Origin of the sequence: Dyadobacter soli, from assembly GCF_900101885.1 — a bacterium.
Classification (GTDB): domain Bacteria; phylum Bacteroidota; class Bacteroidia; order Cytophagales; family Spirosomataceae; genus Dyadobacter; species Dyadobacter soli.
Window position 1 is genome coordinate 1 of sequence record NZ_FNAN01000008.1, and the last position, 57,060, is coordinate 57,060.

56 protein-coding genes (1 of these 56 only partly in view) are annotated in these 57,060 nt (G+C 49.9%); 22 read left to right on the forward strand and 34 right to left on the reverse strand.

Going from position 1 to position 57,060, the window contains the following annotated elements:
* The 7 genes from BLQ88_RS13730 to BLQ88_RS13760 form a co-directional block, all read right to left on the reverse strand.
* Positions 1-604 (reverse strand): transposase (locus tag BLQ88_RS13730; RefSeq protein ID WP_143016847.1); only part of this gene is annotated, 604 nt, incomplete at its 3' end.
* A gap of 120 nt (positions 605-724) precedes the next feature.
* The gene (locus tag BLQ88_RS13735; RefSeq protein ID WP_090150720.1) at positions 725-2,242 is read right to left on the reverse strand and encodes a tail fiber domain-containing protein; all 1,518 of its coding nucleotides are present in this window, start codon (positions 2,240-2,242) and stop codon (positions 725-727) included.
* 133 nt (positions 2,243-2,375) lie between these two features.
* Positions 2,376-3,971 (reverse strand): tail fiber domain-containing protein, encoded by a 1,596-nt coding sequence (locus BLQ88_RS13740; RefSeq protein ID WP_090150724.1) that lies wholly within the window; start codon positions 3,969-3,971, stop codon positions 2,376-2,378.
* A 250-nt stretch (positions 3,972-4,221) separates the two neighbouring features.
* On the reverse strand, positions 4,222-5,022 hold the full coding sequence (locus tag BLQ88_RS13745; RefSeq protein ID WP_090150727.1) for a TIGR02757 family protein: 801 nt from the start codon (positions 5,020-5,022) through the stop codon (positions 4,222-4,224).
* Positions 5,009-5,221, reverse strand: a complete 213-nt coding sequence (locus BLQ88_RS13750) for a hypothetical protein (protein WP_090150730.1) — start codon at positions 5,219-5,221, stop codon at positions 5,009-5,011. The genes BLQ88_RS13745 and BLQ88_RS13750 overlap by 14 nt, the downstream gene beginning before the upstream one ends.
* 18 nt (positions 5,222-5,239) lie before the next feature.
* Complete coding sequence (locus tag BLQ88_RS13755; protein ID WP_090150733.1) at positions 5,240-6,232, reverse strand: LysM peptidoglycan-binding domain-containing protein; 993 nt, start codon at positions 6,230-6,232, stop codon at positions 5,240-5,242.
* A 3-nt stretch (positions 6,233-6,235) separates the two neighbouring features.
* A complete protein-coding gene (locus BLQ88_RS13760) occupies positions 6,236-7,024 on the reverse strand; it encodes a DUF4905 domain-containing protein (protein WP_176884992.1) in 789 nt (262 codons plus the stop codon).
* 46 nt (positions 7,025-7,070) lie between these two features.
* Between BLQ88_RS13760 and kdsB the strand changes: the two genes are divergently transcribed.
* Together kdsB and porX are read left to right on the forward strand one after the other, a co-directional pair.
* The gene (kdsB, locus tag BLQ88_RS13765; RefSeq protein ID WP_090150738.1) at positions 7,071-7,814 is read left to right on the forward strand and encodes a 3-deoxy-manno-octulosonate cytidylyltransferase; all 744 of its coding nucleotides are present in this window, start codon (positions 7,071-7,073) and stop codon (positions 7,812-7,814) included.
* Between the two features lie 163 nt (positions 7,815-7,977).
* Positions 7,978-9,543: a T9SS response regulator signal transducer PorX gene (gene porX, locus BLQ88_RS13770; RefSeq protein ID WP_090150743.1), complete on the forward strand. Its 1,566-nt coding sequence runs from the start codon at positions 7,978-7,980 to the stop codon at positions 9,541-9,543.
* 68 nt (positions 9,544-9,611) lie between these two features.
* On the opposite strand, the gene BLQ88_RS13775 is transcribed toward porX, so the two are convergent.
* Positions 9,612-10,298: a cell division ATP-binding protein FtsE gene (locus BLQ88_RS13775; RefSeq protein ID WP_176884993.1), complete on the reverse strand. Its 687-nt coding sequence runs from the start codon at positions 10,296-10,298 to the stop codon at positions 9,612-9,614.
* A gap of 137 nt (positions 10,299-10,435) precedes the next feature.
* Positions 10,436-11,092 (reverse strand): fructose-6-phosphate aldolase, encoded by a 657-nt coding sequence (fsa, locus tag BLQ88_RS13780; RefSeq protein WP_090150746.1) that lies wholly within the window; start codon positions 11,090-11,092, stop codon positions 10,436-10,438.
* Positions 11,093-11,379: 287 nt separating this feature from the next.
* Between fsa and BLQ88_RS13785 the strand changes: the two genes are divergently transcribed.
* Entirely contained in the window at positions 11,380-12,081 is a 702-nt protein-coding gene (locus BLQ88_RS13785; protein WP_090150748.1) for a tetratricopeptide repeat protein, read from the forward strand.
* An 87-nt stretch (positions 12,082-12,168) separates the two neighbouring features.
* On the forward strand, positions 12,169-12,498 hold the full coding sequence (locus tag BLQ88_RS13790; RefSeq protein ID WP_090150751.1) for a transmembrane 220 family protein: 330 nt from the start codon (positions 12,169-12,171) through the stop codon (positions 12,496-12,498).
* Here BLQ88_RS13790 and BLQ88_RS13795 read toward each other — a convergent pair whose 3' ends face one another.
* Positions 12,499-13,266 (reverse strand): biotin--[acetyl-CoA-carboxylase] ligase, encoded by a 768-nt coding sequence (locus BLQ88_RS13795; protein ID WP_090150754.1) that lies wholly within the window; start codon positions 13,264-13,266, stop codon positions 12,499-12,501. It abuts the gene before it with no gap.
* A gap of 45 nt (positions 13,267-13,311) precedes the next feature.
* On the opposite strand from BLQ88_RS13795, the gene rsfS reads away from it, so the two are divergent.
* From rsfS to BLQ88_RS13810, 3 genes are all read left to right on the forward strand, one after another.
* The gene (rsfS, locus tag BLQ88_RS13800) at positions 13,312-13,695 is read left to right on the forward strand and encodes a ribosome silencing factor (RefSeq protein WP_090150758.1); all 384 of its coding nucleotides are present in this window, start codon (positions 13,312-13,314) and stop codon (positions 13,693-13,695) included.
* A 72-nt stretch (positions 13,696-13,767) separates the two neighbouring features.
* Positions 13,768-15,825 (forward strand): ATP-dependent zinc metalloprotease FtsH, encoded by a 2,058-nt coding sequence (ftsH, locus tag BLQ88_RS13805; protein WP_090150760.1) that lies wholly within the window; start codon positions 13,768-13,770, stop codon positions 15,823-15,825.
* A 103-nt stretch (positions 15,826-15,928) separates the two neighbouring features.
* Positions 15,929-16,876 (forward strand): aldose 1-epimerase, encoded by a 948-nt coding sequence (locus BLQ88_RS13810; RefSeq protein WP_090150763.1) that lies wholly within the window; start codon positions 15,929-15,931, stop codon positions 16,874-16,876.
* Here the strand turns inward: BLQ88_RS13810 and BLQ88_RS13815 are convergent.
* The 6 genes from BLQ88_RS13815 to BLQ88_RS13840 form a co-directional block, all read right to left on the reverse strand.
* A complete protein-coding gene (locus BLQ88_RS13815) occupies positions 16,826-17,998 on the reverse strand; it encodes a nucleotidyltransferase domain-containing protein (protein WP_090150764.1) in 1,173 nt (390 codons plus the stop codon). The genes BLQ88_RS13810 and BLQ88_RS13815 overlap by 51 nt on opposite strands.
* Before the next feature lies 1 nt (position 17,999).
* The gene (locus BLQ88_RS13820) at positions 18,000-18,917 is read right to left on the reverse strand and encodes a serine kinase (RefSeq protein ID WP_090150767.1); all 918 of its coding nucleotides are present in this window, start codon (positions 18,915-18,917) and stop codon (positions 18,000-18,002) included.
* 20 nt (positions 18,918-18,937) lie between these two features.
* Positions 18,938-19,378: a lasso peptide biosynthesis B2 protein gene (locus BLQ88_RS13825; protein ID WP_090150770.1), complete on the reverse strand. Its 441-nt coding sequence runs from the start codon at positions 19,376-19,378 to the stop codon at positions 18,938-18,940.
* A gap of 2 nt (positions 19,379-19,380) precedes the next feature.
* Positions 19,381-19,647 (reverse strand): PqqD family protein, encoded by a 267-nt coding sequence (locus tag BLQ88_RS13830; protein WP_090150773.1) that lies wholly within the window; start codon positions 19,645-19,647, stop codon positions 19,381-19,383.
* Between the two features lie 62 nt (positions 19,648-19,709).
* The gene (gene amaB, locus BLQ88_RS13835) at positions 19,710-21,248 is read right to left on the reverse strand and encodes an L-piperidine-6-carboxylate dehydrogenase (protein WP_090150776.1); all 1,539 of its coding nucleotides are present in this window, start codon (positions 21,246-21,248) and stop codon (positions 19,710-19,712) included.
* Between the two features lie 6 nt (positions 21,249-21,254).
* The gene (locus BLQ88_RS13840; protein WP_090150779.1) at positions 21,255-22,316 is read right to left on the reverse strand and encodes a saccharopine dehydrogenase family protein; all 1,062 of its coding nucleotides are present in this window, start codon (positions 22,314-22,316) and stop codon (positions 21,255-21,257) included.
* A 112-nt stretch (positions 22,317-22,428) separates the two neighbouring features.
* Here BLQ88_RS13840 and BLQ88_RS13845 point away from each other — a divergent pair, with 112 nt between their 5' ends.
* Positions 22,429-23,643: a BaiN/RdsA family NAD(P)/FAD-dependent oxidoreductase gene (locus tag BLQ88_RS13845; RefSeq protein WP_090150782.1), complete on the forward strand. Its 1,215-nt coding sequence runs from the start codon at positions 22,429-22,431 to the stop codon at positions 23,641-23,643.
* Here BLQ88_RS13845 and uvrC read toward each other — a convergent pair.
* From uvrC to porW, 4 genes are read right to left on the reverse strand one after another with little or no spacing between them, the layout of a single operon-like run.
* On the reverse strand, positions 23,640-25,451 hold the full coding sequence (uvrC, locus tag BLQ88_RS13850; RefSeq protein WP_090150785.1) for an excinuclease ABC subunit UvrC: 1,812 nt from the start codon (positions 25,449-25,451) through the stop codon (positions 23,640-23,642). The two genes, BLQ88_RS13845 and uvrC, sit on opposite strands and share 4 nt — an antisense overlap.
* 16 nt (positions 25,452-25,467) lie before the next feature.
* Positions 25,468-26,610, reverse strand: coding sequence for a glycerate kinase (locus tag BLQ88_RS13855; protein ID WP_090150787.1), 1,143 nt, complete (start codon positions 26,608-26,610; stop codon positions 25,468-25,470).
* An 18-nt stretch (positions 26,611-26,628) separates the two neighbouring features.
* Positions 26,629-28,926 carry a transglycosylase domain-containing protein gene (locus BLQ88_RS13860; RefSeq protein ID WP_090150791.1) on the reverse strand — a complete coding sequence of 766 codons (2,298 nt, stop codon included), beginning with the start codon at positions 28,924-28,926 and terminating at the stop codon, positions 26,629-26,631.
* Between the two features lie 51 nt (positions 28,927-28,977).
* A complete protein-coding gene (gene porW / locus BLQ88_RS13865) occupies positions 28,978-31,131 on the reverse strand; it encodes a type IX secretion system periplasmic lipoprotein PorW/SprE (RefSeq protein WP_229212692.1) in 2,154 nt (717 codons plus the stop codon).
* Between the two features lie 214 nt (positions 31,132-31,345).
* Between porW and BLQ88_RS13870 the strand changes: the two genes are divergently transcribed.
* From BLQ88_RS13870 to atpH, 5 genes are all read left to right on the forward strand, one after another.
* Entirely contained in the window at positions 31,346-31,570 is a 225-nt protein-coding gene (locus BLQ88_RS13870; RefSeq protein WP_090150797.1) for an AtpZ/AtpI family protein, read from the forward strand.
* A gap of 407 nt (positions 31,571-31,977) precedes the next feature.
* On the forward strand, positions 31,978-33,072 hold the full coding sequence (gene atpB, locus BLQ88_RS13880) for a F0F1 ATP synthase subunit A (protein ID WP_090150803.1): 1,095 nt from the start codon (positions 31,978-31,980) through the stop codon (positions 33,070-33,072).
* A 46-nt stretch (positions 33,073-33,118) separates the two neighbouring features.
* The gene (gene atpE, locus BLQ88_RS13885; RefSeq protein WP_090150806.1) at positions 33,119-33,382 is read left to right on the forward strand and encodes an ATP synthase F0 subunit C; all 264 of its coding nucleotides are present in this window, start codon (positions 33,119-33,121) and stop codon (positions 33,380-33,382) included.
* Between the two features lie 150 nt (positions 33,383-33,532).
* Positions 33,533-34,027: a F0F1 ATP synthase subunit B gene (atpF, locus tag BLQ88_RS13890; RefSeq protein WP_229212693.1), complete on the forward strand. Its 495-nt coding sequence runs from the start codon at positions 33,533-33,535 to the stop codon at positions 34,025-34,027.
* Positions 34,028-34,050: 23 nt separating this feature from the next.
* Complete coding sequence (gene atpH, locus BLQ88_RS13895) at positions 34,051-34,587, forward strand: ATP synthase F1 subunit delta (RefSeq protein ID WP_090150809.1); 537 nt, start codon at positions 34,051-34,053, stop codon at positions 34,585-34,587.
* A gap of 59 nt (positions 34,588-34,646) precedes the next feature.
* On the opposite strand, the gene BLQ88_RS13900 is transcribed toward atpH, so the two are convergent.
* From BLQ88_RS13900 to BLQ88_RS13945, 10 genes are all read right to left on the reverse strand, one after another.
* On the reverse strand, positions 34,647-35,534 hold the full coding sequence (locus BLQ88_RS13900) for a sugar phosphate isomerase/epimerase family protein (protein WP_090150811.1): 888 nt from the start codon (positions 35,532-35,534) through the stop codon (positions 34,647-34,649).
* Between the two features lie 31 nt (positions 35,535-35,565).
* On the reverse strand, positions 35,566-37,257 hold the full coding sequence (locus tag BLQ88_RS13905) for a carboxylesterase family protein (RefSeq protein ID WP_090150813.1): 1,692 nt from the start codon (positions 37,255-37,257) through the stop codon (positions 35,566-35,568).
* Positions 37,258-37,353: 96 nt separating this feature from the next.
* The gene (locus tag BLQ88_RS13910) at positions 37,354-39,894 is read right to left on the reverse strand and encodes an ATP-dependent Clp protease ATP-binding subunit (protein ID WP_090150817.1); all 2,541 of its coding nucleotides are present in this window, start codon (positions 39,892-39,894) and stop codon (positions 37,354-37,356) included.
* 57 nt (positions 39,895-39,951) lie between these two features.
* Positions 39,952-40,623: a WbqC family protein gene (locus BLQ88_RS13915; RefSeq protein WP_229212694.1), complete on the reverse strand. Its 672-nt coding sequence runs from the start codon at positions 40,621-40,623 to the stop codon at positions 39,952-39,954.
* 105 nt (positions 40,624-40,728) lie between these two features.
* Complete coding sequence (locus BLQ88_RS13920) at positions 40,729-41,355, reverse strand: L-threonylcarbamoyladenylate synthase (RefSeq protein ID WP_090150823.1); 627 nt, start codon at positions 41,353-41,355, stop codon at positions 40,729-40,731.
* Positions 41,356-41,385: 30 nt separating this feature from the next.
* Complete coding sequence (locus BLQ88_RS13925) at positions 41,386-42,378, reverse strand: glycosyltransferase family 2 protein (RefSeq protein ID WP_090151547.1); 993 nt, start codon at positions 42,376-42,378, stop codon at positions 41,386-41,388.
* A 118-nt stretch (positions 42,379-42,496) separates the two neighbouring features.
* Complete coding sequence (locus BLQ88_RS13930) at positions 42,497-43,429, reverse strand: YihY/virulence factor BrkB family protein (protein WP_090150826.1); 933 nt, start codon at positions 43,427-43,429, stop codon at positions 42,497-42,499.
* Between the two features lie 13 nt (positions 43,430-43,442).
* The gene (locus tag BLQ88_RS13935; RefSeq protein WP_090150828.1) at positions 43,443-43,862 is read right to left on the reverse strand and encodes an acyl-CoA thioesterase; all 420 of its coding nucleotides are present in this window, start codon (positions 43,860-43,862) and stop codon (positions 43,443-43,445) included.
* A gap of 2 nt (positions 43,863-43,864) precedes the next feature.
* Positions 43,865-44,902 carry an endolytic transglycosylase MltG gene (gene mltG, locus BLQ88_RS13940; protein ID WP_090150830.1) on the reverse strand — a complete coding sequence of 346 codons (1,038 nt, stop codon included), beginning with the start codon at positions 44,900-44,902 and terminating at the stop codon, positions 43,865-43,867.
* 41 nt (positions 44,903-44,943) lie between these two features.
* Positions 44,944-46,023, reverse strand: a complete 1,080-nt coding sequence (locus BLQ88_RS13945) for an Ldh family oxidoreductase (protein WP_090150833.1) — start codon at positions 46,021-46,023, stop codon at positions 44,944-44,946.
* An 81-nt stretch (positions 46,024-46,104) separates the two neighbouring features.
* On the opposite strand from BLQ88_RS13945, the gene BLQ88_RS13950 reads away from it, so the two are divergent.
* From BLQ88_RS13950 to BLQ88_RS13970, 5 genes are all read left to right on the forward strand, one after another.
* Entirely contained in the window at positions 46,105-46,728 is a 624-nt protein-coding gene (locus tag BLQ88_RS13950) for a DUF502 domain-containing protein (protein WP_090151550.1), read from the forward strand.
* An 87-nt stretch (positions 46,729-46,815) separates the two neighbouring features.
* A complete protein-coding gene (locus BLQ88_RS13955; protein WP_090150836.1) occupies positions 46,816-47,430 on the forward strand; it encodes a hypothetical protein in 615 nt (204 codons plus the stop codon).
* A 23-nt stretch (positions 47,431-47,453) separates the two neighbouring features.
* Positions 47,454-48,689: a 3-phosphoshikimate 1-carboxyvinyltransferase gene (locus BLQ88_RS13960; protein WP_090150839.1), complete on the forward strand. Its 1,236-nt coding sequence runs from the start codon at positions 47,454-47,456 to the stop codon at positions 48,687-48,689.
* Between the two features lie 24 nt (positions 48,690-48,713).
* Complete coding sequence (locus tag BLQ88_RS13965; RefSeq protein WP_090150842.1) at positions 48,714-50,309, forward strand: FMN-binding glutamate synthase family protein; 1,596 nt, start codon at positions 48,714-48,716, stop codon at positions 50,307-50,309.
* A gap of 84 nt (positions 50,310-50,393) precedes the next feature.
* Positions 50,394-52,058 carry a S8 family peptidase gene (locus BLQ88_RS13970; protein WP_090150845.1) on the forward strand — a complete coding sequence of 555 codons (1,665 nt, stop codon included), beginning with the start codon at positions 50,394-50,396 and terminating at the stop codon, positions 52,056-52,058.
* Here the strand turns inward: BLQ88_RS13970 and BLQ88_RS13975 are convergent.
* Positions 52,045-52,584: an NUDIX hydrolase gene (locus BLQ88_RS13975; RefSeq protein ID WP_090150848.1), complete on the reverse strand. Its 540-nt coding sequence runs from the start codon at positions 52,582-52,584 to the stop codon at positions 52,045-52,047. The genes BLQ88_RS13970 and BLQ88_RS13975 overlap by 14 nt on opposite strands.
* 79 nt (positions 52,585-52,663) lie before the next feature.
* On the opposite strand from BLQ88_RS13975, the gene BLQ88_RS13980 reads away from it, so the two are divergent.
* Positions 52,664-53,569 (forward strand): DUF2911 domain-containing protein, encoded by a 906-nt coding sequence (locus BLQ88_RS13980; RefSeq protein ID WP_090150851.1) that lies wholly within the window; start codon positions 52,664-52,666, stop codon positions 53,567-53,569.
* A gap of 98 nt (positions 53,570-53,667) precedes the next feature.
* Here BLQ88_RS13980 and BLQ88_RS13985 read toward each other — a convergent pair whose 3' ends face one another.
* From BLQ88_RS13985 to BLQ88_RS13995, 3 genes are read right to left on the reverse strand one after another with little or no spacing between them, the layout of a single operon-like run.
* Positions 53,668-54,276, reverse strand: coding sequence for a trimeric intracellular cation channel family protein (locus BLQ88_RS13985; RefSeq protein ID WP_090150853.1), 609 nt, complete (start codon positions 54,274-54,276; stop codon positions 53,668-53,670).
* Positions 54,277-54,289: 13 nt separating this feature from the next.
* A complete protein-coding gene (locus BLQ88_RS13990) occupies positions 54,290-55,111 on the reverse strand; it encodes a thymidylate synthase (protein WP_090150855.1) in 822 nt (273 codons plus the stop codon).
* Positions 55,112-55,119: 8 nt separating this feature from the next.
* Positions 55,120-55,548, reverse strand: a complete 429-nt coding sequence (locus tag BLQ88_RS13995) for an OsmC family protein (protein ID WP_090150858.1) — start codon at positions 55,546-55,548, stop codon at positions 55,120-55,122.
* Positions 55,549-55,827: 279 nt separating this feature from the next.
* On the opposite strand from BLQ88_RS13995, the gene BLQ88_RS14000 reads away from it, so the two are divergent.
* The 3 genes in view from BLQ88_RS14000 to BLQ88_RS14010 are tightly spaced (each overlapping or abutting the next) and all read left to right on the forward strand, a layout consistent with a single transcriptional unit that may run on beyond the window.
* Positions 55,828-56,064 carry a 4a-hydroxytetrahydrobiopterin dehydratase gene (locus tag BLQ88_RS14000; protein WP_090150861.1) on the forward strand — a complete coding sequence of 79 codons (237 nt, stop codon included), beginning with the start codon at positions 55,828-55,830 and terminating at the stop codon, positions 56,062-56,064.
* Positions 56,061-56,765, forward strand: a complete 705-nt coding sequence (gene rsmI, locus BLQ88_RS14005) for a 16S rRNA (cytidine(1402)-2'-O)-methyltransferase (RefSeq protein WP_090150864.1) — start codon at positions 56,061-56,063, stop codon at positions 56,763-56,765. The genes BLQ88_RS14000 and rsmI overlap by 4 nt, the downstream gene beginning before the upstream one ends.
* Positions 56,755-57,060, forward strand: partial view of a lipoprotein N-acyltransferase Lnb domain-containing protein gene (locus BLQ88_RS14010; RefSeq protein ID WP_090151553.1) — the 5' portion only. The gene runs 924 nt beyond the window's last position; 306 of the gene's 1,230 nt are visible here — the first part of the coding sequence; its start codon is at positions 56,755-56,757; the stop codon falls past the right edge of the window. Before rsmI ends, BLQ88_RS14010 begins: the two co-directional genes overlap by 11 nt.

The following is a 57,060-nucleotide window of genomic DNA, read 5'->3' on the forward strand; positions in this document are numbered from 1 at the left end:
AATCGGGCGGATCGGGAAGGCTATCTTCGGCCGTGGCCACGCTTTGGGCGTATTCCCAGATGTGGGCTAACTGCTTCTTGATCTTTTCCTTATTAGTGGCAATTGCCTTCCGCCACACGAAAGTGTACTTATTGGCATTCGCTTCAATCTTAGTCCCATCTGTGTAGACCTCCTCAATGCTTAAAAGCCCTTCCTGAGCCAATAACAGCACCACTTCTTCAAAAATTTTCCGCAATGCATCTTTCAAACGCACACCCCTGAACCGGTTGATCGTATTATGGTCAGGATAGCTCATCGAGCTCAAAAACCGCCGGGCGGCCCCGATAAAGTAAATGCTCTCTTTACAAGCTGCTTCTAGTTTACGGCTTGAATAGATGTTGCTCACATAACCGTAAACAAGCACTTTTAAAAGCATCTGCGGATGGTAACTCGATGATCCGATCGTGTGATAGGCTGCATGAAGCGGCTCCAAACTGATGCTATTGATCACATCGTTGACCACACGGCAAGCATGGTCTTTGGGGATCAACTCATCCAAACTGGGAGGAAGCAGCATTAATTGCTGCTGATGATAAGGCTTGAAGGTAGGTTGTCGTCGGGCCATCGATCCTGGATTGCTAATATCTAAAGATAATCAATCGCAGGAAATCGCCAAAGCTTTGAAAATTGAAAGAGGATGCCTTTTTGAGACACCCTCTTTTGCATTTTATTTAGTTCAACAATCTTACTTCTGAATCACCATTTTCTTCACGCCGTTGCTCTTACCATCAGTTACCAGATCATAAAGAAACACGCCGTTTGGAAAGTCATCGGCAGAAATGGTCAGTTGTCCCTCTCCCCGTTCTTTCACCGGATAGGAATTAACTTTAACACCACTCACCGAATACACATCAACTCTGGCCTCCTTCACCGAATTCGGGACGAAGTACCTGATCGCCGAACTTTCAGAAAAGCCATTAGGCACATTTTGTTCAACGATTACACCAGTCCCATTCGGTTCGACGCGGGCGGCGCTGCCTGTCAACGGCTTTGCCGTGTTTGAAGCCACAATGCGCTCCAACTGTTCAAGTCGCTTTGAAAGCGCTGCTACCTGTGCATTCATTTCCTTCAATTCTAAATCTTTCTGTTCGATCACTTCCTGCTGTTCCTTCACGGAATTAATCAATATGTAAGTCACCGCATTGGCGTCGTAATCCAAGTATTCCGTTTTGTTGCCTAATGAATCCTGATGCGTGAATGTGCCGATTGTGTAAGGCGCAATCTTCTGCATTTCCTGCGCGATAATGCCTACGAACTTCTTATCGCCCGTCTCAATGCCTGCCTGGCCATTGTATTGGAACCAGACGGGGCGGATTTGTTTCAGGAGGTCGAGGCCGTCTGTGAAGTCAGTGATGTTCCTTTTGAGGCGGCTGTCGGAGGCTACCGTCCAGTCGGGCGAGCCGGCTTTGGCAGCGGCGTCGGTGCTGAGGTGGAGTTGGAAGGATGGAGCGGAGTAGCCGATGCCGACTTTTGCACTATTACCTAATGCAATACTATGGCTGGCTGTAACCAGCGCATTCGCTCCTATCGCCGTAGCATTCACTAGTGTCGCACTCCCTCCACTCATATAACCTAAATAGGTATTGTTACTACCGCTCGTATTGGCATACCCTGCTTTAAATCCAAAAAAGCAATTGTAATTCCCTTTACTTTCGTAGCCCGACCAACTGCCAAAAAACGCGTTTCCAGTATCCGCTCCACCTGACAAATATCCACTTTTGAATCCGGCCATGACATTTTCATTCCCATGGGAATCAGCAGAACCAGCACGGTTACCAAGGAATGTGTTCTGGTTTCCTCCTTGGTTTTTATTGCCTGCTGAAACTCCAATGAACGTATTATCATTTCCTACCTTATTTTGATTGCCTGCCGCAAAACCGAGGAATGTATTATCGTTCCCATTGCTATTGTAGCCCGCGACATTTCCAATAAATGTGTTGAACGATCCCGTGGTATTACCGACATTGCCAGCATAACTACCCAGAAACGTATTACTTGTACCTGTAGAGTTCGACTCTCCTGCCCCTTGTCCGATAAAAGTACTATATGAACCTGTATTGACTTTTCCAGCGTCTACTCCAAAAAACGAATGCGCTATCCCCTGCGTACCAGCACCTAGCCCATAATGCGTTTGTGCGTTTACCTGTGTAACCAAGCATACTCCGGCCAGGAGCGTGCCCGCCATTTTGTAGCATTTTTTCATAATAGCTAAATTGTTTAAACGGGTGTGACTTACCCATGACGAATTTTGTAACCAATGCAAATCTGACGCGGCGGGTCTGTATGCAAAGAAATTATTGAAGCAAAGGATAGCTCTGGTTATTTGTCGGAAAGTCTTATTCGATTAGCATCTTTCTGCCTCCCACGCTCCTGCCATCAACCATCAACTCATACAGCAGAATACCGCTTTGCAAGCTTTCGGCAGAAAATACCATTTCACCTTTTCCACGCGCCGTAATGACACGGGTAGCGATCTTCACACCCTTGGAATTATATATATTAATCGCGGCCGCCTTCGCAGAGTCAGGCACATAATATCCAATACAAGTATTTTGCGAAAAGCCATTAGGAACGTTCTGTTCCAGGAAAGGTGTCTCAATGCTCTGATCCGCCTTTCTAGGAACTGTTTTCGAGCCAAGCGAATTCTGTTCAAGTACTTCCAGCCGCGCGAGCAAATCCTGCTGGTTCTTCTCCAATACCGCAATTCTCGCTTCCTTTTCCTCAATCACCCGCTGCTGCTCCTTCACAGAGTTGATCAAAACGTAAGTCACCGCATTGGCGTCGTAATCCAGGTATTCCGTTTTGTTGCCTACGGAATCCTGATGCGTGAATGTGCCGATTGTGTAAGGCGCAATCTTCTGCATTTCCTGCGCGATGATGCCTACAAACTTCTTGTCGGCGGTTTCAATACCTGCCTGGCCATTGTATTGGAACCAGACGGGGCGGATTTGTTTCAGGAGGTCGAGGCCGTCGGTGAAGTCAGTGATGTTTCTTTTGAGGCGGCTGTCGGAGGCTACCGTCCAGTCGGGCGAGCCGGCTTTGGCAGCGGCGTCGGTGCTGAGGTGGAGTTGGAAGGATGGAGCAGAGTAGCCAATGCCGACATTGGCTTTTTTCCCTAATACGATGCTGTTGCTTGCTGTAACATTTGCTTCGGCCCCAAGTGCAGTCGCATTAATTAGTGTAGGCGAGCCCCCTGCCGCGTAACCCAGATACGTATTTCGTCCACCGGTGGTATTGCTGTAACCCGCTTCATACCCGAAAAAGGCATTGTAGTGCCCGTCGGAATTACTATATCCCGACTTGGCGCCTACAAAACTATTTAACCCGCCCAAACTTTTGTAGCCTGAATTATAACCAAGGAATACATTTTCTATTCCACCCTGATTCGAATAACCGGCAGAATTCCCCAAGGTAGTATTGTTATTACCACCTCCCACGAACGAGGCTCGGTATCCAACGGCGCAATTACCGCTCCCAAACCCTTGATAGGCCTGGAATCCGACCGCCACGTTCCCATCGCCGGCCGAATTGACAATGCCGGCAGCCGTCCCAATAAATACATTCCCGTCTCCCGAGGTGCTGAACTGCCCTGCCTTTATCCCGAGAAATACGTTATTTGTTCCATCGACATTCATATTACCTGACGACGCCCCGACAAAAGTATTACCGCCTCCATTGCTATTAGAAAGACCCGCCTGAAACCCAATGAAGGTACATTCGACAGCTGAGGTATTGTTCGCGCCGGCCTGGTGTCCTATAAATGAATTGTTGATTCCTGTGACTCCGTTGATCTTACCGGCATCTGTGCCAAAGAAAGCCCTGCCAGCACCGACCATTCCTGCTCCCATTCCATATTGCGTCTGTGCGTTCACATGGCTAAAAATGCCTAGTCCAATAATAAATGTGCCTGTCATTCTGTACCATTTTTTCATGTGCTTGATTGTTGTCAGTGATTTATATTGAATTCTTGTAATTAATATAAATCTGTCAATCAGGCTCATCAGCACCAAATGTATTGAGCAATGGAGGGTTTTGGACTATTTTACGGACCAACACAGTATCGGGTCTAGAACAAGAATATTGCCCCATCTGATTCCGCTAAAACCATAGACTAAATCTCATCGCCAAAGTATGTTCTTATACACACTATTGGGAACGATAAATATGAAATAGTTGAACTCCTCAACTCGCGAACCCCTCAATCCCCAATCCAAACAATGCAAAGTCATACTTCACAGGGTCATGAGGATCAAGCAAGCGCAGAGAAGCGGTGAGCTCGGTAGCAGTTTGCCAATCGGTTGTGGGCCGTTTGATGAGTCCGAGGACGCGTGCAACGCGGTCTACATGCACGTCGCAGGGGCACACGAGCTGTGCTGGGCGGATGGTGTCCCAGATGCCGAAGTCGACGCCGTTGTTGTCCTTGCGCACCATCCAGCGCAGGAACATGTTCAGGCGCTTGCAGGAGGACTTGCGCGCGGGTGTAGCGATGTGCTTGCGCGTACGTGTGGGGAAGTTTTCGGAGTCGGAAAACTGGTCGTGGAAGCCGATGAGCGCATTCTCTATGGTAATGTCACCAGATTTCATGTGGCTGCTGAATGCGAATTCCAGCGAGTCGTGGATTTTGTAGTATTCCTGAAAGAAATGCAGGAAATAGAGCGTGTCGGTCGCGTTAAATGTCCGGTGTTTGAAATGCAGGAACGGTTTCAGGTCGCTTTCGTGGTGGTTGCGCACGAAGTCGTACGGCGCATTGTCCATTAATGCGGCCAGCTCGAGGCATTTATTGATGATGGTTTTGCGCTGGCCCCAGGCGAGTACCGCGGCCCAGAAACCCATGATTTCAATATCCTGCTTTACTGAAAACCGGTGCGGGATGCTGATCGGGTCGAAAGGAATGAAATCCGGTTGGTTGTATTGCGCTACTTTTCCTTCGAGCAGTTCAGCAACATATTCCGGCGGATAGGCGGTTGGATCAACGTCTGGCATGGCTACCTCCGAACAGGTAAGCCAGCACGCGTGAGATACCTGAGAAAATCATTACAATCCCCGAGAAAAGGAATGTAAAAATGGCGATAAAAGGGTACAGCAGAGTGAACATAACGGTCCAAACCTTGTATCCAAGGGTATTTTTGAGTGCTTCGCGCTCCTCCTCCCTTTTGGAACGGAACTGTGGTGCGTGTTTCATGATATAGTTTTACCGTCGTTATTCAAGATAACTCACTACGGCCCTGAATCGTTTGCTGTTAGGAGAAACTTTTTCAAATGCGCGCGACGACAGCTTGATCACGATGTCGTCGTTCACGCTGGTGTCGGGAATGCGGCCGATGATGCGGACGATGATTTTTTCCTGGTTATATTCATTCAAAACCTCTACCAGCGACCCGATCGGCGCAGTACGGTGCAGACCCAGGAATTTGCTGGTGCTTTCGTCTGTTTCAATCACCTCTGCCAGTCCCGACTCGGACTTTTTCTTGCTTTTGACCACTTTTGGCGGGGCTACTTCCTCCACAGGCTTCACCACTTTCTCCGGAACCGCCGTTTTCGCTTTCACGGAGTCTTTCACCACCGTAGTCGCAACCTTGGGCGCTGGCGGCGTCGCTACCGGGGCAGCGGCCTTTTCCGCTCCTTTTTCACTGACGATCAGCTCCTGACCGTCTTTAAGATTATCGTCAGTGAGATTGTTCCACTTGCGGAGATCGGCCATCAAAACGCCGTATTTCACTGCAACACGGTACAATGTCTGACCTGGCTCGACTTTGTGAATACCATTGGCAGGAGCCGCAGTAGCCGAGGCGGCCGATGGCGCGGATGTACTCGTGGCAGCCGTCGGCGTATCGGCAACTGGCTTGGTTTCTTTCACCTCAGCCTTGACCAATTCCTTTTTCTCTTCTTTCTTATCTTCCTTTTTGGAGTCTTTTTTTGTGACTTTCGGGGTGTAAGGCACCCGTATCGTTTGTCCCGACTGGATCTGATCGCTCATGCCTGGGTTGGCTTCGCGTAAGGCGTGAATGGTAGTTCCGTACTGGCGCACGACGGCAAACATCGTCTGGCCCGGATTAACCTTATGTATAACGAAAATCTTCCCTCCTACCTTCTCGACCCCCACGGAGTCAACAGCATTCAATCCCTTAGCCCGGGCACTCGTCAAGCCTGTCATCAATCCTGCCAAAAGGGCCAGGCAAAAAATGTATTTCATTTATTATGAAAGCGTTAAACTCGAAAACTCGTTGCTATTTTTCAGATAAACCAGTGTGGACGCTTTCAGCATCATCGTCGAGCGGCCTGTTCCTTCCCGCTCTTCCGAAAGTTTCTCGTGTAAAACCTGTTGTTTCTGATCGGTTACTATGAGGAGGTATTGCACTGTTTTATCTTGCTCGTAAATATAATAAGAAAAGATTATATAGGGTCTTTTCTCCAAATAATCAATGGCTACGGGGATGTGACCGCCAGTTGCGTCGCTAATAAATTGGGCGAGGCGATCGAAGTACATATTCCCTTCGATGTAACGAACGGGTTCGGCTAAAATTATTGCGTCGGCCGATTCGGGAAGGCTGGTATTCAATGGCAGCAGCTCGCCGGTAGACGCATTGCAATGCTGGTGTTTGAATGAATCTCCTTGCTTGATAGCCACTTCCAGCAAGCCCTTTCCCGCATTTTTTACCAGTAAATGGTTGGCTAGTACCCACGACAGCAACCCGGTTTCCGCATTCACCGCCAGCAAGTCGGTCGGCTCGGGGACTTCGGGATAGCGGTAGTTGTGTAAGTAATAGCGGTTATCCGCAAAAGCGGTAAGTGATGTCCACCAGTCGGTTCCCTCCACTTGCCTCTGCCACCTTACCATGAAACTGTCCGTATCGATCACCGCGAACGACACTTCCCGCAGCTCCGCATTGCGTAACTCAATGGCCCACAGCGAACTATCCGGATCAGCATCGGGCATAACGCGCCAGATGTTTTCGGAAAAACGGAACGAAAAAAGATTTTGCAATTTTTTACCTTTATTTTGAACTCCCATTTAAACTGACAACGACCTCGTGCGCATTATAGGAATAATACCGGCCCGCTATGCTTCTACCCGCTTTCCCGCCAAGGCATTGGTGGATATTGGGGGAAAAAGCATGATCCAGCGGGTTTACGAACAAGCGTCCAAAGCTACTCAACTGGATCAGGTTATCGTAGCGACCGACGATGAAAGAATACTGAACCACGTCCGCGAGTTCGGCGGCACGGCGGTAATGACCTCGCAAGACCACCAAAGCGGCACCGACCGCTGCTTTGAAGCATTAACCAAAACGGAAGGCCAATACGACTACCTGATTAACATCCAGGGCGATGAACCGTTCATCAGCCCCGAGCCGATCGACCATTTAGCCTCTGTCCTGAATGGTGAAACTGAGTTGGCTACATTGGTGAAAATCATCGATAATGACGAAATTCTCTTCAATGTGAATGTGCCAAAGGCGGTTTTGAACAAGCGAAATGAGGTCATGTATTTCAGCAGGCAAACAATCCCCTACCTGCGCAATGCGCAAAGCCAGGACGAGTTTCTGAAATCACACGTTTTTTACAAGCATATTGGCATTTACGCGTACCGCACCGATGTTTTGGCTGAAATCACCAAGCTCCCGGTGTCGTCGCTGGAAAAAGCGGAAGCATTGGAACAGCTCCGCTGGCTGGAAAACGGTTATGCGATCAAGGCCGTAGTCACCTCCGACGATTCGCATGGCGTGGACACGCCCGACGACCTGGACCGGGTTACCAGAAAATTTTTGCCATAACAGGCCTTTGTGGAATGCATTTTTTACAAGGAAGGTTAACGTATAAGGATTAGCCGTATATTTCTTAAAAAACGTTAAAACCGTTTTACGTATACGACCTGCTTCTTCCGATGCGTTAGCCTTTTATTGTTTTAAACTAATTACCACTTGAAAAAACCGCCTTATGCAATATAACATCCTTTGGGCCGATGACGAAATAGATCTCCTCAAACCGCATATCATGTTCCTCACCAATAAAGGTTACAACGTGACGCCCGTGAACAGCGGCGCGGATGCGCTGGATCGCATTGAGAATGACCGGTTTGACATTGTTTTCCTCGACGAAATGATGCCGGGTATGACCGGCCTTGAAACCCTCGCGCAGATCAAACAGCAGCAGCCGAACCTGCCGGTAGTAATGATCACGAAAAGTGAAGAGGAGCACATTATGGAGGATGCGATCGGCTCCAAAATCGATGATTACCTCATCAAACCCTTGAACCCGAATCAAATACTCCTTTCGGTTAAAAAAATACTGGACAACAAACGTCTGGTGACTGAAAAAACAACGCTCAGCTATCAGCAGGAATTCCGCAACCTGGCTATGCAATACCAGGATCGCATTGGTCACGAGGAATGGGCGGATATCTATAAAAAGCTCATTTACTGGGAGCTCGAACTCGAAAGTTCTGACGACCAGGGTATGGCCGAGGTTTTCAGTATGCAGAAGAGCGAAGCCAATTCGAATTTCTGCAAATTCATTGAGGACGAATATGAAAACTGGCTAAACGACCCGCGTTCCGATAAGCCTGTTCTCTCGCACCAATTGATGAAACAGAAGGTATTCCCACACCTGAAAGGGTCGAGCGAGCCGCTGTTCTTCCTGCTGATCGACAATTTCCGTTATGATCAATGGAAGATGATCCAGCCGATTTTGCAGGAGTTTTTCAATATCGAGGAAGAGTCATCCTACTATTCTATTCTGCCTACTACCACCGGTTACGCGCGTAATGCGATCTTCTCGGGCCTTATGCCGAGTGAAATGGAGCGCAAGCACCCGCAATGGTGGGTAAGCGATGAAAATACGCCGGAGGGCGAAGAAGGCCTGAACAACCACGAGCAGGATTTCCTTCAAAAACAGCTGGAAATGAACCACTTGAACATCAAGTTTTCATACAACAAGATATTGAATACCAACCAGGGCAAAGCATTGGTGGATACTTTCAATAACCTGCTGACCAACCAGTTGAATGTGATTGTCTACAACTTTGTGGATATGCTTTCCCACGCGCGTACAGACGTCCAGATGATCAAGGAACTCGCACCCGACGAAGCAGCTTACCGCTCGATCACCCGCTCGTGGTTCCAGCATTCGCCGCTGCTCGATTTCATCCGTAAAATCGCGGAAAAGAAAGGTCGCCTCATTCTCACGACGGACCACGGCATGATCCGCGTGCAGAAACCGGTGAAAATCATCGGTTACCGCGAAACGAATACGAACCTCCGTTACAAACACGGCAAAAACCTGGGCTTCGACGACAACCATTTGATGGTGTGCCGCAAACCGGAACGCATTTTCCTGCCGAAACCACACGTTTCGACGTCGTATGTGTTCACCAAAGAGGATTATTTCTTCGCCTACCCGAACAACTACAACCAGTACGTGAACCTCTACCGCGACACTTTCCAGCACGGCGGCGTGTCGCTCGAAGAGATGATCATTCCGGTAATTGATATGAAAGCGAAATAAGGAAGTTTCAATATGTAAAAGGGCGTCTGATCAACTCAGACGCCCTTTTTTAATGCTTAGATCTAATATCAATTATCGGTAACAGTTATCCCTCCGTTCTCGCATTTGATCACGCGGGCGGGGAAGCGTTTCAGAAAGTCGTGGTTGTGCGTTGCCATCAGGATCGCCGTTCCCGCATTGTTGATCGTGCGGAAAACCTGCATGATCTGATCGCCCACTTCTGGGTCGAGGTTACCCGTTGGTTCATCGGCGATCAGGATTTGTGGTTCGTTGAGCATTGCCCGCGCGATTACCACGCGCTGCTGCTCACCACCGGAAAGCTGGTGCGGCATTCTTTTCTGGGCAGTTCCGAGGCCTACCTGCATCAATACTTCGGCAATGCGTTTGGAAATTTTGCCTTTGTCTTCCCATCCCGTCGCGCGCAGCACGAATGCAAGGTTATCCTCGACAGAACGGTCGGAAAGGAGTTGAAAATCCTGAAATACAATGCCTATGCGGCGGCGAAGGAAGGGAATATCAGCCCTTTTAATGTTGTGCAGCTCATAACCGGCCACTTTGGCAGAACCGGTATGCAGCCATAAATCGGCGTATAGTGTTTTTAAAAGCGAGCTCTTGCCACTACCGGTACGGCCGATAAGGTAAACGAATTCGCCCTTATTGATCTCAAAATGAACGTCGTTCAAAACAGGCCTCTCACCCTGATAAATATCTGCCCTTTCCAGTCTGATTATTGGCTCCGTCGAATCGATGGTCATGAGTTTGTGCTTTGTGTAAATGTGAGCGAATGCTCGAAATGGATAGTGTGGTAAATGTCAGTCTGAGCGGAGTCGAAGACAGTCCGTACGGAAGCGTACTGCATTTGCACTTCGACTACGCTCAGCGTGACAAACGATTATGAATTACCTTTTTTGTAGTCAGAAAGGAATTTCTCCAGACCGATATCGGTCAATGGGTGTTTCAGCAATGCTTCGATCGCGCTCAATGGGCCGGTCATTACGTCCGAACCTACTTCTGCGCATTGGATGATGTGCATTGGGTGACGTACCGAAGCCGCGAGTACCTGCGTATCGAAACCGTAGTTTCTGTAAATAGTAAGGATCTGCTCGATGAGGCCGATACCGTCAGTTGAGATATCGTCCAGGCGACCTACGAATGGAGAAACGTAAGTAGCACCGGCTTTCGCGGCAACAAGCGCCTGACCTGCCGAGAAAATCAGCGTACAGTTGGTGCGGATGCCTTTGGAAGAGAAATATTTCAATGCTTTGATACCTTCTTTGATCATCGGGATTTTCACCACGATTTTCTCGTCGATCTCCACCAGCTCTTCACCTTCGCGAACCATTCCTTCGAAATCAATCGAGATTACTTCCGCACTTACATCACCATCCACGATGTCGCAGATAGCTTTGTAGTGACGCATTATATTATCCTTACCTGTAATTCCTTCTTTCGCCATCAAAGATGGGTTGGTAGTAACACCGTCCAAAACACCAAGTGCCTGCGCTTCCCGAATTTCGTTCAGGTTCGCAGTATCAATGAAAAATTTCATATTGAAAATTTATTGGTTAGAATATTCCACAAAAGTAGAAAACCCTGAACAAAAGCAAAAAGAAAGAAAGATGGAATAACCCGAGGCGAAGAAATAAAAAAAGGCAAACCGAGAATCTCACCGCATCGACCATCTACCCTTGCTTCCGTCAGGACCTGGGGGATTCGAAAGGAGCTGGTAGTTCCGATTTGCCGGGTGCAAAGATAAGGACATTTTATTCACAAAAAGAAAACATTCGTGTAACGTTTCGCCTTACTTTTGTGCGAAACAACTAGAAATGAACCAGTATGCCTCGATTATTTTTTTTATTTTTTCTGATTTTCCTTTACTCCTGCTCCCAATCTTCCGACGCGTTTCTCCAAAAAGGCAAAGAGCTTATGCAACAGGGCAAGACCCGCGAAGCCATTGAATTCATCAACAAAGCCATTGAAAAAAACACGACCAATGCCGACGCATTCAACCTCCGCGGCGTGGCTTACTATGAATTGAAAGAAAATGACAATGCATTACTGGATTTCGCGCAGGCCATTAAGCTCGCACCGGCTTCTTACCGCCCTTATTTCAACCGCGCATTGCTCTATACGGATGAAAACAAACTGGATTCGGCATTCGCGGATTACAACAAATCCGTCGAGCTTGCTCCCGATACGGCCGACGTTTTCCTGAACCGTGGCCAGCTGCTCGTACTGATGGACAAGACGCCCGACGCCATTAAAGATTTCGAAAAAGCAACGCAGCTGGACGCCAATAACAAACAGGCATGGTACAACCTCGGGAATACCTACTACCGCGAAAAAGACTTCAAAAAGGCTGCATTGGCATTCCGCCAGACCGTCAAACTCGATGCGGCTTATGGCAAAGCGTTCTATGGACTGGGCCTTGCGCAGATCAACGACGGTGAAAAAGATTTGGGCTGCACCAACCTGAAACAGGCTCTGAACGTGGGATATAGCGACGCCGCGAACGCATTGGCGCAATTTTGTCAGTAAAAGTTATGTTAAAAGACCAGTAAAAAACGGTTAATAACCGCATGGTAACAGCTTTTTAACATAATCATATTCTTAACCCACTTTGTCATGAGACTTTTAAAGATATTTTTCGGCGTCATCTTCGTCATTTTCGCCTATTTCCAGCTAAATGACCCCGATTCCGGTATTTGGATTGCCGTTTACAGCTTCGCAGCGTTGGGTTGCTTTATGGGCCTCCGGGAGCTTTGGCCGTCATGGGTGTTTTATGTACTTGCCGCGGGTTATCTGGTGGCAGCGATCCTGCAATGGCCGCCCGAATTTGAAGGTATTTTCTTTGGGGAAACTGCCATGCGCAGCCTCAATATCGAACTGGCGCGTGAATCGCTCGGGCTGGGCATTTGTGCCATTGTGATGGCCGTCATCGGGAAATGGGGTTGATCACTCCTTAACCCATTCGATTTCTTTCAAACCGAATTCCAGTTCTTCCGGCTCGGTGGCTAATTTGATACGGATTTTTCCAAGCTGTGTCACATCGGTCACCGAGCCTTTTGTTAGATTTCCTTTATGGATAAATTTCACATCCTGCTGATAACCATAAAGATGACTCAGATATTCATTACGAATTGCGTCATTCTGAAACCCCGAACGCAGCCTGACATAGTAGGCGTCGAGGTACTTTAAAAGCTTATGAAATTCCTCCGCCAATGAGAATGCAGATCCTGTCTCACGCGCAAGCGAGGTCGCGTGGTTATTTTCAAATACTGCCTGGTTAATATTCACACCGATACCTACGATTGACGTCGAATAGCGCGTTCCCTGCAACGAGTTCTCGATCAATACGCCCACCGCTTTACGGTTGTTCATATAAATGTCGTTCGGCCATTTCACTTTCGTATCGGGCACGTAGCTGCCCAGGTAGGCGCGGATCGCCAATGCGGTCACCTGACTGATCAGGAACTGCTCCTGAATGGGCAGGAAACGGGGTGTCAGTACCACTGAAAATGTAAGATTTTCACCAGCATTGGCATTCCAGGCCGTGCCGCGCTGCCCCCTTCCTTTTACCTGATTATCGGTGATGACAACCGTTCCTTCCTCAAACAGCCCCGCATGTACTATTTCAGCCGCTATGTCGTTGGTGGAATGACAAGTTGGCAGATATATTACTTTTTTACCAATTATTAGCGTGTCCTGTGTAGAGTTGTACAATTTTTTTGTTTTACTTTAGGGTTTTAGAAAAGGAAATAACAACGCATGAAAGAACGCAAAAATAAAGAACTATCCTCAAAAGATCTCACCGAACTGGTGGTGAAGGGCATGACAGAAAAGAAGGGTTTGGACATTGCCATATTAGACCTCAGAAAAGTAAAAAATTCAATAACCGACTTTTTCGTGATTTGCTCGGGGAATTCCGACACGCAAATAGATGCTTTGGCCAACTCGGTTGAAGATGAAGTTTACAAAATATCCAAAACAGAGCCCTGGCAGAAAGAAGGTAAGGCGAATGGGGAATGGATTTTGATTGACTATGTGGACGTTGTCGCACATATTTTCAACAAAGAACGCCGCAAACATTACGATCTGGAAGAACTTTGGGGAGATGCAGAGGTGACGTACCTGGAAGACTCCATGGTATAAAGGCCCGCCGGGCGAACATTAGCCCCGCCGGGATTGTTGTTTATTATATTTCCTCTTAATTAAAACGAACGAATGTCTGAAAACGATAACAAAAGGGGGCCACTCAACCCTAAAAGTCCTCAAAAAGGATATCAAGGTTGGATAATAGCCGCTCTGATCGCTACTATACTCGGAATCACGTACCTTAACCGCACATCAACCATCCGCGAAACCACTCAGAAGCGTTTCGAAAAAATGATGGCCGACAAGGAAGTGGAGCGCGTTACTATTGTGAATGACAAATCGGTAGAAGTTACGCTCAAACCCGAGGCGCTCAAACTCGACAAATACAGGGTTGTTGCAAAGGAAAACAACTATTTCGGCGGCGAAAGTGCATCGCATTACCAGTTTCAGGTAACGTCTGCGGAGACCTTCAAGAAGGATTTCGATAAAATGCAGGAAGGCACTCCGGATGACGATAAGGTGCCTTTTGTAGTAGATACCCGTAACGACTGGACCAGCTTCCTCGGAACCTGGGGCTTTTTCATTGTCATGATCCTGGTAATGTACTTCATCCTCGGCAGAATGTCGGGTGGTGTAGGCCCGGGTGGCCAGATATTCAATATCGGCCGTTCCCGTGCGACGCTTTTCGATGCGGAAAACAAGGTTAAGATCACATTTAACGACGTAGCCGGCCTTGACGAAGCGAAAGAAGAGATCAAGGAAATTGTAGAATACCTCCAAAGCCCTGACAAATTCAAGAAACTCGGTGCTAAAATCCCGAAAGGTGCATTGCTCGTAGGCCCTCCGGGAACGGGTAAAACATTGCTCGCAAAAGCGGTGGCAGGTGAAGCAGGCGTACCATTCTTCTCACTTTCAGGTTCCGATTTCGTGGAAATGTTCGTGGGTGTGGGTGCGGCGCGTGTGCGTGACTTGTTTAAGCAAGCGAAAGAAAAAGCACCTTGTATCATCTTCATCGATGAGATCGACGCCGTAGGGCGTTCACGTGGCCGTGGCGCAATGCCCGGTTCCAACGACGAACGCGAAAATACATTGAACTCCCTGCTCGTGGAAATGGACGGTTTCGCAACCGACTCCGGTATCATCATCGTAGCAGCTACCAACCGCCCCGACGTACTCGACCCTGCATTGCTTCGTCCGGGACGTTTCGACCGCCAGATTTCCGTCGACAAACCAGACGTTATCGGTCGCGAGGCGATTTTCAAAGTGCATTTGAAGCCATTGAAACTGGCTACCGACGTTAATATCCAGAAACTTTCGTCTCAAACTCCTGGCTTTGCCGGTGCTGAAATCGCGAACGTTTGTAACGAAGCAGCATTGATCGCCGCCCGCCGCAACCGCGAGGAAGTAACCATGCAGGATTTCCAGGACGCAATGGACCGCGTAATTGGTGGTTTGGAGAAGAAAAACAAGCTGATTTCACCGGAAGAGAAACAAATCGTAGCTTACCACGAGGCTGGTCACGCAGTGGCAGGCTGGTTCCTCGAACACGCCGATCCTTTGGTGAAAGTGTCGATCGTACCACGTGGTGTGGCGGCATTGGGTTACGCACAATACCTCCCGCGTGAGCAGTATCTGTACCGTACCGAGCAGCTGTTTGATGAGATGTGTATGACATTGGGTGGCCGTGCCGCGGAAGATGTGGTATTCGGCAAGATCTCTACCGGTGCATTGAGCGACCTTGAACGCGTTACGAAAGTGGCGTACAGCATGGTGACGATGTACGGTATGAACGAGCGCATCGGTAACATTTCATTCTACGATTCGAAACAAAGCGACTACGCATTCACCAAACCTTACTCGGAATCGACTTCACAGGCGATTGACGAAGAAGTAAGAAAACTGGTTGATCAGGCGTATCAATTCGTAAAAGGCCTCCTGGTTGAAAAACGTGAAGCATTGGAAGTACTGGCGAAAGAGCTTCTTGAAAAAGAAATCCTGTTCCAGGCCGACCTTGAAAAGCTGATCGGTAAACGTCCTTATGAAAAGGAAACGAGCTATCAGGCGTACATTAACCGCCGTTCGAACGAAGAAGCTGCGATCCACGAAGAAGTGGTGAAACACACGCTCGAAAAAGATCGTAAAGAAGAAGAAATGGCAGAAGCCGAAAAAAGCGCCGACAACGAATAAGGCGGTTTTTAAATGAATAAATAATGGATAGCCGGACAAATCAACCTGTCCGGCTATTATTTTTACCATATATCTAAATCACTTACCTAAAACCTTCAAAGTAATGTCCTTTGAAATTTTCAAACAGCAATTCGGCGACCTGACTGAATACGTTATACACGAGACTACCACTGAAAACCGCGCGGTAGTAATCCCTGAGCTGGGAGGCATTGTGCGGCAACTATCGCTGCGCAAAGGGCTGACACTCTTCTCAGTCCTGAAAACACCTCCCACCCCGGCGGCGCTGCTAGCCGATACGAAAAGCGCCAGCGAGCTGCTCTTCCCATTCGCAAGCCGCATTCCGGAAGGGAAATACAAGTTTTTGGGTAAAGCATATCAGTTACACAAAAACGAAGACGGCGGCCTCAACGCCATTCACGGACTGGTGCGTAAAAACCATTTCCATCTCGACGAGCAGGTTATTCACGAAGACAATGCGTCCATTCAGCTATCCTACACGATCGATAATGCAGAAGGTTATCCTTTTCAGGTCCACTTTTCAGTACGCTACACGCTGCATGCCGACGGCCGTTTCGAGCTGAAATACGAGGCTAAAAACAATGGACACGCACCTTGCCCGGCGATGTTTGGATGGCATCCCTACTGGGTGCTTGGGAATGAAGATGTGGAGGCCTGGAAGATCAATATTCCATCGAAAAAGCTGGTCACTTTCAATGAAAACCTCATCCCGATCGGTACAGAGCCTTTCGATATGGCAATGCCCGCATTGCTGCACCGGAAAGAGTTTGATAACGCTTTTATCGTAGAAAATAGCGGCGGCCACGCAGTAACCGAATTGATCTCGAAGAACCAGAATGTAACCCTGCGCATCGAGCAGGAAACCGGTGAAGGGAAGTTCAAATACCTAGTCGTATACACGCCTCCCGCACGCGATTGCGTAGCTATCGAGGCGCTCACGGCCAATGTGGATGCATTCAATACCGGCGAAGGCCTGAATATCCTAGCGCCCGGACACAGCATTGACGGCACGATCACGGTCAGCCTCGTTTGATGGCCTGGTCCTGTACCAGACCATTTTGTACCACAGCAGTCTCCAATGCGTCAAATACCCGATATGTGCCGCGACAATGGAAAGTTTATCCGACCACTTGTCGCGGTATTTTATATTGTATTGAAAAATGCGCCAGGTTTTGGTCTTCAACGATGGGCGTTCATTTTCCCAGTGCGCGAGCAGATCTTTCAGGAAGACTTCCGAAGGGTAATGTGCAGCCGCTCCCGCGTGCGTCAGGTAATTTCGGCCCGTAAGGTAACCCGCCACACCCAGCGATTCCAGTAGGAGCCTGTTGAAACCTTTCGCCCGGGTGACCTTCTCGATCAACGCCCAGTCCAGCGAATCGCCAAATTTATCGAGCAGGCGCACGAAATCGGCCATGTATTTCAGCTTGTCCCACTGCTCGACGCCGCCATGGTGGATTACCATCATAATCAGCTGCATTTCCAGCCCCGGCACGAGTACGGGTTTCCCCAGCATGCTGAAACTGATCAGGTTTCCGGCCAGCTCATCCCAGGTAAAGTTATAGCAGTACCGTGGATAAGTACTGTTCCATTGTATTTCCAAAGACTGCAAAGTATGCTCCTGCAACGGTGTGAGCGGCAGCTGATAGTCGGTATCGAGGTATTCGCTTGCAACGGTCTTTTGTTCAAGCAAATAATGGCGGTAGCTGTCGGCTGCAAAACCCTCGTCGAGTAGTATATCGAGACTTTTGGATACATCTTCTTTTCGAATGAAATAGTCGATGTCCCCGAATTCCCGTAATACAGGCTTGTCGTAGAGCATCCATGCCCATAATGCCCCTTTCATCGGAAAAGCCTTTACCTCGCTATCAATCAAGCGATTGTATATCCGGACGCAGATTCCAAGGAATGCCATATTTGTAACAGCCTGCCCGAGTGTGAATTCGCGGAGCGCGCTCAACTCATTTTCGGGAAGAGTTATTTCCTTTTCCTGCACATATTCGAATGCGAGTGGCCGGATCTGGTGCCAGCTGGCAAGGGAGGAAAATTTTTGCGGATCAAAAGTTTTATCTTCTATCTCGAACGGCTGGTGACCCGACGGCGATACTGCCGCCTCGATCAGATGTGCCAGTTCTCGTGAAATTTTGATCCGCTGCATCCTATTCCGCGATTAAATGTTCACGGACACTCGTTTCCACCCACTTTTCCAGGTTATCGAAGCCTTCCGGCCGCCTTTTGCGGAACAATTCGGCCGATTGGGCGCATTGAAGGCTTTGGAAAAAGTGTTTTTTGAGGTTATCGCCGCTGAGTAGTGTTGTCGGCAAAGGAAAATTACGCAGCATTTCGCCGGGTATTTCAGCCGCATTGATATTTTGAAACGCCGGTTTGTTCCGCGCCTTATGGAGGAAAAAGACCTTTTTCAGCGGCACTTCCTTCATTGAAAATTCACCGCGCGGCTGATAGGCAAATTTGTTGACGCCTTCGCTGACCGGTTCAAGGTCGGAGGCGTTATAATGCAGGCCATTGACTGTTTTTTCCCAGATTTTAAGCTGCGGATATGCTGGAATGATTACGGGTTTCCGATCTTCATCAAATGTAATTGCCGTAAGATCGTCGCTCAACAACCGGCAACCCGCCTTGATAAACGCAGCCGCCGTGCTTGATTTCCCCGCTCCTGGCATACCCATAAAGCACCACGCCTCGTCGCCCACCACCACTGAGCTCGCGTGGAGTAAAAAATGTCCTTTTTGGAACAAAATCAGACCTAATGCTTCACTGACTGTGAAAAGGCTGATAACGTTACCTTCCGTCGAAACCGGGGAAACGATCAGCTCGTTACCACCGGAAGCTTTGAAAGAAGCTACACCGGCCCAATCCAGGTACAATGCCTGATCTGTGTCTTGTCCGAAAAATGCCTTGATTCCGCGTCGGTAAATCTTCGTAGGACGCATTTGCGGCAGCTCAACTATACCTTTCCGTATGAAAACGTCGGTAGCCGAATGCGGGTCACCATCGGCGAGCTCGGGCAGGGAGATTTCTGAATGGATATGAAGGCCAAAGGCCGTGTAATGATGCATGTGTGTAAATTCAAATTAAATCATTCCCAAACCCAGAGGCGTTTGTAGGAAACAGTGTCGGGCCAGCGGCCGATGATGATGTTGCCATTCTGTTCCACCCAGGCGTGCGCCTCGAATTGCTTGGCGGGATTGATCTCTATACCGATTTCAAGGGTTAATGCAGGTGAATTGCGAAGCAGGTATTTGGTAGCGAGTGCCCTGGGGAGGCACAGAAGCTCAAAAGGCAGCAGGTTTGCGGCGGTATCCACAGCCCAAACGGTCCGCTCCATAGTTTCACGGCCAGCCTCCCGAATCCGGCTCGGGCGGCTAAGGCGATGGTACCATTTCCTGAACACCGAAAATGGCAGCAAAAGAAGACCGGTCTTGATCCACAGCAGGCACCACGAGGCCCGCAGGAAAAGCCATTTCTCCGGCCCGGACAAGCTCCGCCATTTCCCTATCAGCTTACCGATTTTGCCCAAAATTATTTGATTATTTCAACCAGTCGCTCCGAAATCAACTCCTTCAACAAACCATCAATGTCGTTTTTACAAGTATCGGCATCTACGTCGTACTCGCTGGTTACCACATCGCATAACGTTTCGATCGTCTGCGGTCCTTTCTCCAATGCATCCCAGATGAGCACGCCTACTTCGTCCAAACCATAATATGCACCCTTGCTGTGGTTGAGAATTACTGTTTCCCCCGCAACCTTGGACGAGATCTGTTCCGATGTAAGCTGATATTTCATTCTGAAAAGTTAAATCTGAAAGTATAATGTGCAACCGTTTTGTACAAAGTTAGAAATTTTAATTACTCAATCTCAAACTTTATTCCCTGTGCCAGCGGCAATGCGGTACCGTAATTGATCGTATTAGTTTGGCGCCGCATATAGGCTTTCCAGGCATCCGAACCTGATTCCCGGCCTCCGCCTGTCTCTTTTTCCCCACCGAATGCGCCACCGATCTCCGCACCGGATGTACCGATATTCACATTGGCAATACCACAATCGGAGCCTGCGAAAGACAAGAAGCGCTCCGCGTCGCGTAGGTCATTCGTAAAAATGGCGGACGAAAGCCCCTGTGGCACATCGTTTTGTAATGCTATGGCCTCATCGGCATCGCTGTAACGCATCAGGTACAGGATGGGTGCGAATGTTTCGTGCTGCACAATCGCCCAATGGTTTTCCACTTCCGCAATGCACGGCGAAACGTAGCACCCCGACGCATATTGATCGCCTTCCGGTATGCCGGGCTCCACCACAAATGTGCCACCAGCCTGTCTGATTTGTTCTGCGGCTTGTTGGTATTGAAGCACAGCTTGCCTATCGATCAACGGTCCAACGTGGTGGGTCGGATCCAGCGGGTTACCGATTTTCAACTGGCCGTACGCCTTTTTCAAACGGTTTTTTACCTCTTCAAATATTGATGCATGCACGATCAGCCGACGCGTGGAGGTACACCGCTGGCCGGCCGTTCCGACCGCCCCGAAAACAATGGCGGGGATGGCTACTTTCAGATCGGCTGTGGGCGTAACGATGATCGCATTGTTCCCGCCCAGTTCGAGCAAGCTTTTTCCCAATCTCCGCGCTACTGCCTCTCCTACCGAGCGGCCCATTGGAATACTTCCTGTGGCCGATACCAACTCAATCCGCCTATCCTGTGCGAGCCATTCGCCCACGTCGCGGCCACCGGAAACAATGCACGACACGCCCTCGGGCACATCACTTTCCTTTAATACGTCCTGGATAATATGCTGGCAGGCAATGGCTGTCAGCGGCGTTTTCTCCGACGGCTTCCACACGCACACGTTCCCGCATATCCACGCGATCATCGAGTTCCACGACCACACCGCCACCGGGAAGTTGAATGCTGAAATAATGCCTACCACGCCCAGCGGGTGCCATTGTTCGTACATCCGGTGCTGCGGGCGCTCGCTGTGCATGGTAAGGCCGTAAAGTTGGCGGGAAAGGCCGGTTGCAAAGTCGCAGATGTCGATCATTTCCTGGACCTCACCTAGCCCCTCCTGCAAGCTCTTGCCCATTTCGTAACTGACCAACGTGCCAAGCGCTTCCTTGTTTTCACGCAGTTTGACGCCCATTTGCCGCACTATTTCCCCCCGTTTCGGCGCGGGCAGGCTCCGCCACGTTTTGAACGCGAGCGACGCCGTCTCCACTACACGGTCGTAATCGGTGCGCGCGGCTTGTGATACCGCACCAATTTTCCGGCCGTCGACCGGAGAAAACGATTCCAGCAATGCACCACCACCCTGCCAGCCCGACCGGCCCGTTGTCACGCCATGATTAATACCGGTTATGCCCAGCTTTTCAAGTATTACATTTATTTCTTTCATACCAACTCAACCTACATTCCTGAAAAACTGCCCGTTCGTCGTCTTGAAAAAATCGGCCAGCGCAATGTCCTCCTGCCGGATAAACCCGCTTGCGGGCAAGGTGCCGTCTGCCACCATCTCCACTACCGACGCAATGGAGGCCGCCGTAGTCCAGGAAATGGCACGCCAATGCTGGCCATCGATCTCGATCGGATGGTAGGCCTCGTAAAACTCCTCCCTTTCGAGGTGGCTGCCCTTCCAGCCTTCCACTACCGCGTATACATACACCACGTCCTGCTGCACGGGCGGCTTGGCCTCGGTGAGGATTTCTTCCACCAATGCGCGTTTATCTTTCAGGCAAAGCTCATAGAGCAGGAAGCGCATCAGGCTGCAATGGCCGGGATAGCGAATGGTTTTGTAATTCAATGTATCCACCTTTCCTTCCAGCGTTTCACACATCGTGGCAAGGCCTCCCGAGGTGCTGAATGCTTCGAATTCCTGCCCTTCGATATTGATCATTTCAATGCCTTCGAGGGAGGGTACCATTTTGCGGACGCCGTTATGGATCACCTCCGCGTCGTTCAGGTACTCGTTTACCACACCGGCTGGCGACCAGGTGAACGAATACCCCATCTGCCCGTTCGGGTAGCGCGGTAATGCGCCTACGCGAAGCTCGATATCACGGATTTTGGTAAAACGTTTGGCCAGGTCCATTCCTACAATGCCGATGAAGCCCGGCGCCAGACCGCATTGGGGCGCAAGCACGCTGCGGCTGTCTTTGGCCATTTCGCGGATGGCGGCTGTGGTAGGAACGTCTTCCGTAAGGTCGAAATAGTGGATTCCTGCCTTGTGGGCGCGTTGCGCGATGGGCAGGTTGAGGTTATAGGGCATACAGGACACCACAGCGTCGAAACCGGCCAGTACCTGATCCAGAAACGCGCCATCGTTTACATCGCCGGCCACTACATCAAAGGGCAACTGCACGACCGGTTCGGCCTTGTCGACCCCGGTAACCTGGAAACGTTTGCTCAGCAAAGTCGCGACGAGCGAGCCCACTTTTCCCAATCCGATCACAAGTACTTTTTGCATGTATAGTTTTAAATGGTTTTAGTTGAAATTTTTGAAGCTATTTTGAAAGATAGAAAAAGAAATTGCAGTTTTTAAAACTTGCATGTCATTTTTGTAGGACAAATCAGGCATTATGACAATCACCATTGTGGGCGGCGGCGCTTCGGGTTTTATGGCGGCGATCACGGCTGCGGAGGCGTTTCCCGACGCGCGCATTACCATTCTTGAAAAGAGCAGGACGGTCCTCAACAAGGTCCGTATTTCCGGCGGCGGGCGATGCAACGTCACGCACCGGCCTCACGAGCTGCGGAATTTTATCAAAAATTATCCAAGGGGAGAAAAGCTCCTCCGCAAGCTCCTGCCCCATTTCGACGCCGATGCCACGGTTGAATGGTTTGAAAAAAGAGGGGTTCAACTCAAAACCGAAGCGGACGGGCGCATGTTTCCGACTACGGATTCTTCCCATACCATTATTGAATGCCTTACCAAAACAGCCCGAAACCTGAATATCGAAATCAGGACGAGTGTGCATGTAGATTCTTTTGAAAAAACGGGAGACACATTCGAATTGAAGATCGTCAATGGAGAACCCATTACTACCGATCGCTTATTGATCGCAACCGGCGGCTATCCGCGAGCAGAAAGTTTTGACTGGCTGGAAGAACACCGGCACGGGATTGTGCCACCATTACCCTCACTGTTTACATTTAATACCCCAGAAAACTATCTGTTACCGCTGGCCGGTGTGTCTGTCAAAGATGCATTGGTTAAAATATCGGGTACCAAACATGAGTGGCGCGGGCCGCTGCTGATCACGCATTGGGGTTTCAGCGGACCGGCAGTACTGAAACTCTCGGCCTGGGGCGCCCGTGACCTTGCTGAAAAGGATTACCAATTCACCTGCCGCATTAACTGGCTGCCTGAAATGAAGGAGCAGGAAGTAAGAGATTTTCTTTTGGCCGAAAAAACCAATACTTCCAAACAGCAGATCGCTTCCCATGCCCGGTTCGGGCTACCCTCGCGGCTCTGGAAAGCATTTACCGAAAAAGCGGAAATCCCCGATACATTACGCTGGGGCGATGCGAGCCACAAGGTGCTGAACCGTATGACCGAACTGCTAACCAACAGTCAGCATGAGGTGAAGGGCAAAACCACCTTCAAAGAGGAATTTGTAACCTGCGGCGGCATTGCATTAGCCGATATCGATCCTGAAACATTGCAGAGCCGGTCTGTTCCAGGACTTTTCTTTGCGGGGGAAGTAATGGACGTCGACGGCATTACCGGTGGTTTCAATTTCCAGAATGCCTGGACGACGGGCTACATTGTCGGGAAAAATATAGGGCTTTAATCGCCGGCCATGGTGTCGAAATAGGCGCGTACCTTCCTGGCTCTGTCGAGGCCGATCAGGTCCGTCAGCGTTTCGACGGAACTTTCGCGGATCGCGCGCACGGAACCGAAATGCTTTAAAAGCTTTGTAGCCGTCACTTTCCCGACACCTACGACGCCTTCCAGCTCGCTTACCAGGCTTGCCTTGCTGCGCTTGTCGCGGTGGAAAGTGATCGCAAACCGGTGGGCTTCGTCACGGATCTGCTGGATCAGTTTCAGGGATTCGGATCGCTTATCGATGTATAGCGGCAGCGGATCTTCCGGGAAATAGATTTCTTCCAACCTTTTGGCAATACCGATAATAGGGACCTGCCCGTAAATGCCGAGGCTTTTCAAAGCATCACAGGCCGCGCCGAGCTGCCCTTTGCCACCGTCGACCACGATCAGGTCGGGCAATGGCTGCTCCTCCGCGATCAGGCGCAGGTACCGGCGGCTCACGATCTCGTTCATCGAGGCAAAGTCGTTCGGGCCTATCACCGTTTTGATATTGAAATGCCGGTAATCTTTTTTCGACGGCTTCCCTTCTTTGAAGCAAACCATCGACGCCACGGGATTAGTACCCTGGATGTTGGAGTTATCGAAGCATTCAATGTGCCGAGGCAGCGTTTTGATCTGCAAATCGGCTTTCAATCGTATCAATACCCGGTCTTTTTTCGAGGTCGTGGCAGATGCTTCCACCTCGCGGCGCTCCGTTCTTTCCCTTCTGAAATACATCACATTCTTCATCGACATATCCAGCAGTTTCTTCTTGTCGCCGATCTGCGGGACGGTCACTTCGAGGCGCATATCCAGGTCCGGTTTCAGGTTGGAAACCAGCTCCTTCGCTTCCGAACCATACGTCGAGCGCATTTCCACGATCATCATCGAAAGGATTTCCATATCGCTTTCGTCGAGCTTTTTCCTGACTTCCAGCGTCTGGGTCGCCACCATGTACCCTTCTTTTATTTTCATAAAATTCAGGTAAGCGGCTTCCTCGTCGGAAACAATGGTGAGCACGTCGATATTCCCGATGCGCGGGTTGATCACCGTGGCTTTGCTCTGAAAATTTGATAAATGCTCGATTTTCGTTTTCCAGGCGTGCGCTCTTTCAAATGCCATTTGCTCGGCGGCTTCCAACATTTTCTCCTTGAAATACTGCTGCGGCGACGACAAGTTGCCTTTGAGTATATTATGAACCTGCTCGATCTCCGCATTGTATTCATCCTCGCCTTGCAAACCTTCGCACGGGCCTTTGCAGTTACCGATGTGGTATTCCAGGCAAACTTTGAATTTTTTGGCCTCGATATTCGATTTCGTCAGCGGCAGCTGGCACGAGCGGATCTGGTATAATGCCTTGAACATATCCAGCAGCGTGTGCATCGAGCGCAGATTGGCGAACGGCCCGTAAAACGTGCCTTTGGTACGGTCCATATTCCGCGTGGGGAATACGCGTGGGAATGGCTCATCGGTCACACAAATGAACGGGTAGGTCTTATCGTCTTTGAGCAGGATATTGAACTTGGGCTGCAACTGCTTGATCAGCTGGTTTTCCAGCAGCAATGCGTCCCATTCGCTCAAAACAATGGTAAATTCGATCCGGCGGATCTGGCTCACGAGCCGTCTGGTTTTACGGTCGTGCTGATTGTTTTTCAAAAAGTAGCTCGAAACCCGGTTGCGCAGGCTTTTTGCTTTCCCTACATATATTACCTCGCCGGTTTCATCGAAATACCGGTACACACCGGGATCGAGAGGAAGTTTGGCGAGTTCTTCTTTATAATTGAATTCAGACATTGAATGTGATTTAGGACTAAACTGCGCCCCTGTTGAAGAAAAACAACCGCACCAATTGAAAAGTTGCGTCGCTCACGAGCTGGAATGCCTCACCTTGGGCGGCATTGAGATCCATCGGCCGGTTGAGCACTGATACAGCATAGGTCATGCCCGCTTCTTTCGCCTGCTCAGGGGTAATCTGCAAAGTACCGCAGACGACCGCCAGCGGCACGCGATGGCTTTTGCAAAGTCCGGCTAGCCCTTTAACAACCTTTCCTGCCAGCGTCTGCTCGTCTACCTTCCCTTCGCCAGTAATGACCAGATCCGCATTGGCCACCAGCGAAGCGACGTTACTTTGCTCCATCACGATACTGATACCATCTTTCAAAGTAGCATTCAAAAACCACATACAGCCGGCGCCCAGGCCTCCTGCTGCACCTGCGCCCGGTACCAGGCTCACGTCACGCCCGAATGCACGCGTAGCTACGTGCGCAAGGTTTTCAAGACCCTGATCGAGCTGCACTACCATTTCAGGATCGGCACCTTTCTGCGGGCCGTATATAAATGCCGCCCCGTCCTTCCCGAACAAGGGATTCGTGACGTCACAAGCCACTATTACCGAAACCAATGCAAGCCGCGGATCGGCATTATGCGAATCAATCGACGCGATTTTCGCCAGCGATTCGCCATTTGGAAGCAATGTATGCCCTGCCGCGTCTTTGAATGCGTAACCGAGCGCTTCCGCCATGCCGATGCCGCCGTCAGTGGTTGCACTTCCGCCGATTCCGAGAATGATCTTTTTTACACCCCGGTCCAATGCATCTACAATGAGCTGCCCCGTCCCGAATGTGCTCGTTCGCAGCGGGTTGCGATCCTCTGTCTTCAAAAGTCCCAGCCCCGAAGCCGCTGCCATTTCAATGAATGCAACCTGATGATCTTCGGAAATACCATAGGTAGCTTTGATCTGCCGGTTCAGCGGGTCCATGACCGTTACCGTCACTTCGGTGCCATTGGCACGCTGTGTCAATATCTTCGAAGTGCCTTCGCCGCCATCGGCCAGCGGTATCGCCGTTACTTTTGCATTGGGGTATGCCTTTTTGATGCCATCGGTAATGGCGTCGCATACTTCCGCAGCTTCCAGCGAACCGCGAAACTTGTCAGGGGCAACGAGGATATTCACGGGCAGGGATTTAATGGGTCAGAATAAAACGCCTTCGTCGTCGGACCGCGATGGCGGAACGTAAGTATCGGTACTGTCGGTCGTCACGCCGCCGCATTCGCGGACGTAGTTTTCAGGTTTATTGAAAGGTATTTTGCGATACTGTACCAATGTGGGATCAGCGTATACTTTTTGCATGAACAATCCCCAGGCCGGCATGGCAATGCGTCCGCCTTGCCCGTAGGCGATCGTGCGGAAGTGAATGCTGCGGTCTTCGCCGCCTACCCAAATGCCCGACACAAGGTTTTGCGTCATACCCATGAACCAACCGTCGGAGTAGTTGGAAGTAGTCCCGGTTTTAGCAGCGATCTCATTGCCTTCGGTCACGCCATACTGACGCAAACGGCCAGCCGTTCCACCCGGATCTTCCACGGCTCCACGCATCAGGTAGAGCATATTATAGGCCATATTGGCACTGATTTCCTGGTTTTGTTTCTGGAAGAACTCCTGCAATACATTGCCGTAACGGTCTTCGATGCGCAGGATCGTCATCGGTTCCGTGCGGTGGCCGCCATTCGCGAATGCGCAGTAGGCACCTACCATTTCGTACACCGAAACATCGCTGATACCCAAACATAATGAAGGAACCTCCTGCAATTTGGAGGTAATGCCGAGCTTGTGCGCATATTCCACCACCGCTTTCGGCCGCACCATTTTCATCAGGTAAGCACTCACCGTGTTCACCGATTTCCCCAGCGCCTGCCGCAGCGACAGCGATTGGTAAGAGTATTTGTTATTGGAGTTTTTAGGCGACCATCCTCCTGGTACCCCGTCGGAAAGCCCGAAGAAAATGGGCTGGTCGGTAACATGGTCGCAGGGTGTCAGGAAGTTTTTGTCCAATGCCGAAACATAGACAAACGGTTTGAAAGTAGAACCCGGCTGCCGCGATCCCTGTTTTACATGATCGTATTTGAAATACTTAAAATTAATACCTCCTACCCACGCCTTCACGTGCCCGTTACGCGGGTCCATGGACATCATACCTGCGCGCAGGAAGCGTTTGTAATAAGCAATGGAATCCAGCGGGCTCATGGTGACTTCCTTCTCTCCATTCCAGGTGAAAACCTTCATTTTGTAAGGCTTTTTCATGATTTTCCACGCGGCTTCTTCTCCCAGGTCCCTTTTGAGGGAAATGAAATGCGGGGAGCGCTTTGCGGCGGTGGTAATGAAACCCGGTATTTCCTTGCCATTATCGAATGTCCACGGATTGCGGCCTTTCCAGTGCTCGTCGAACAGTTTTTGCTGCGCCTTCATGTGCTCGGTCAATGCGGCTTCCTGGTAGCGTTGCATGCGCGAATCGATGGTGGTATAAATACGCAGGCCGCTTGTGTAAAGGTCGAGGTCGGTGTCGTGTTCCTCGTTATAGAGCTTTACCCAGCTTTTGAGGTACCCGCGCATGGATTCGCGGAAATACGGCGCGAGGCCGGTGTTGTGGCTATCGACGGTGAAGTTCAGCCCCAGCGATTTGTCTTTAAATTTATTAAAATCGTCTTCACGGATGTAATCATACTTATACATCTGCGCCAGAACCGTGTTTCTCCGGTTCAATGCATTGGTCGGGAAACGCAATGGGTTGAACAACGTGGGGTTTTGCAGCATACCTACCAGCAATGCAGCCTCGGTCACATTCAAATCCCAGGGTTCTTTATCAAAATAGGTTTTGGAAGCGACTTTGATACCGTATGTGTTATTACCAAACGAAACCGTATTCAGGTACATCTGCATGATTTCCTGTTTGGTATACTTCCTTTCCAGCACCACTGCCAGCACCCATTCCTTGGTTTTGGCAATCACAATGCGGACTACCGGGATTTTACCAAGCAGCCCTTCATATTCTTCGGAACGCGTATTAAAAAGGTTTTTGGCAACCTGCTGCGTCAGCGTGCTACCGCCCCCGGAGCTCGAACTTCCGGAAACAACGCCTTTGAATACCCTCGCCAAGCTCCGCGGATCGATCCCTGAGTGGTTTACAAAACGGGCGTCCTCCGTCGCAACGAGCGCGTCGATGAGGTTAGGGGAAATTTGTGCGATGTCGATCGGCGTCCGGTTCTCGAAGAAGTATTTGCCCAGCGACTTGCCATCTTCGCTGATCAGCTCCGACGCGAGTTCGCTCTTCGGGTTTTCGAGGGTTTTCAGGTCGGGCATACTGCCGAACAACCACAAAAAGTTAAAACTGACGGCAACGATGTAGAATATGATCAGACCCAGTCCCAGGCCAACGAACCGCCAGAGACGGACAATGGTGCGCCGATACTTTCCGGGTTGTAATTCAATCATAGATGTGGGGTGATAGGTTACTGTAAAAGGCAAATATACAATTTCAGCCTATTATCTCTTGCCCATCGACACGGAATTGAAGTCCTGCATTTCTTTGAGGCGCGGCAGGTAAATGCTGGTCGGATAGAGCCTCATGAACTCGGTAATGGCCTGGCCGTAGGCGTCTTTGCCCCGCACTTTGCCGATCAGGAAAACGCGCAGCAATGCAAACTTATCTTCCATCGAACTGCCTTTGTAGGACGGCAGGTTTTTCTCGATGTCTTCCAGTGCCTTGGTGTAATTGCCATCGGCATACAGTTTGTACATCGCTTCGTACTCCTTCGTCGCATTGCCGGATGTACCGCCGGCGTCCGTGGATTTATTGACCAGCCGGGCGTAAGTGGAAGTCGGATATTCGCTCAGCAGCTTCGATTTCCACGATTCTTTCTGAGCCGCATTTTCCTCGTTGCTCAGGAAAAGCAGGTAGTAAATCTCGTCTTTGTATTGTGTTTTGGGGTATTCAGACAGTACGCGTTCAAATGCAGCGATAGCACGGTTGGATTCTTTGAGGTCGAAGCGGTAAATTTTGCCCAGGTTGTAAAGCGCGTCTTCCTTTTTCTTTTGCGAAGCGGCAAATGCCGTATCCGATAGCGGAACGTCCTTTTTAAGCAATGCATGCACCTGATCCCATTCCGCGGTGCCTTTTTTCAAACCGGTATTTTCTTGAGTGGTCTGCGCGACGGCAGTGCTGTCAGTGCCTCCGGCTGCATTATTTCCTGCAAGCGACCGCAACGGGCGACTGCTTCGGCGCCAGTCATCTTCCAGCGGGCGGTTACCCCAGGCCCTTTTGAAGTCGATTTTACCTTTGTTAACCAATGCAGGGTCGTACAATTCCCAGCGGCGCTCTCCACCGGTTGCCAGCGGGTTGCCTCCACCTTGTTGCAGACTTGCATTCTGTGCGGCGATCTGTGCTTTTCTTGCCTTTTCTTCCTCTTCAAGCCGCTTTTTTTCTTTGGCTTCGATGATCGCGTCGATCTTGTTGTCCAATGCGGCCGGGTTCATTTTGGCGAGCCGTTGCAGGCTGTCCTCTGCCGAAACAATGGTGTACTGTGTCACAAAATTGTCGAGCGCCCGCTTTCTGTCGGATACCAGGCGGTATTCGGGCGCTTCCTGCGGGAGAATGGCCAATGCGCTGTCGTAATAAGCTTTGGACATTTCGAAATTTTCCCGCGATTCGTATTCAATCCGGGCCAGTTGCAGGTAAGTATAAGCCTTTTGCTGCATGTTGCCTTTTGATGCCGCTGCTGCTTTTTGCAAATAACTTACCGCTTCCGGTATCTGTTTTTTGTGCTCGGCCAGCAAACCCATCGTGAAATACACCCGGTCTTTCAGGTCGTCGTTTTTACGGTCGCGGAGCATTTTGTCAAAACCGACATTGGTAATGTCGCGCTCCGGGTTCAGTACCACCGCGTTTTGCAGGGAATTCATATTGGAATAAAAGCCGAGGTCGTAATTGGGCTTATTCCGGTTGACGCTCTTATAATGCCTGTTAGCCAATGCATACTGGCCGAGGCGATCGTACATCTGCGCAGCCGCGAAATGAATGCGCGCGGTTTCGGTCGATTTCTTCAAAAGCGGGAATGTCTCTTCCAGGATGGCCACGGAAGTCAGGTACTCCCCGTTTTGCTGGTGCAGGTATGCTTTGGTAAGGTAAAAATCGCGTTGCGATGATTTGCTGAGCGGCTGCTGGCTGAGGTGCTCCGCCACGCCTACTGCATTGGAATAGTCCTTATGCTCGATATAGGCCCGCATGAGCAGGATTAACGCATTGTTCTTATCATTCTCGTCACGCCCGTTTGCGTATACGTAACGCAATGCTTCCAGGCCGTCGGCCCACTGGCCCAGGTAAAGCCTCGATTTACCTAAAAGAATGTAGCTATTATCGATCCATTTGCTGTTCTGGTGCTTCTCGGCCACGATCGACGCCTTTTTGATCGCATCCAGCAACTTGGGTTTCACCGGCTGCGCGAGAATGGAATCCATCGGAAGCAGTATCGGAAGCAGGCTGTTGTAATTCTCCTTGTAAGCCTTCTGCATTTCATATTCCGCTTCCAGCATATCCTGCTCTGCCATAAAATAGGCATTGTACCGCGCCGATACATTGTGAAAGGTGATGGCACCCGGCCGTGAACTGTACTGCGAGCAGGCAGCTACGACGATCATCATGACAAGTAGCGGTAATGTGCGTCGGATATGGGAGGTAAAACGGTCGATCACGAAATTGACTTTATGGGATGTTCGTCTATGTGCCAGGTTTACAAACCTAAAACGGTATTTTCAATAAATGCGTATCGAAGATAATGCCATTTGCAAAATTTGAAGCAATTTTACCCTGATATTCTACCATTGTTTTTCAACCGAAACGGTTAGCCTCTGAATTATGGAAGATCCGAAAAAGCCCAATGGCAAAGGCCAGTCGACACGCTTCCTGAAATACTCGGGAATGGCGATGCAGATGCTGGGCACCATTCTGGTGTTCACCTACGGGGGTTACAAGCTCGATGAATGGCAGCAGAACAAGGTGCCTGTGTGGACGCTCGTACTCTCGCTAGTCTCCATTGCGGCCTCCCTCTACCTGTTGATAAGAAGTTTTACCAAACAATAATCGCTCCCCGCAGCCGCACGCGCATGCTTCGTACCCTGATCGCAACCATTTTGCTCGGAATTGTATTTTTCCTTGCTCAAAGATTTCACGCCGATTCTTTCCTGCATCCTTATATATGGTACATTCTCGTGTTCTTTTTCGGACTCGCGTTTCTGGTTCACCGGCTCATAGAATTCGGAATGCGGAACAAGCGTGAGAAATTTGTCACATTTTACATTTCCAGCATCGTTGCGCGGATCATTCTGAGCATCATTTTCATCGGCCTTTTTTTGTATAGAGGGCTAACTGATTCATTCCTATTCGTTATCAACTTTTTTGCACTCTATTTATTTTACACATGCTTTGAAATATATGGTTTGTATCGTAACTTGCGCCGCGATTGACAAAGCATAGTATTTCAAGCATTTATGTATACCCATCTGAGACGGTTTTTTACTATCGCCCTTATAGCGGCAACATGCGTTTTTAACCTCCCGGCCCGCGCCGACGAACCTGCCCAGCACGAAGCCGGAAAGATCGCCGAAGCCGTGAACCAGGAAGAGCATAAAATTGAACATAAGCTTGAAGAGCACGAAGCGAAGTTCAATATCGGAGAAATGATCATGCACCACATCGCCGACTCCCACGAATGGGAATTCTCGCACGGTGTAGTCCTTCCGCTTCCTGTAATCCTTTATTCGGAAGACCGCGGTATCGAGGTTTTCATGTCTTCCAACTTCCACAACGAACACCACGAATACAACGGCTACCACCTGGTACACGGTGAATCGGAGCAAATCGTGCCTGTTGACGAAGCGCGTAAAATCTACGACTTCTCGGTCACGAAAAACGTAGCTTCGATGCTCATCAGCGCATTGATCCTGATCCTCGTTTTCACAGGCGTTGCAAGCTTCTATAAAAACAGCAAAGGCAAAGCGCCAAAAGGTTTCGCATCGGCGATGGAGGTAATTATCCTCTTCATTCGCGACGAAGTAGTGAAACCGAACGTAGGCCCGAAATACGAAAAATACCTGCCTTACCTGCTCACGTTGTTCTTCTTTATCCTGATCAACAACATCATGGGTCTGCTTCCGGGCTCGGCTAACCTTACCGGTAACATCGCCGTAACCATGACATTGGCAGTGCTTACATTCATCGTGGTTCACCTGAATGCAAACGGCAACTACTACAAGCACCTTCTGGCACCGACCGGCGTTCCGGCACCGCTGTTGATCATCATGATCCCGGTTGAGATCGTAGGTGTGTTCATGAAGCCATTCTCCCTGATGGTCCGGTTGTTCGCCAACATTACGGCAGGCCACATCATCCTTTTAAGCCTTTTCGGTCTGATCTTTATTTTCCAAAGCTTCGTGATCGCCCCGGTAATCTCCCTGTTCGCATTGTTCCTGAACTTCATCGAGATCATGGTAGCGTTCATCCAGGCGTTCATCTTCACACTACTATCGTCCATGTACATCGGAAGCGCTATCGAAGAGCATAGCCACGCCGACCACGGACACTGATTCTGAATCTCTTTTTTATTAATTTATATTTTAAAACAAACAAATTATGTTCGCTCAAATTTTGCTTCAAGCTGCTGAACAAGGTGGTGCAGGTCTTGCAGTTTTCGGTGCTGCTATCGGCGCAGGTCTTGCTGCTATCGGTGCAGGTCTTGGTATTGGTAAAATCGGTGGTAGCGCTGTTGAAGGTATCGCCCGTCAACCAGAAGCTGCTGGTGCAATCCAGACTGCCATGTTGATCATCGCGGCTCTTATCGAAGCGGTAGCGCTTTTCGCAGCGGTAATCTGTCTGCTTATCTCTTTCAAGCTTTAATAGAGCTTCCCGAAAGGGGAACGTTGCCCCGGCGCGCTAGGCCCGGATGCAATGCAAAAACATTCTCGTGGGAGCATTAGGCTTCCACGAAATTTTAATAAGAAGAGAGAAGATTTTAGATCGTTCTTACACTCAAAAACTCATTTAACTATGTCATTGCTTACTCCAAACCCAGGCCTTATTTTCTGGATGCTGGTAGTATTTTTGCTGGTAGTGTTCATCCTGTCCAAATTCGCCTGGAAACCCATCCTGAAAGGTTTGAAAGACCGCGAAAACGAAATCCAGGGTGCGCTTGACCTCGCAGAAAAAACACGTGCTGAAATGGCACAATTGAAGTCGGACAACGAGAAACTGATCGCAGAAGCGAATGCTATCCGTGACCAGATCCTTCGTGACGCGAAAGATGCATCCGACCGCACCATCGCAGAGTCGAAAGACAAAGCGGCGATCGAAGGCCAGAAAATCATTGAAAGCGCCCGCGAAACCATCCGCAACGAACAAGCGCTGGCCGTGAGCAAAATCAAACAGGAAGTAGCTACACTTTCATTGGAAATCGCTGAGAAAGTATTGCGCCGTGAATTGGCTGACAAGGCAGCACAGGAAAAACTGATCGCTGACCTGGCAACATCTGCACGTTTGAACTAATCAGCATTTAAAATCTCATTCCGATGTCAGTAAGTATTGTAGCATCCAGATATGCAAAATCGCTGATCGAGCTGGCGAAAGAAAAGAACGTGCTCGACACGGTTTATCAGGATATGCTGCTGTTTAAAGATACAGCAGACCAGAACCGCGGACTGATGCTTGCATTGAAAAGCCCGGTAGTGCGTCACGAGAAGAAATCAGGCATTCTGAAAGGTCTTTTCAAAGAGCGTGTTAGCCCGGTATCATTCGCGATATTTGATATTATCACCAAGAAAAACCGGGAATCCATTCTCGACGAAATCGCGGTGGAATTCATTAAAGCCTATAACAGCTACAAGGGAATCGAAAAGGCGACGGTGGTAACCCCTACCCCGCTGACCGACGAACTTCGTAAGCAATTCACCGATATTGTTGCCAAGGCAACCGGAAAGACGGTTGAACTCGCCGAGAAAGTAGATAATGCTTTGATTGGCGGATATGTGTTGACAGTAGGCGACCGTCAGATTGACGCTTCACTGCGCAGCCGTTTGAACGAACTTAAATTACAGTTAGTAAACTGAAATTTTTATCTGCATAATTTGGAAGACCCGGCTGCGATGCGGCCGGGTCTTTTTTTATGCTAGACTTTCATCTTTATTACATTCTTGTAGCTCGTTTCAATAGCCTGTACCGGCGGTACTTTCGCTACGTCCTGCTCCACGAAGAAATGCGTAAGGCCCGCGAGTTTACGGTTGGCGAAGATCTTCGCGAAATCGATAGAACCGGTTCCTACCTCGGCAAATGAGCCGTCCTTTTTGTCCATATCCTTCACGTGCCACAATGGGAAACGGCCAGGATATTTCTTGAACAATGCAACCGGGTCCAGACCTGCTTTTACGATCCAGTACAGATCCAATTCCAGCTTCACGAGCTTTGGATCAGTTTTGCCTGCAATGTAGTCGTAAGGCAGTTCATTGCCGATTTTCTTGAATTCGAAATCGTGGTTGTGGTAGCCGAATTGAAGGCCTGCTTTCTTCGCTACTTCACCCGATTTGTTGAACAGGTCCACGTAGCTTTTGTACTGATCGATCGTCTTGCGCTCCGATTCGGTCAGGTAAGCGCAGTTCACGTACTTCTGACCCAGTTCTGCCGCGTCATCTACTGCTTTCTGCCAGCCGTTGCTCAATGTACCTTTGGCTGTTTTGTTCTCCACACCGGCGCCATAATGGCCGCTTACGGGGTTAAGGCCCAGGTCACTGAGAATCTTCTTCATTTCCTTGGCCGTTTTGCCGAAGAATTTGCCGTCAGAATAGCCATAAAGCTCCACTTCCTTATAACCGACTGCCGACACCTTTTTCAGCGTGCCGAGGAGGTCTTTCGATATTTCATTGCGAAGTGTGTACAATTGCAAACCGATTGGCGAAGGGGCTTTCACATCCAGGCTCAGCTTCGAGAGCATGGGCGTAGCCAGCATGAATGCGCCGGCTTTGAGGAACGATTTCCGGGAAATCTTTTCGTTGTAATCCATTGGTTAAGATTCGAAAAATTAAAAAATAAAACTACGGGGTAATATCAACGGCGCCGGATGCCGAAAGCTTGCGCTTGGTATCGTCGTCGAGCTTCCACTCCTGCGTGAAATAATTATCGATCATCAGATTGGCAGCCGAATCTTTAAAGAAAATAATGTCTTTGAACTCTGAAAGCTTGCGATGCATTACCGGCACGAACGGGAAACCTTCATCCTTAATGCCAGCCCACCACGGCAAGCCGGAACTTACCGCTACATAATGTCCCTCCATGGGCAGCACATAGAACAGCCCGTGAGCTGTATCGCCCTTCTTCAAATGCACCGGCAGCTGAGCGGCATACTGGCCGATCAATGCATTACTTTCTTTGGTACCAAATAAAATCAGGTTAGCACTTTCAATGTCGCTCGGCCGCACTTCCTTATCGGCCAATACGCGCGGAAAGAACATCACGCGGCCCAGGAACTCACCGCGGTACTGCGACCAGCTTGCAGCCTGCGTAGCAATGTCGACACGCTTTTTCAGCTCTTCCGGCAAAGGATTATCAGCCGTTCCGTACACATACACATGACGCGAAGAGAATGCGGCAAAAATCGGCCCCTCCGCACCTTTTTTCTTACCTGTGTAAATCGACATGATGGTCGCCCCTTCCACAGCCCATTTGCCGCCAGCAGTTTCGCGGAACAGGGTTACTACACTATCGGTCTTCGCATTCACATTTGAGCCATCGATTTTCAATGCCAATGCAGCGCCCGGCTTGAATTTTGGATGGCCTTTCAGGTTTAATGCAAACTTTTCAAGGTTCTTGGTGGTAATCTCTAATGCATTCTCCTTAGTAAACTTCGCATCGATCTCAGCCAGTTTTCCGGAAGCGAACCGGTTAAACTGTACCCAGAATGCCTTGTCATATTTGTATTGCTTACTCACAAACCGAACCTGGTTCGGATAGGGATTCCTCGTAAAATCCTTGAACCAGTCGAATATGTACTCGTTATCGTACGCATTCACCCAGCTATCATGTTTCACATCCACGAACTCTTTATAACTCACTTCTGCGCCCAGATCCTGCAAATGGCTCACCCATTTCTGCGTCCCGGCCACCGGTACCACCGGATCGGCGTCGCCGTGGAAGAAATGTACCGGGAAGTTCGTCGCATTGACTGCCAGATCGAATGTACCTGCGGGAGGCGCGGGGCACACGGGTGCGATGGCCGCCCAAATGTCCGGGCGCGTGAGGCCGATCCACAATGTTCCGCCGCCGCCCATAGAAAGGCCAGTCAGGTAAGTGCGGTTTTCATCGATTTTAAAGTGCTTTTTGACGTCGGCCAGCACATCGTACACATCCTGCTCCGGAATGCCCTGATACCCGGCCGTTCCGCGCGCGTATGGCGAGGCAACAATGTAATCCACATTCTCCCATTTCGGGAAGTAACGCGTGGCTTCCACGTCGGTTTCCCCTTCGGCATTGCTCTTACCAAATACTCTTCGTAATGCAAGCCGATGATTCGAGCCAGCGCCGTGAAGCATGATCACGAGGGGATATATTTTGTTTTCGTCGAAATTCTCGGGAAGATAGAGGCCGTAAGGTTGCTCGGTATCGTCGGCGTCGGAGAAAAATGTGAGGACCTGTGGGCCGGAAGGTAATTTTTGTGCAAACACGTCGGTATTAATTGCTGCAATACTGAGCGTTAAGCCCAGCACGGCGCTTTTCCAGTTAGGTCCCATTGGTTATACGAATTTTCGATGGCTAAATATAAATAAAAAAGGCAGGTCTTCCGACCTGCCTTTCAAGCTAACTTCTGCTTTCAGAGCAATGCAAATCTAGTTTGCCAGCTCTTCTTCCTTCTTGCGAACACTGATAACGAGTTGTTCACTCTTCTCTTCATGATCGGCCACCAGTACATCGCCTTCGCGCAGGTCGCCTTTCAATATTTCTTCTGCTACGGGATCTTCCAGGTATTTCTGGATCGCCCGATTCAAAGGACGCGCTCCGTATTGCGGATCGTAACCTTTTTCGGACAAGAAATCCTTCGCAGCTACTGTCAGTTCAATTTCATAACCCAGACCTTTCACACGGCTAAACAATTTGCCCAGTGAAATGTCGATGATGCGGTGCAAGTCTTCGCGTTGCAGCGAATTGAACACGATCACATCGTCGAGACGGTTCAGGAACTCCGGAGAGAATGCTTTACGCAATGCGCTCTGGATGGTACCTTTCATAATGTCGTCCTGGTTCTCGGATCTTGCTTTGGTAGAGAAACCGATTCCTGTTCCGAAATCTTTCAGGTCACGTGCTCCGATGTTCGAAGTCATGATGATGATCGTGTTACGGAAATCGACTCTTCTGCCCAAACCGTCCGTCAAAATACCGTCGTCGAGCACTTGCAGCAGGATGTTGAACACATCCGGGTGCGCTTTTTCGATCTCGTCGAGCAATACCACGCTGTACGGCTTGCGGCGGATTTTCTCCGTCAGCTGGCCACCTTCTTCGTAGCCCACATATCCCGGAGGCGCTCCTACCAAACGCGATACGCTGAATTTCTCCATGTATTCGCTCATATCGATGCGCACCAGCGAGTCGTCTTTATCGAACAGGTAAGTCGAGAGCACTTTCGCGAGCTCGGTTTTACCAACACCCGTTGGTCCAAGGAAAATGAATGAACCGATTGGTTTCTTAGGATCTTTCAAACCAACGCGGGTTCTCTGGATCGCTTTCACCAGTTTCTCGATCGGCGGGTCTTGGCCAATAACTTTCGCTTTCAGCTCGTCGGCCATGTTCAGCAATTTCTTGCCTTCATCCATCGAAACGTTGGTCACAGGAATACCAGTCATCATCGCAACTACCTCAGCTACATTGTGTTCTGTGACAGTATAGCGTTTCTGCTTGGTTTCTTCTTCCCATGCCAGTTTAGCTCTGTCCAACTGGTCGATCAGTTTTTTCTCACGATCTCTCAATTGTGCGGCTTCTTCGTATTTCTGGCTTTTTACAACCCGGTTTTTCTCCTGCTTGATATTCTCGATTTGTTCTTCGAGCATCAGAATATCCTCAGGAACAGTAATGTTGCTGATATGTACGCGCGCTCCAACCTCATCAAGTACGTCGATAGCCTTATCCGGCAGGAAGCGGTCGGTAATATATCTTTCCGACAATTTCACAGCAGTGCTGATCGCCTCGGGCGTATAGTTCACGTGGTGGTGATCTTCGTATTTGTCCTTGATGTTGGTCAGGATCTGGATCGTTTCTTCGATCGAAGTCGCATCCACCATCACCATCTGGAAACGACGGGCCAATGCGCCGTCTTTCTCGATGTACTGGCGGTACTCGTCGAGCGTGGTAGCTCCGATACATTGGATTTCCCCGCGCGACAATGCCGGTTTAAACATGTTCGAAGCATCCAGCGAGCCTGATGCACCACCCGCGCCCACGATCGTGTGGAGCTCATCGATGAACAGGATCACATCCGGTGATTTTTCCAGCTCGTTCATAACCGCCTTCATTCTTTCTTCAAACTGGCCGCGGTATTTGGTACCGGCTACCAGAGAAGCCAAATCGAGCGTTACGACGCGCTTGCCGAAAAGCACGCGAGATACTTTTTTCTGAACGATCCGCAATGCGAGGCCTTCTGCGATGGCTGTTTTACCAACACCAGGCTCGCCGATCAGGATCGGGTTATTCTTTTTACGACGGCTAAGTATCTGGGCCACGCGCTCGATCTCTTTCTCACGTCCGACGATCGGGTCGAGCTTGCCTACTTCCGCCATTTTGGTTAAATCCCTTCCAAAGTTATCCAGGACAGGTGTACGGGACTTTTCAGCACCTTTGGATTCTTTACCGGAAGATGAGCCGCTTCCACCTCCAAACATTCCGCCTCTGGCTTCATCATCCCCGTCTTCGGTCTCCGGCCCCATATGAGGTCTGGATCCGGATGATTGATATTCTAACATTTCCTTGATGACTTCGTAGTTAACATTGAACTTGTGCAATATCTGGGTCCCTACATTGTCTTCATCACGCAATATCGAAAGAAGCAAATGCTCGGTACCGATGAGCGTGCTTTTGAAAATTTTAGCTTCCAGATATGTAATCTTCAATACCTTCTCCGACTGCCTCGTCAGAGGGATATTCTGTAAATTTTTGACATTATTCGTGGCTGCACCTTTGGTTGCCTGCTCGATCGTCTGGCGGACGTCATCGAGCGAAACGCCGAGTTTTTTCAGCAACCCTATGGCTACACCATCTCCCTCACGGATCATTCCTAATAACAAGTGTTCTGCACCAATGTAATCGTGACCCAGGCGGAGGGCTTCTTCCCGGCTCATTGAGATTACCTCTTTCACTCTATTCGAAAATTTTGCTTCCATTGTGTAGCAATAAAAAAGTGTTTATTAAATCTTAAACGCTACTTTTTCCCTGTTTGTTCAAAATAGCTTTGATTGAGACTTACAGGATCTTAACAAAACACTTTTTGCTTCCGGCCCCATATTAAAGAGTAAATCAACAATACTTAAATTCCCCACAAAATCATTCCCGAAGGTTTGGTAATAAGTTGTCGGGCTGTAATATTTATGCAAATCCGGCTGTTTTCGGTTGTTTATGAACGATATAGCGTTTACAGCGCCTTTTTCATCCATTTCAACTCCTGACAAATTGTACTGAATCTCCTTTTTAATACCAGTCAATCTAAGACAAATTGTCAACAATTCATAGTTCAGATCGACCAGATATGCCAGCTTCTTCTCGTAAACGCGCCTGAATTCGTGCACGTAATACTCGTAAAAAGGGGACTTTCCGTAGGCTGACTGCAGGCAACCCAGATGGCGCCTCGTCCAATCCTGGTTATAGTCGATCAAAATATCTTTCGTGGAGCTCGCTGCCTCATATCCTTTCACGGGGATCGTCAGCGTATCTATTTTATTAGTAGTGAGTACATCGCAGCGATTTCTGTAAGTCTGCTTCACATACCTCTCCTCAATATCGATGTAGACCCGGTCGTACTGTAATATACAGGTAAAATACTCTAAACAAGGCAGATACTGCAATTCAATCCGTACTTCCGTGGACTGATCCTCTTTAACTAAAAAATCCGACACTATCAAATATGGTAAAGGCTTATGATATTATCAAAAAATTTATAATAATTATTTTGTACGGTCAACAATGTTCAACAGCAACTTAAATCATTACAATTTTTGATCTCACAGGAAGATACTTACATCGCCCAGGCCCTCGCGAATGATCTCAAAATCATCGCCATCCGCCTTCACAATGGTTGACGCCACGTTGCCTCCGTAACCCCCATCCACCACCATATCCACCAGGTGCTGAAACTTCTCAAAGATCAGTTCCGGATCGGTCGAATACTCGATGATCTCGTCGTCGTCGCGGATGGAAGTCGTCACGATCGGGTTCCCTAACTCTTTTACGATCAAACGGGGAATAAGGTTGTCCGGCACCCTGATTCCGACCGTTTTTTTATTGGTATTCAAAAGCTTGGGCACATTACTGGTCGCTTCCAGGATGAAGGTATAGGGCCCGGGAAGCACCCTTTTCATGGTCTTGAATGCCGTATTGCCCACTCGCGCGAAGTCGGAAATGTGGCTCAGGTCGTAGCAGATAAATGAAAAGTCGTTTTTCTGGGGCTTGATGCCTTTGATACGGGCTATTTTCTCGACGGCGCGCGTATTGTAGATGTCGCAGCCGAGACCGTAAACCGTATCGGTCGGGTAAATCACCAAACCTCCGTCGCGAAGGCAATCCACTACCTGACGGATGCGTCGCTCGTCAGGATTTTGGGGATAAATTTTAACAAACTCAGCAGGCATAAGGAAATTTTACTTTTTGACCTAACAAAATCAAAATGCAAATCCTTCCTGCGGTGTTAACTTTTTTAAGTTTTCGATATAGAAGCGGTAAGCGAAATTCACCGGCAAATGCAGCCTGCACATCAGGACGATCAGCTCTGTCTGCAACCCCGGATTCTCGATATAGTTCAATAACCGGCGGAAACGAACAGCCAGCTCAAACTCCTGCGCGTACAGACATTTACGGATAAATGTACGTATGCGCTGCGCCAAAAGATCGAACTCTTTCTGATCGCGGTTAAGATCGTAGGCTTTGTTACAAACGGCATAATAAGATTGCAGCATTCCGCTTCCCTTTTTATAAACACCCGTGGAAAGCGAAGTTTTCAACACTCGCTTTTTGGTGAGGACCTGGTCGAGGTAGAAGTATTTGAAACGAACGGAGGAACGGACCCAGAAGTCGAAATCCTCAAATGCGAGGGTCTCGTCATAGCCGCCAAGTTGCTGCAATGCAGCCGTCCGCATCATCATGGTAGGCGTGCAAATGAAGTAGCGTTCGAGAATATTTTTATAAACATCGCCGGATGGAACCTTGCAAGTCGCATTGCCCCTGTTGTCGATATTATAATGGTTATGCAACAACTGGCCTGCCTTTCCGATATACCTTGCATTTGTAAAAACTACGGCATAATCATCCGGTAATGCTTCGAATGCCTGAACCTGCTTCTCGATCCGGTCGGCCATCATCACATCGTCACCGGAAAGGTCGATCACGTATTTACCTTGTGCGATAGTAAGTCCCTGGTTGAATGCCCTGCAAAGCCCGATATTGTTGCGGTTGCGGATTACCTGAAAGGCAGGCGCCTTCCCTTTAAAACTTTCGATAACACCCAGCGTATTGTCTTTGCTCGCATTGTCGATGACGATCAGCTGAATGTATGGATAAGTCTGGTAAAAAACGGAAGCCAGGGCTTCCTCAATGTACTTTTCCTGATTAAATGCCGTCAGGATAACTGTAACGAGTGGTTGTTCCAAGTTTGTCATGATGTACGCTCCAAGCGGTCCCTTCATTACGGTGGTAGATTCGGAGGGGAAAAGGGCACCGCAGCACAAAATTACCAACAACAGGCCGGAGATGCCGATAATGTTATTATCCGGCAAATCACCGTTTTAAAGCACGCCTGGAAGCCACGCGGTTGCGCGCCCGGCTAATGCTCGCATTGATTTCAAATCCCAGAATAATTACAAATGCGAGCAAATAGATCCAGATCATCAGCGCGATCATGGTGCCGATCGAGCCATAGAGCTTGTTGTAGGAGCTGAAACGGGAAAGGTAGAAGGAAAAACCGTAGGTAGCCGCGAGAATGAGTACGGAAGCAATCACCGAGCCTGCATTCAGAAATGTAAACTGCCGCCCGTGTGAGGGCGCGAACCGGTAGATAATCGAGATCGTCAACATCAGCGAGCCAAAACTGATCAGGTAACGCAGGATATTCAGCAACGCGATCAGCCAGTTGTCGCGGATAATGTGCCACTCGCCGACGATGTTCATCACCGCATCCCCGACAATCAGCAACACGATAGAAAGGAACAGCACCGCGATCAGCAGCAACGTAAGCATCATTGCAATGCCCCGGATCGCCAGGAAACCGCGCGTTTCGGTATCATCATACACCATATCGAATGCCCGCATGAGCGACATCATACCGTTCGTGGAGGCGATCATGGCAAAAATAAAACCGAGGGAAAGTACACCCGAGCGCGGGCGGCTCACGATATCGAGGATCGTCTGGTCGGCAGCCTGGAAGGTACCGGCAGGCATATTTTCCCTCAGCAGATCCAAGATCTGCTGATCGAGGTTTTCGATCGGGATGTAGGGAATGAGGGTAAAAAGGAAGATAATCCCCGGAAACGCGGCCAGAACAAGGCTGTAAGCCACCGCCGAAGCCCGCTGATCGATCTCGTGCTTTTGATTACTGTGAACCAGGTTCAGGATAATGTCGTACAACGATACCGTTCCCCGGAACAGCATCGTTTGCTGTAACCAGAGGATAATGCGCTTGATATGACGGTTTTTCAGCAATCTTTCAAGCATAACCGGCCGCGTGTTATCCCTTCGGTTCAAAATAAGGTCTTAGTTTTTCCAACAGCTTATCCGGCGCCGGGCACAATTTGCCGGTATCCATTCGCTGGAAAACCAATGTCGTATCCCCGGTATTGAGCAAAACGCGTTCCTGATTGCGGATTTCATAGGCAAACCGGATGCGTACGCCGGGTAATTCCTCGATTTTGACAAGAATATTCAGCTCGTCGTCATAACGGGCTGGTTTCAGGTATTTATAATGGCACTCGTAAACGGGCATCATTACACCCGAATCCTCCATCGCCTTGTAATGAAAATCCAGGCTGCGCAATGCTTCTACCCTGCCGATCTCATAGTACCGCGCATAATTTCCGTAATACACATATCCCATCTGGTCGGTATCGGCATACCGCACGCGAATTCCTTTGACTTCGTGAACAAACATCCTTACTTCATGATTTTCAACCGGTTCAACTCAGCCTGGTAAAGACGCGCATTGTTGAGGTGGTCGGTATAATTGGTGGCAAATGCGTGGTACCCCGAAAGATCCGCTTTGGCACACATATAAGTATAATCGTGCTTTTCGTAGTTCAACACCGCATCCAGCGACTTGAAATCCGCCACGCGGATGGGTCCCGGAGGCAAGCCGGTATTCACATAAGTATTGTATGGCGATTTGATCAGCAACTGCTGGTTCAGAATGCGCTTGATAGCGAAGTCGCCCAATGCGAATTTGATCGTAGGATCGGCTTGCAGCGGCATATTGGCATGCAGACGGTTAATATATAAGCCAGCCACGCGCGGACGCTCATCCACTTTGCGCGCCTGCTCTTCCTCCACGATCGAAGCCAGGATCGAAACCTGAACCGGTGTCAGACCGATTTCCTTTGCCCTTGCAACCTTCTCGTCGGACCAGAATTTTTTGTATTCACTGTGCATCCTGTCGAGGAACTTCTCGGTGCCAGTAGTCCAGTAAATTTCGTAGGTATTAGGGAGGAACATGGATACGATCGTCAATGTATCGAGGCCATACTTGTTGCAAACCGCCGGGTCGTTTAGTGCCTTGCGGAAACTATCTTCTCCAAATTCAAAGCGCGAACCAATGCGCTTGATCAGGTCTTCTTTCAGGCGGATATTGTTGAATGTCAGCTTCACAGCATCCTGGCTGCCCGACGAAAGCTTTTTAATCACCTCATAGTTATTGCTTTTCGGCTTGATCACATAGCGGCCCGGCTTCACTTTTTCAGTGTATTTCAAAAATTTAGCCAAAAACTGGAATGAAATGTGGTCGTTAATAACCTCGTGCTTGTTCAGTGTGTCCAGAACGGTTTTGTAAGTAGCGCCTTCGGGAATGAGCAACACAAAGCTCGACTCTTTATCAGCCTGCAAGTTCGGCGTCCGGAAAATCTGCCAGAAGTAGAAGGTAAATGTGGTGGCCAGGATCGCAATCGTGATGAACAATCCTATTTTAAAATTACGCGACATATGTTTCAGCGGTCAGCCGTCGGCCGTCAGTTTTTTTAGTTTTATAAATTGATTTCAAATGGTATGCCGAAACGCTTCGCCAACTCATCGAGTGACAAAACTACCGGTTCGAGCAGTTTGATACCGTTCACACTGCGATCCGCCTCCATTTCACGTTCGGGGTCGCCTGGAATAAGCACTTTCTCGCCATCCACAGCCCGCGCATTGCGGAATGCACCGATCCATTTGTCCATATCGGCCTTAAACTCATCGGCCGGACGGAAGCCGTCCACACGCATCGCACCCAGGAAATGCCCGGTACCAAGCCCGACGCTCTGCTGCACGCCCATAAAACCGGCAGTGGCAAATGGCGGCACCCACGGCCCAAAGTTAGCACCGGAAAGCACACCGGAGAAAATATCGACGATCGCGCCGAGGCCATAACCTTTATGGCTGCCATGTTCACGATCCGAACCGAGGGGCAGCAAACCGCCCCCGCTTTTTACGGCATTGGAATCGGTCGTAGGGTTACCATCGGCATCCTGCGCCCATCCCAGCGGCGCGGGAAGGCCTTTTCTTTGTAATATCTCAAACTTACCATAGGCCACAGCCGTCGATGCGAAGTCTGCCACAAAGGCAGGTTCCGTCAATGCAGGTACCGCAACGGCAATCGGGTTGGTACCTAATAATTTATCCAGCGAGAAGGTCGGGGTAACGAGCGGCGCGGCATTGGTCATGGTCCAACCGATCATATCCTTCTGCAATGCCAGCATGGCGTGATAACCCGCAATGCCGAAATGGTTTGAGTTTCTAACCGATACCCAGCCCGAACCTACCTTTTCAGCCTTTTCCATGGCAATTTCCATAGCTTTCGGCGCTACTACGAGGCCTAACCCGCGGTCGCCATCCACCACGGCGGTACTCGGCGTTTCGTAGGCGATGGTCACATTCGGTTTCGGGTTCAGGCGGCCGTGATCATAAAGCCTCACATAACCCGCCAAACGTGCGATACCGTGGGAATCCACACCGCGCAAATCCGCGCTGACCAACACTTCGGAAGCCAGCCTGGCTTCCTCCTGAGAACATCCTATTGCCAGAAAAACCTGCTCGGTGAAATGTTTTAAATAACTGGCCTGATACATATACGTCAAATAATGAACTTCTTGCTAATTTTGCCCTACCGCCAACCAGCGCGCCCTGCGTGCGGCGCCCGGCGTGCAAATATGGAAATTAAAAACTCATTCCTCAAACGCATCATCAGCTACTTCATCCGGGGGCTCGTGCTGGTGGCGCCGTTGTACGCGACAGCCCTCATTATCTGGTCGGGCGTCGAATACCTCGACAGTATCCTTCCCATCGAAATCCCGATCTCGAACCAACAGATGGTGTATTTACCCGGTCTGGGCGTGCTGATCATCATTTTCGGCATTATCCTGCTTGGTTTCCTCTTCTCGACGATCGTCCCGCAATCTTTCTTCAAGTTCACCGAAAGCATTATGCGGCGCATACCGCTGGTGAGTTTGATATACTACTCCATTAAAGACCTCATTCTAGCATTTGTCGGGGATAAAAAGAAGTTCAACCAGCCGGTGCTGGTAACGATGTACAAGGATACTGATATCAAAAAGATCGGCTTCATCACCCAAACCGACCTCAGCCACCTCAAAATCGCCGATCATGTGGCGGTGTACATGCCACTCTCCTACTCGCTGTCGGGTGAGCTCTTTATTGTGCCCGCCGCGAACGTAACACCGGTCGAAGCCAAGGCCACAGACGTGATGAAGATGCTTGTATCCGGCGGTGTGTCTGTAAAGGTTTCGAAGGAAGAAACGGCTGAGGAAGACTAGTTTAACCCGTTTTTAATGAGCAACAATGCAACAGTTGTGCCCGTTTAAGAGAATGATTCCCTATATTTGAACCATTCTTTTAGTACTATGAGACTACTCCTTCCCATTGTCGTTTTGCTGTTCCTGGGGAATATCAAAGCATGGTCGCAAGACCATTATGACCCTAAGAAAACCCTTTCCAGTGAAGAACTCTTTCTGAAACAGGGTAGCAGCAACCGGGTAATCGCCACGCCGGGACAAAAATATCTGGTACTTGACGCGTCCCCGGTCATTGGTGGTTTCCACAGGTACCGGTTCTTTCCGGGCGACAATATCAAATTCCGGATGAAGAACGAAACGATACGCTTCAATGAAACGATTGCTTCCGTGGACGACACCGGTTTTACCATTGGTGTGGTGAACGAAGCCGTTGGGCGGATGGACTACCAGCACATTTTGCTGGAAGATATCCGGTTAATGAAGGTTTCAAAAAGAATCCCGTTCATTTCACAGGCAGCTCCGTTGCTTCCACTAGCGGGTTTGATCTTCATCGGGGCCGATTTTTTCAACAAAGGCGTCGACAACAAACGCTACACTACCGACACTTCCACGCTCGTCATCGGCGGCTCGCTTATGGCTGCGGGGTATATTTGTTATAAATTCACGTTCGCTTCCCTGAAAATCAATTCCAGGAATAAGCTAAAAGTGCTTGAAACCTATTAATTGCGAAACACCATATCCGAAAAGTGAAATCCATTCTCGTTCATCCCCCCCAACAACCCATACGTGCAGAAATACAGCTTGCCGCATCCAAAAGTGAATGTAACCGCGCGCTGATCATCAATGCGCTCACCGGCTTCCAGTCGGAGCTGACCAACATTTCCGAAGCCCGCGACTCGCAAACCATGCTGCGCCTGCTGAATTCGAACGACGCCGTTGCGGACGTGATCGACGCGGGAACGACCATGCGCTTTCTGACAGCCTACTTTGCAGTTACCAATCAGAAGAAAACCATGACCGGCACGCCTCGTATGTGCGAGCGCCCGATCGGCATACTCGTGGATGCGCTGCGCAAGCTCGGGGCTGATATTACCTACGAAAAAGTGGAAGGCTACCCGCCGCTCCAACTGAATGGTTTCAACTACTCGGGAAACAATGAACTGACTATGCGCGGCGACGTGAGCAGCCAGTACATTTCCGCATTGCTGATGATCGCACCGCAGCTTCCGAGCGGTTTGAAGATCAAACTCGAAGGTGAAGTAGGGTCAAGACCTTACATTGAAATGACTTTGAACCAGATGGCGCATTTCGGTATCGAATATATCGCCGACTGGGAACATAATATATTGACGATCCCCGCATTCAAATACCAGCCCAAACCTTACGCGATCGAATCCGACTGGTCGGGAGCGAGCTACTGGTACAGCATTGTGGCTTTGGCCGAAGACGCGGAAGTTGAATTATTGGGATTGAAAAAAGATTCGCTGCAAGGCGATAGCGCAATCGTCGACATCATGCGTCACCTCGGCGTAGAAAGCGTATTCACCGACCGCGGCGTGCTTTTGACCAAGATCCCTGCGAAAGCATCATTAGGCTGGGATTTTACCAACTGTCCAGACCTCGCTCAGACCGTAGCGGTTGTTGCCGCCATTAAAAAGATCCGCCTGTCGCTCACCGGTATCGAGAGCCTGAAAATCAAGGAAACCGACCGCGTTTTTGCATTGCAGCAAGAGCTGGCCAAGCTTGGCGCGGAATTGGAAGAAGTTGAAAAAGACCATTTGTACGAAGTTAACACCCTCACCGACATTCCTACCGACCCTGTACCGTCCATTCACACCTACGACGATCACCGTATGGCGATGGCGTTCGCGCCCGTAGGCATGGTAAGCGATATCCTGATCGAGGAGCCTGGTGTGGTTGTAAAATCCTATCCCGGTTACTGGAAAGACCTCGCGAAGGTTACCACCTGGGAAGAAGTTTAGAATATTCACCATCTGGAATTGTTTATGGAAACTGTCTGGTCGTTCCTGGCATCGGTGCCAGTTTGGCTCTACATTGTGATCGCCATTGCCGTCATCATCGCATTGAGGGATATTTTACAAAAAAGGCACACCATTCAGCATAACTTTCCATTGGTAGGGCATTTCCGGTACATGATCGAGACGATCGGGCCGGAATTGCGCCAGTACATTGTAGCCAACAACCGGGAGGAGCTGCCGTTCAACCGCCGGCAGCGCTCCTGGATTTACGCTTCTTCCAAAAAGGAGAACAACTACCAGGGTTTCGGTACCGACCAGAACATGCAGGAGGCGGGTTATGTCCTCATCAAACCTTCGATGCTGCCTTACCGCGTGGATTCTACCCACAGCCACCACGTCAAAAACGGCAACGACCCACACCATTACACCATTCCGAGCGCCAAGGTGATCGGCAAATACCATGGTCGCAAGCGCCCGTACCGCCCGCGTTCGGTCGTGAATGTGAGCGCAATGAGTTACGGATCGCTTTCCGCACGTGCGATCGAGTCGTTGAATAAAGGCTCTTTCAAATTCGGCAACTACCATAATACCGGCGAAGGCGGCCTATCTCCCTACCATAAATATGGCGCGGACGTGGTTTTCAACATGGGTACCTCCTATTTCGGCGTGCGTGATGACGACGGCAATTTTGTAATGGAAAAGCTGGTGAAGCTGATGCAAAACAATCCAGCCGTGCGGATGATCGAGCTGAAACTCTCGCAAGGCGCCAAACCCGGCAAGGGCGGTGTGCTTCCGGCCAGCAAAATCACCGCCGAAATCGCCGAGATCCGCGGGGTACCGATCGGGAAAGACGTTGTGTCGCCTCCTTACCACAGCGCATTCTCGGACGTACGCGGCATGGTCGATTTCATTGAGGCAATGGCTGCTGCAACCGGATTACCGGTTGGCATTAAATCGGCGGTAGGAAAGACCGAAATGTGGGAAGAACTTGCAGACATCATGGTAGAAACCGGCAAAGGACCCGATTTCATTACCATCGATGGCGGAGAAGGCGGTACAGGCGCGGCGCCTCCATCATTTGCAGACCACGTGTCGCTGCCCCTAGTTTTTGCATTCAGTACGGTTTATAAAATATTCCAAAAACATAACCTTAACGATAAGATCACCTTCATAGCCTCGGGTAAGCTCGGACTGCCCGCACAGGCTGTAATGGCATTCGCGATGGGTGCCGACATCATCAACGTTGCACGCGAGGCAATGCTCTCTATCGGCTGCATTCAGGCGCAGACCTGCCACACCAACCGCTGCCCGACAGGCATTGCTACCAATAACAAATGGCTGGAATCGGGCATCGATCCGGCATTGAAGAGCGAGCGCTTCAACAACTACATGAAGACGCTGGCGAAGGAAATCATCGAAATCACACACGCCTCGGGTTATGAGCACCCCTGCCAGTTCGGAATGGCTGATATCGATATTTCAATGGGAGATAACAACCGCACGATTACGTTGGCCGACAATTATGGTTATCTCAAAACCGTCGTCCCTTTCCCCGGCATCAATGCATTGCTGGAATGCGACCACCTCGGAGGGCGCGATATACCGGGAGAAAAAACAGCCTAGCCACAGGATAACCTCCACAATTTTGCCTTTAAAGAAGTATATGGAAAAAGAAACAACGAGCGTTGCTTTCAAAAAACCGCGTCCATGAAAAAAACTTTACTGCTTACCGCATTTGCATTCCTGTTAGTCCAAAGTACTGTTCTAGCACAGAGCAACCCAAGGTATCTCGTGCTGTTTAAAGACAAAGCCAACAGTCCCTATTCCCTTGACAGGCCGACTGAGATCCTCTCGCAACGCTCCATCGACAGGCGGACAAAGCAGAATATCGCCATTACTTCCCATGACTTCCCAGTAAATCCGGGTTACCTCTTTGCCGTCCGCCAAATAGGCGCGAAGGTGATTTACCCCAGCCGCTGGTTCAACGGCGCATTGGTAGAAGCTTCCGATGCCCAATTGGCGGAAATCAAAAAAATGCCATTCTACAAAGGGATTGAGTTGAACCTGCCCGTTGCCAATATCAGTTCCCAATCTCCCGGCATTGCCCGCACGGCCGCAACCCATCAAAAGCTCGGCACGACAGAAAGTATCGATTACGGCCGAATGAACAATCAGCTTGCTTTGATGGAAGTGGCCGATATGCACCAAAAAGGCTTCCAGGGCGAGAATATGCTCATTGCAGTGCTCGACAATGGCTTTGCCAGCGGAAATGAAGTAGCGTATTTCAAACAGCTCCGCGACGAGAAGCGCATTATCGACACGCACGATTTCGTAGCACGCGATGGTAATGTATACAACGACGGCTTCCACGGCCTGAGCGTGATGTCTACCATTGCCGCCTACCTGCCGGGCACGCTCGTAGGGACTGCATTCAAGGCTTCATTTGCATTATATGTTACCGAAAACAACTTCGGCGAGTCGCCCTATGAAGAAATCACCTGGTTGATGGCGGCAGAACGCGCCGACAGCCTGGGCGCGGATGTGATCAACTCGTCGCTCGGCTACACGACTTTCGATGATGAATACAACACCCCGGCCTACAATCATACCTATAAGGATATGGACGGCAAAACGACGATCGTAAGCCGCGCCGCGCGCTATGCCACGCGGAAAGGTATAATAGTGGTAAACTCGGCGGGAAATGACGGAAGCAACAGCTGGCATTACGTGGGCGCCCCGGCGGACGTTGACTCGGTACTAACCGTCGGCGCGACCAATTACGACCGCAGTTATGCGTCATTAAGTTCTGTCGGCCCGAATGCGGCACAACAGCAAAAGCCCGATGTCGCAGCTGTGGGCGCGGGAACCATCGTCGGTGATCTCAACGGCGGCGCTACCAGCGGTTATGGAACGTCCTATTCGGCTCCGCAAATCGCCGGGGTTGCAGCCATTCTCTGGCAGGCATTTCCAAACCTCACCGCACAGCAGGTTATTTATGTATTAAAAAAATCGGGTCATCTGGCTGCCACGCCGAACAATATGCTGGGCTATGGCGTACCAAACCTCGTGAAAGCGCAGGAAATTGCTAAGGACGAGTTTTCTCCATTGGGTACCGAAGGCACATTGCTGAGCTCCGTCGTGCTTTCTCCCAACCCGGCGCAGGACGAAGTGACGCTTACGATCCCCCAAACGCTGATCGGCAAAATGGCGAATGTAAGCGTGTACGCGGTAAGCGGTGCAACCATGCATTCGGCTGCCGCGCGGCTCGCCGCCAAACACACCATTGCCACCGGCCAGCTCGCCTCGGGACTTTACCTGGTGCGCCTCAAAGTCGACGACCAGGAAAGGACGTTGAAATTTATAAAGCGGTAGTCTTCCGAACCATGCGCATGATCGACTCGGAGTCGTTGGAATGCTGTACTTCCGACACGGGTACCCATTGCACGTCTTTGGATTCGCTGTTCAGCACAATTTCCTGCCCTTCCGCCGCCTTGAAAGCGAAGCGGATATCGTAATGGTAATGCTCGGGGATCTCTTTATTGACAGGGATCAAATGTACGTCCACGTCGAAAATACCGTCTTTCAATGCATGCAGGTCGGTGATACCGGTTTCTTCCATTACTTCTTTCATGGCTACCTCCCGTACATCGGGATCTCCGTCGCAATGGCCGCCGGGCTGAAACCAGCGGTCGAGTTTGCGATGGTGCATGAGTAGTACCGCGTCTTTTCCCGGCGAAAGTACCCAGCCCGATGCGGTAATGTGGCCAATCAGCAGGCTGCGTTCGAAACAATCGGGGTGCTGTTTCACAAAATCGACCGTATCGTTGTGCATTTCAGCCTCTAAGCCCGGCTCCGGTTCGTAGGCGGCGAGTAATGCAAGCAAACTGTCCCTTTTCATTTTTAGACTATGTGGTTTTTTCATTCTAATTTCACCACAAGTTTAACAACTGAAAGCAATAAACCACCTTATTCAAACAATGAAAAAGTATCTATTATCCATGTCCCTCGCTGCATTGCTGGCGACTGCGACTATCGCGCAGCGCGTGCCGGCACCAAGCCCCGCAGCCACCGTCATGCAAACCGTTGGTGTAACCGATTTCACCGTCAAATATTCCCGCCCGTTCATCAAAGGCCGCAAAGTATTCGCGCAGGAGTCTGCATTGGCCCCTTACGACCAGGTTTGGCGTACCGGTGCCAACATGGCTACCATATTCGAAGCCAGCACCGAGTTCACATTCGGCGGCAAGAAGGTACCAGCGGGCAAGTATGCATTGTTCTCGATCCCCAACGGCGCGGCATGGACGGTGATTTTGAACAAAAACTACAACCAGGGCGGCAGCGAAGGCTATAAAGAATCGGAGGACGTTGCGCGTACGATGGTAGTCCCTACTTCGAATGAATATAACGAAGCATTTAAAATTGAAATCGAACCGGTTACCGATAGCACGGCGTATCTGAACCTTTCGTGGTCATCGGTGAATGTGCCTGTACCTATCGCAGTAAGCACGGAGTCCCTTACATTGACTGCATTGAACAAAGCCGTAGCCGAAAAGCCTGAGGACGTGGCCACATTGCAAAGCACCGCGGGTTATTTGCTTTCAAAAGGCAAGGATTTGCAGGTAGCATTGTCATTGGCTGACAAAGCGATCGGCTTGAAAGAATCATTCGATGCATTGTGGACCAAAGCGCAGATCTTGAACAAACTAGGCAAGCCCGCCGAGGCAATCCCCGTAGCGCAAAAAGCATTGACAGTAGGCGCAGCCGCTCCCGACGGTGCCTACAACTTCTACAAACCACAGGTTGAAAAAGCCATCGCCGATATGCAGGCCAAAGCCGCACCGGTGAAAGAAGCGGTTTCGACTGTGAAGAAGAAAAAGAAATAAAAAGATTGTAGAAAGTACACATAAATGTCACGCTGAGCGTAGTCGAAGCGCGGTACGGTACCGCGCTTCGACTACGCTCAGCGTGACATTTAAGCTTTTTACCTAAAAAAACGCGGAACGCTCCATTGGTTACGCACCGCCAGTATCCTCAGCAAGATAATCACAATGGCTGATAAAATGAACGTGACATTCCGTTCTACACCGATACTATCCAGGATCAGGTACACGCATGCGCCTGTGAAACAAGCGGTCGCATATACTTCCTTCCGGTAAATGATCGGGATCTCGTTGGTCATCACATCACGGATCACCCCGCCCATAGTGGCCGTAAAAACGCCCATAATCACGGCAATCTCCGGCCTGACGCCCAGATTCAATGCCTTTTCAGTTCCGACCAGCGTAAAAAGCGCGATCCCGAAAGTATCGAAGAGGAATAGCGTTTTCCGAAGCCTGAGCAGGAATTTGTAGAAAATAAATGTAGCCAGGATGCCGAGGATAATGGCGTGGATGATGGTAATGTCGCTGATCCACACGAGCGGGTAACTGCCCAGGAGTACGTCGCGCAACGTACCGCCGCCAATGGAAGAAATAAAGGCTGTGAAGCTCGCACCAAACCAATCCTGGTGCTTCTGATCCTTCACAGCCAATGCGCCGGAAATCGCGAATGCGAACGTTCCGACAATCTCTAATATGTATTGAATGCTCATCCCGCGACGAGGGTTACACGGCTACCGGCGCCTTGATACCCGGCCATGGGTTGTAATTCACGAGCTCGAAATCCTCGAATTTGAAGTCCAGCACGTTTTTCACATCCGGGTTCAGCACCATTTGCGGCAATGCGCGCGGCTCGCGGCTGAGCTGCGTTTCTACCTGTTCCAGATGGTTGAGGTAAATGTGGGTATCACCGCCAGTCCATACGAAATCACCCAGGTCAAGGTCGCATTCGCGGGCGATCATCATCGTGAGCAATGCGTAGCTGGCAATGTTGAATGGTACCCCCAGGAACACATCCGCGCTGCGCTGGTAGAGCTGGCACGATAGCTTGCCCTTCGTTTCGCCGGCATCGGTATCGGGCGGCGCCACGTAAAACTGGAACAATGCATGGCACGGGTGCAGCTTCATTTGCGGCAGCTCCGAAGGGTTCCAGGCCGAAACGATAATGCGGCGCGAGTCGGGCGAATTTTTTAATTGCTTCAAAACTTCCTGCAACTGGTCCACCGACTTCCCGTCGGCGCCTTCCCAGCTCCGCCATTGCTTGCCGTAAACGGGCCCCAAGTCGCCGTTTTCGTCGGCCCATTCGTCCCATATCGACACGCCATGTTCTTTCAGATAACCGATGTTGGTATCGCCCTGCAAAAACCACAACAGCTCGTGAATGATCGATTTGGTGTGCACTTTCTTGGTCGTTACCAGCGGAAAGCCCTTTTTAAGGTCGAAACGCATTTGGTAGCCGAACACGCTGATCGTGCCGGTGCCGGTCCTGTCGGTTTTCCTGACGCCCTCTTTCAGAATGTGGCGCAGCAGGTCGTGGTATTGTTGCATGATTTTATTTAAACAGTCGCGATTTCAACGTCGTAAGTAATGGTCGCCAGCGCTTCCAGCTGGGCCGTCGCCGAGCAATATTTCTCCATCGAAAGGCCGATCGCACGTTGGATCTTGGACTCATCGAGGTTGTTACCTGCAAATTTGAATGTCAAATGGATCTTCCGGAACGGCTTGCGCTGCGTGTCGGGCTCCTGCTCGCGGTCGCCATCGGCGATAATGCGGAAATCGGTGATCTCCTGGCGCTGCTTTTTGAGAATGAGCACCACGTCGATGGCACTGCAACTGGCGAGGCCCATCAGCAACAGTTCCATCGGCCTCACGCCGAGGTTTTGGCCGCCGATTTCAGGCGAGCCGTCGGTATGTACTTTTACTTCGGAGGAACCGGTGCCTTCGAAATGGAAGGCGTCATCTACGCGGACTAGTTCTACTTTCATGATGGTTACTTTCTGTCTTTATGGTGCGAAGCTCTTGCTTCGTGCCCACTATTCGGAGGCCTCTGGCCGACATGCCAACCGGCACGTATAATCTCTTAAGCTTTTAACCCCGGCCAAAGTTCAAATATAATCGATCGGTCTCGAAAGGGCTAAGTCGGCGTGCAATTTCACGAAGAATAGCCTTATCTTCGGGTGCAGAAATCCAGCCTGCACGCGGCGGTCATGCACACAGTGGCATAAGTATTTTGAAGAAAACCACACAACCAAACACGCAACACCATGTGGCAGGAAGAAGATAACAAACTCAAAAAAAGCTTTTCGTTCAAGGATTTCCGCGCAGCTTTTGCTTTTATGACCAAAGTGGCCGATGTTGTGAACGAAATGGACCATCATCCCTACTGGGCGAATATGTACAACAAGGTCAGTTTTGAATTGAATACCCATGATGCCGGCGACACCGTAACCGAAAAAGACCACAAGCTGGCCGCGGCGATCGACCGGATTTATAACGCATGAAACTTTACATAGTACCCACGCCGATCGGCAACCTCGAAGACATTACATTAAGGGCTATCAACGTGCTGAAAAGCGTTGACGCTATTTTGGCAGAAGATACCCGCACCTCGGGCAACCTGCTGAAACACCTGGGCATTTCGAAGCCTTTGCACAGCTATCACATTCATAACGAGCACCAGACCGTCGCACGCGTAGTGGAACGCATCCGCAAGGGCGAGACGCTCGCGCTCGTATCCGACGCCGGTACTCCCGCCGTCTCAGACCCGGGCTTCCTGCTCGTGCGCGCGTGCATACGTGAGGGCGTACCCGTGGAATGCCTGCCCGGGCCTACCGCATTCGTGCCCGCGCTCGTCAATTCCGGCCTGCCCAGCGACCGGTTTACATTCGAAGGATTTTTACCGCATAAGAAAGGACGGCAAACGCGCTTGCAAAACCTCGCCAGCGAAGAGCGGACGATGATTTTCTACGAATCGCCGCACCGGCTTGTGAAAGCATTGCAGCAGTTCGCCGAGCATTTCGGGGCCGACAGGCAGGTTTGTGTTTCGAGGGAATTGAGTAAGATGTTTGAGGAAAATGTGCGCGGCACTGTCACCGAAGTGATTGCACATTTCGGCGACAAACCTGTAAAAGGCGAAATTGTGATCGTAGTGGCTGGCAAGGCCGATGAAAAGAAAAAATCGAATGACGAAGATGAGGATTGAACATTTAAGGTTAGTCACATTAATCTGCCTTTTGTGGCTGGCAGCGCCGCTTGTGTCGCGGGCGCAATTTGGTATCCTCAGTCCTTCGGCCAAAATAAGCCTCGTGACCGTGGCGCCGGGAACGGAGCTGTATTCCGGCTTCGGGCATAGCGTGCTTTGGGTGTACGACCCCATGACGGGCGTCGACCGGGCATTCAATTATGGTACTTTCCGTTTCGAGGAAGGTAATTTTTATATCAAATTTTTGAGGGGCACATTGCCTTATAGTATCTCCGTGTCGCCGCTCTCCTATCAG

What these genes read in the sequence shown, in the direction of transcription:
- BLQ88_RS13790 (WP_090150751.1), top strand. Translation starts at nt 12,169, where the DNA reads ATGAGACTTTTAAAGATATTTTTCGGCGTCATCTTCGTCATTTTCGCC.
- atpB (WP_090150803.1), top strand. Translation starts at nt 31,978, where the DNA reads ATGTATACCCATCTGAGACGGTTTTTTACTATCGCCCTTATAGCGGCA.
- BLQ88_RS13930 (WP_090150826.1), bottom strand. Translation starts at nt 43,429, where the DNA reads ATGCTTGAAAGATTGCTGAAAAACCGTCATATCAAGCGCATTATCCTC.
- BLQ88_RS13950 (WP_090151550.1), top strand. Translation starts at nt 46,105, where the DNA reads ATGGAAATTAAAAACTCATTCCTCAAACGCATCATCAGCTACTTCATC.
- BLQ88_RS13995 (WP_090150858.1), bottom strand. Translation starts at nt 55,548, where the DNA reads ATGAAAGTAGAACTAGTCCGCGTAGATGACGCCTTCCATTTCGAAGGC.
- amaB (WP_090150776.1), bottom strand. Translation starts at nt 21,248, where the DNA reads ATGAAAGAAATAAATGTAATACTTGAAAAGCTGGGCATAACCGGTATT.
- BLQ88_RS13910 (WP_090150817.1), bottom strand. Translation starts at nt 39,894, where the DNA reads ATGGAAGCAAAATTTTCGAATAGAGTGAAAGAGGTAATCTCAATGAGC.
- BLQ88_RS13810 (WP_090150763.1), top strand. Translation starts at nt 15,929, where the DNA reads ATGTCCTTTGAAATTTTCAAACAGCAATTCGGCGACCTGACTGAATAC.
- BLQ88_RS13735 (WP_090150720.1), bottom strand. Translation starts at nt 2,242, where the DNA reads ATGAAAAAATGCTACAAAATGGCGGGCACGCTCCTGGCCGGAGTATGC.
- BLQ88_RS13815 (WP_090150764.1), bottom strand. Translation starts at nt 17,998, where the DNA reads ATGCAGCGGATCAAAATTTCACGAGAACTGGCACATCTGATCGAGGCG.
- BLQ88_RS13740 (WP_090150724.1), bottom strand. Translation starts at nt 3,971, where the DNA reads ATGAAAAAATGGTACAGAATGACAGGCACATTTATTATTGGACTAGGC.
- BLQ88_RS13845 (WP_090150782.1), top strand. Translation starts at nt 22,429, where the DNA reads ATGACAATCACCATTGTGGGCGGCGGCGCTTCGGGTTTTATGGCGGCG.
- atpF (WP_229212693.1), top strand. Translation starts at nt 33,533, where the DNA reads ATGTCATTGCTTACTCCAAACCCAGGCCTTATTTTCTGGATGCTGGTA.
- BLQ88_RS13970 (WP_090150845.1), top strand. Translation starts at nt 50,394, where the DNA reads ATGAAAAAAACTTTACTGCTTACCGCATTTGCATTCCTGTTAGTCCAA.
- ftsH (WP_090150760.1), top strand. Translation starts at nt 13,768, where the DNA reads ATGTCTGAAAACGATAACAAAAGGGGGCCACTCAACCCTAAAAGTCCT.
- BLQ88_RS13750 (WP_090150730.1), bottom strand. Translation starts at nt 5,221, where the DNA reads ATGAAACACGCACCACAGTTCCGTTCCAAAAGGGAGGAGGAGCGCGAA.
- BLQ88_RS13990 (WP_090150855.1), bottom strand. Translation starts at nt 55,111, where the DNA reads ATGCAACAATACCACGACCTGCTGCGCCACATTCTGAAAGAGGGCGTC.
- BLQ88_RS14000 (WP_090150861.1), top strand. Translation starts at nt 55,828, where the DNA reads ATGTGGCAGGAAGAAGATAACAAACTCAAAAAAAGCTTTTCGTTCAAG.
- BLQ88_RS13945 (WP_090150833.1), bottom strand. Translation starts at nt 46,023, where the DNA reads ATGTATCAGGCCAGTTATTTAAAACATTTCACCGAGCAGGTTTTTCTG.
- BLQ88_RS13860 (WP_090150791.1), bottom strand. Translation starts at nt 28,926, where the DNA reads ATGATTGAATTACAACCCGGAAAGTATCGGCGCACCATTGTCCGTCTC.
- BLQ88_RS13965 (WP_090150842.1), top strand. Translation starts at nt 48,714, where the DNA reads ATGGAAACTGTCTGGTCGTTCCTGGCATCGGTGCCAGTTTGGCTCTAC.
- BLQ88_RS13785 (WP_090150748.1), top strand. Translation starts at nt 11,380, where the DNA reads ATGCCTCGATTATTTTTTTTATTTTTTCTGATTTTCCTTTACTCCTGC.
- BLQ88_RS13985 (WP_090150853.1), bottom strand. Translation starts at nt 54,276, where the DNA reads ATGAGCATTCAATACATATTAGAGATTGTCGGAACGTTCGCATTCGCG.
- mltG (WP_090150830.1), bottom strand. Translation starts at nt 44,902, where the DNA reads ATGTCGCGTAATTTTAAAATAGGATTGTTCATCACGATTGCGATCCTG.
- BLQ88_RS13755 (WP_090150733.1), bottom strand. Translation starts at nt 6,232, where the DNA reads ATGAAATACATTTTTTGCCTGGCCCTTTTGGCAGGATTGATGACAGGC.
- BLQ88_RS13975 (WP_090150848.1), bottom strand. Translation starts at nt 52,584, where the DNA reads ATGAAAAGGGACAGTTTGCTTGCATTACTCGCCGCCTACGAACCGGAG.
- BLQ88_RS13920 (WP_090150823.1), bottom strand. Translation starts at nt 41,355, where the DNA reads ATGCCTGCTGAGTTTGTTAAAATTTATCCCCAAAATCCTGACGAGCGA.
- uvrC (WP_090150785.1), bottom strand. Translation starts at nt 25,451, where the DNA reads ATGTCTGAATTCAATTATAAAGAAGAACTCGCCAAACTTCCTCTCGAT.
- BLQ88_RS13955 (WP_090150836.1), top strand. Translation starts at nt 46,816, where the DNA reads ATGAGACTACTCCTTCCCATTGTCGTTTTGCTGTTCCTGGGGAATATC.
- atpH (WP_090150809.1), top strand. Translation starts at nt 34,051, where the DNA reads ATGTCAGTAAGTATTGTAGCATCCAGATATGCAAAATCGCTGATCGAG.
- porW (WP_229212692.1), bottom strand. Translation starts at nt 31,131, where the DNA reads ATGATGATCGTCGTAGCTGCCTGCTCGCAGTACAGTTCACGGCCGGGT.
- BLQ88_RS13820 (WP_090150767.1), bottom strand. Translation starts at nt 18,917, where the DNA reads ATGCATCATTACACGGCCTTTGGCCTTCATATCCATTCAGAAATCTCC.
- BLQ88_RS13775 (WP_176884993.1), bottom strand. Translation starts at nt 10,298, where the DNA reads ATGACCATCGATTCGACGGAGCCAATAATCAGACTGGAAAGGGCAGAT.
- BLQ88_RS13745 (WP_090150727.1), bottom strand. Translation starts at nt 5,022, where the DNA reads ATGCCAGACGTTGATCCAACCGCCTATCCGCCGGAATATGTTGCTGAA.
- rsfS (WP_090150758.1), top strand. Translation starts at nt 13,312, where the DNA reads ATGAAAGAACGCAAAAATAAAGAACTATCCTCAAAAGATCTCACCGAA.
- rsmI (WP_090150864.1), top strand. Translation starts at nt 56,061, where the DNA reads ATGAAACTTTACATAGTACCCACGCCGATCGGCAACCTCGAAGACATT.
- fsa (WP_090150746.1), bottom strand. Translation starts at nt 11,092, where the DNA reads ATGAAATTTTTCATTGATACTGCGAACCTGAACGAAATTCGGGAAGCG.
- BLQ88_RS13980 (WP_090150851.1), top strand. Translation starts at nt 52,664, where the DNA reads ATGAAAAAGTATCTATTATCCATGTCCCTCGCTGCATTGCTGGCGACT.
- BLQ88_RS13870 (WP_090150797.1), top strand. Translation starts at nt 31,346, where the DNA reads ATGGAAGATCCGAAAAAGCCCAATGGCAAAGGCCAGTCGACACGCTTC.
- BLQ88_RS13900 (WP_090150811.1), bottom strand. Translation starts at nt 35,534, where the DNA reads ATGGATTACAACGAAAAGATTTCCCGGAAATCGTTCCTCAAAGCCGGC.
- porX (WP_090150743.1), top strand. Translation starts at nt 7,978, where the DNA reads ATGCAATATAACATCCTTTGGGCCGATGACGAAATAGATCTCCTCAAA.
- BLQ88_RS13905 (WP_090150813.1), bottom strand. Translation starts at nt 37,257, where the DNA reads ATGGGACCTAACTGGAAAAGCGCCGTGCTGGGCTTAACGCTCAGTATT.
- atpE (WP_090150806.1), top strand. Translation starts at nt 33,119, where the DNA reads ATGTTCGCTCAAATTTTGCTTCAAGCTGCTGAACAAGGTGGTGCAGGT.
- BLQ88_RS13935 (WP_090150828.1), bottom strand. Translation starts at nt 43,862, where the DNA reads ATGTTTGTTCACGAAGTCAAAGGAATTCGCGTGCGGTATGCCGATACC.
- BLQ88_RS13840 (WP_090150779.1), bottom strand. Translation starts at nt 22,316, where the DNA reads ATGCAAAAAGTACTTGTGATCGGATTGGGAAAAGTGGGCTCGCTCGTC.
- BLQ88_RS13830 (WP_090150773.1), bottom strand. Translation starts at nt 19,647, where the DNA reads ATGAAATATCAGCTTACATCGGAACAGATCTCGTCCAAGGTTGCGGGG.
- BLQ88_RS13925 (WP_090151547.1), bottom strand. Translation starts at nt 42,378, where the DNA reads ATGACAAACTTGGAACAACCACTCGTTACAGTTATCCTGACGGCATTT.